52 protein-coding genes and 1 tRNA gene (2 of these 53 cut by a window edge) are annotated in these 57671 nt (G+C 49.8%); 33 read left to right on the top strand and 20 right to left on the bottom strand.

Annotated features, from left to right (window positions below; all coding sequences use genetic code 11):
- The 4 genes from H6F86_RS19665 to H6F86_RS19650 all read left to right on the top strand — a co-directional run.
- Nucleotides 1-422, top strand: partial view of a DUF350 domain-containing protein gene (locus H6F86_RS19665; protein WP_190450394.1) — the 3' end only. It extends 445 nt beyond the left edge of the window; the window shows 422 of its 867 coding nt (coding positions 446-867); the start codon falls outside the window, past its left edge; its stop codon occupies nt 420-422.
- Between the two features lie 321 nt (nt 423-743).
- Nucleotides 744-1043: a hypothetical protein gene (locus H6F86_RS19660; protein WP_190450393.1), complete on the top strand. Its 300-nt coding sequence runs from the start codon at nt 744-746 to the stop codon at nt 1041-1043.
- 59 nt (nt 1044-1102) lie between these two features.
- Nucleotides 1103-2071, top strand: a complete 969-nt coding sequence (locus H6F86_RS19655) for a DUF362 domain-containing protein (RefSeq protein WP_190450392.1) — start codon at nt 1103-1105, stop codon at nt 2069-2071.
- A 321-nt stretch (nt 2072-2392) separates the two neighbouring features.
- A complete protein-coding gene (locus H6F86_RS19650) occupies nt 2393-2617 on the top strand; it encodes a hypothetical protein (RefSeq protein ID WP_190450391.1) in 225 nt (74 codons plus the stop codon).
- A 26-nt stretch (nt 2618-2643) separates the two neighbouring features.
- Here H6F86_RS19650 and hisA read toward each other — a convergent pair whose 3' ends face one another.
- A complete protein-coding gene (hisA, locus tag H6F86_RS19645) occupies nt 2644-3417 on the bottom strand; it encodes a 1-(5-phosphoribosyl)-5-[(5-phosphoribosylamino)methylideneamino]imidazole-4-carboxamide isomerase (protein ID WP_190450390.1) in 774 nt (257 codons plus the stop codon).
- 361 nt (nt 3418-3778) lie between these two features.
- Between hisA and H6F86_RS19640 the strand changes: the two genes are divergently transcribed.
- Nucleotides 3779-5890: an alpha/beta hydrolase gene (locus tag H6F86_RS19640; protein WP_190450389.1), complete on the top strand. Its 2112-nt coding sequence runs from the start codon at nt 3779-3781 to the stop codon at nt 5888-5890.
- A 167-nt stretch (nt 5891-6057) separates the two neighbouring features.
- Here H6F86_RS19640 and H6F86_RS19635 read toward each other — a convergent pair whose 3' ends face one another.
- Together H6F86_RS19635 and H6F86_RS19630 are read right to left on the bottom strand one after the other, a co-directional pair.
- The gene (locus H6F86_RS19635; RefSeq protein ID WP_190450388.1) at nt 6058-7404 is read right to left on the bottom strand and encodes an NAD(P)/FAD-dependent oxidoreductase; all 1347 of its coding nucleotides are present in this window, start codon (nt 7402-7404) and stop codon (nt 6058-6060) included.
- An 88-nt stretch (nt 7405-7492) separates the two neighbouring features.
- Nucleotides 7493-7843 (bottom strand): hypothetical protein, encoded by a 351-nt coding sequence (locus H6F86_RS19630; RefSeq protein ID WP_190450387.1) that lies wholly within the window; start codon nt 7841-7843, stop codon nt 7493-7495.
- Nucleotides 7844-8356: 513 nt separating this feature from the next.
- Between H6F86_RS19630 and H6F86_RS19625 the strand changes: the two genes are divergently transcribed.
- The 9 genes from H6F86_RS19625 to H6F86_RS19585 all read left to right on the top strand — a co-directional run bounded on the left by H6F86_RS19625 (nt 8357) and on the right by H6F86_RS19585 (nt 16609).
- Nucleotides 8357-9040 carry a V4R domain-containing protein gene (locus H6F86_RS19625; protein WP_190450386.1) on the top strand — a complete coding sequence of 228 codons (684 nt, stop codon included), beginning with the start codon at nt 8357-8359 and terminating at the stop codon, nt 9038-9040.
- Nucleotides 9037-9348 carry a hypothetical protein gene (locus H6F86_RS19620; RefSeq protein WP_190450385.1) on the top strand — a complete coding sequence of 104 codons (312 nt, stop codon included), beginning with the start codon at nt 9037-9039 and terminating at the stop codon, nt 9346-9348. The genes H6F86_RS19625 and H6F86_RS19620 overlap by 4 nt, the downstream gene beginning before the upstream one ends.
- An 87-nt stretch (nt 9349-9435) precedes the next feature.
- Entirely contained in the window at nt 9436-9921 is a 486-nt protein-coding gene (locus tag H6F86_RS19615) for a hypothetical protein (RefSeq protein ID WP_190450384.1), read from the top strand.
- A gap of 84 nt (nt 9922-10005) precedes the next feature.
- The gene (locus tag H6F86_RS19610; RefSeq protein WP_190450383.1) at nt 10006-10665 is read left to right on the top strand and encodes a V4R domain-containing protein; all 660 of its coding nucleotides are present in this window, start codon (nt 10006-10008) and stop codon (nt 10663-10665) included.
- Between the two features lie 341 nt (nt 10666-11006).
- The gene (locus tag H6F86_RS19605) at nt 11007-13016 is read left to right on the top strand and encodes a protein kinase (RefSeq protein WP_190450382.1); all 2010 of its coding nucleotides are present in this window, start codon (nt 11007-11009) and stop codon (nt 13014-13016) included.
- A 164-nt stretch (nt 13017-13180) separates the two neighbouring features.
- Nucleotides 13181-14023, top strand: a complete 843-nt coding sequence (locus H6F86_RS19600; protein ID WP_190450381.1) for a hypothetical protein — start codon at nt 13181-13183, stop codon at nt 14021-14023.
- A 57-nt stretch (nt 14024-14080) separates the two neighbouring features.
- Nucleotides 14081-15511: an O-antigen ligase family protein gene (locus H6F86_RS19595; RefSeq protein WP_190450380.1), complete on the top strand. Its 1431-nt coding sequence runs from the start codon at nt 14081-14083 to the stop codon at nt 15509-15511.
- Between the two features lie 116 nt (nt 15512-15627).
- On the top strand, nt 15628-16278 hold the full coding sequence (locus tag H6F86_RS19590; protein WP_190450379.1) for a DnaJ domain-containing protein: 651 nt from the start codon (nt 15628-15630) through the stop codon (nt 16276-16278).
- A 58-nt stretch (nt 16279-16336) separates the two neighbouring features.
- Nucleotides 16337-16609: a DUF3143 domain-containing protein gene (locus tag H6F86_RS19585; protein ID WP_190450378.1), complete on the top strand. Its 273-nt coding sequence runs from the start codon at nt 16337-16339 to the stop codon at nt 16607-16609.
- A gap of 87 nt (nt 16610-16696) precedes the next feature.
- Here H6F86_RS19585 and H6F86_RS33210 read toward each other — a convergent pair whose 3' ends face one another.
- Nucleotides 16697-18103, bottom strand: a complete 1407-nt coding sequence (locus H6F86_RS33210; RefSeq protein ID WP_190450377.1) for a serine hydrolase — start codon at nt 18101-18103, stop codon at nt 16697-16699.
- A 234-nt stretch (nt 18104-18337) separates the two neighbouring features.
- Here H6F86_RS33210 and rseP point away from each other — a divergent pair, with 234 nt between their 5' ends.
- From rseP to rpsN, 3 genes are all read left to right on the top strand, one after another.
- Nucleotides 18338-19423, top strand: a complete 1086-nt coding sequence (gene rseP / locus H6F86_RS19575) for an RIP metalloprotease RseP (RefSeq protein ID WP_190450376.1) — start codon at nt 18338-18340, stop codon at nt 19421-19423.
- A 195-nt stretch (nt 19424-19618) separates the two neighbouring features.
- Nucleotides 19619-20344, top strand: coding sequence for an endonuclease III (gene nth, locus H6F86_RS19570; RefSeq protein ID WP_190450375.1), 726 nt, complete (start codon nt 19619-19621; stop codon nt 20342-20344).
- A 169-nt stretch (nt 20345-20513) separates the two neighbouring features.
- Nucleotides 20514-20816: a 30S ribosomal protein S14 gene (gene rpsN / locus H6F86_RS19565; RefSeq protein WP_190450374.1), complete on the top strand. Its 303-nt coding sequence runs from the start codon at nt 20514-20516 to the stop codon at nt 20814-20816.
- Nucleotides 20817-20902: 86 nt separating this feature from the next.
- Here the strand turns inward: rpsN and H6F86_RS19560 are convergent, their stop codons facing one another.
- Nucleotides 20903-21232: a hypothetical protein gene (locus H6F86_RS19560; RefSeq protein WP_190451033.1), complete on the bottom strand. Its 330-nt coding sequence runs from the start codon at nt 21230-21232 to the stop codon at nt 20903-20905.
- Between the two features lie 141 nt (nt 21233-21373).
- Nucleotides 21374-22444 carry a thiamine phosphate synthase gene (locus tag H6F86_RS19555; protein WP_190450373.1) on the bottom strand — a complete coding sequence of 357 codons (1071 nt, stop codon included), beginning with the start codon at nt 22442-22444 and terminating at the stop codon, nt 21374-21376.
- Nucleotides 22445-22753: 309 nt separating this feature from the next.
- Between H6F86_RS19555 and H6F86_RS19550 the strand changes: the two genes are divergently transcribed.
- On the top strand, nt 22754-24910 hold the full coding sequence (locus tag H6F86_RS19550; protein ID WP_190450372.1) for a DUF1565 domain-containing protein: 2157 nt from the start codon (nt 22754-22756) through the stop codon (nt 24908-24910).
- A gap of 194 nt (nt 24911-25104) precedes the next feature.
- Entirely contained in the window at nt 25105-26178 is a 1074-nt protein-coding gene (locus H6F86_RS19545) for an ABC transporter permease (RefSeq protein WP_347240725.1), read from the top strand.
- On the opposite strand, the gene H6F86_RS19540 is transcribed toward H6F86_RS19545, so the two are convergent.
- Nucleotides 26175-26570 carry a DUF2721 domain-containing protein gene (locus tag H6F86_RS19540; RefSeq protein WP_190450371.1) on the bottom strand — a complete coding sequence of 132 codons (396 nt, stop codon included), beginning with the start codon at nt 26568-26570 and terminating at the stop codon, nt 26175-26177. The genes H6F86_RS19545 and H6F86_RS19540 overlap by 4 nt on opposite strands.
- Nucleotides 26571-26679: 109 nt before the next feature.
- Between H6F86_RS19540 and H6F86_RS19535 the strand changes: the two genes are divergently transcribed.
- The gene (locus H6F86_RS19535; protein ID WP_190450370.1) at nt 26680-27618 is read left to right on the top strand and encodes an ABC transporter permease; all 939 of its coding nucleotides are present in this window, start codon (nt 26680-26682) and stop codon (nt 27616-27618) included.
- A gap of 593 nt (nt 27619-28211) precedes the next feature.
- Nucleotides 28212-29027 (top strand): phytoene/squalene synthase family protein, encoded by an 816-nt coding sequence (locus H6F86_RS19530; protein ID WP_190450369.1) that lies wholly within the window; start codon nt 28212-28214, stop codon nt 29025-29027.
- 134 nt (nt 29028-29161) lie between these two features.
- Here H6F86_RS19530 and H6F86_RS19525 read toward each other — a convergent pair whose 3' ends face one another.
- The gene (locus H6F86_RS19525) at nt 29162-30040 is read right to left on the bottom strand and encodes a 2-hydroxy-3-oxopropionate reductase (RefSeq protein ID WP_190450368.1); all 879 of its coding nucleotides are present in this window, start codon (nt 30038-30040) and stop codon (nt 29162-29164) included.
- Nucleotides 30041-30245: 205 nt separating this feature from the next.
- Complete coding sequence (locus H6F86_RS19520; RefSeq protein ID WP_190450367.1) at nt 30246-31574, bottom strand: four-carbon acid sugar kinase family protein; 1329 nt, start codon at nt 31572-31574, stop codon at nt 30246-30248.
- A 116-nt stretch (nt 31575-31690) separates the two neighbouring features.
- On the opposite strand from H6F86_RS19520, the gene H6F86_RS19515 reads away from it, so the two are divergent.
- The 3 genes from H6F86_RS19515 (at nt 31691) to H6F86_RS19505 (ending at nt 35373) form a co-directional block, all read left to right on the top strand.
- The gene (locus H6F86_RS19515) at nt 31691-33271 is read left to right on the top strand and encodes a cryptochrome/photolyase family protein (protein ID WP_190450366.1); all 1581 of its coding nucleotides are present in this window, start codon (nt 31691-31693) and stop codon (nt 33269-33271) included.
- A 238-nt stretch (nt 33272-33509) separates the two neighbouring features.
- Nucleotides 33510-34814, top strand: coding sequence for a hypothetical protein (locus H6F86_RS19510; RefSeq protein ID WP_190450365.1), 1305 nt, complete (start codon nt 33510-33512; stop codon nt 34812-34814).
- 106 nt (nt 34815-34920) lie between these two features.
- Nucleotides 34921-35373, top strand: a complete 453-nt coding sequence (locus H6F86_RS19505) for a VOC family protein (RefSeq protein ID WP_190450364.1) — start codon at nt 34921-34923, stop codon at nt 35371-35373.
- 87 nt (nt 35374-35460) lie between these two features.
- On the opposite strand, the gene H6F86_RS19500 is transcribed toward H6F86_RS19505, so the two are convergent.
- Nucleotides 35461-37275: a penicillin-binding protein 2 gene (locus H6F86_RS19500; RefSeq protein ID WP_190450363.1), complete on the bottom strand. Its 1815-nt coding sequence runs from the start codon at nt 37273-37275 to the stop codon at nt 35461-35463.
- Nucleotides 37276-37457: 182 nt separating this feature from the next.
- The gene (locus H6F86_RS19495; protein ID WP_190450362.1) at nt 37458-38048 is read right to left on the bottom strand and encodes a hypothetical protein; all 591 of its coding nucleotides are present in this window, start codon (nt 38046-38048) and stop codon (nt 37458-37460) included.
- A gap of 2227 nt (nt 38049-40275) precedes the next feature.
- Between H6F86_RS19495 and rffA the strand changes: the two genes are divergently transcribed.
- The 3 genes from rffA to H6F86_RS19480 all read left to right on the top strand — a co-directional run bounded on the left by rffA (nt 40276) and on the right by H6F86_RS19480 (nt 43348).
- Nucleotides 40276-41547 (top strand): dTDP-4-amino-4,6-dideoxygalactose transaminase, encoded by a 1272-nt coding sequence (rffA, locus tag H6F86_RS19490; protein WP_347240720.1) that lies wholly within the window; start codon nt 40276-40278, stop codon nt 41545-41547.
- 16 nt (nt 41548-41563) lie between these two features.
- A complete protein-coding gene (locus H6F86_RS19485) occupies nt 41564-42859 on the top strand; it encodes a glycosyltransferase family 4 protein (RefSeq protein WP_190450361.1) in 1296 nt (431 codons plus the stop codon).
- Nucleotides 42860-43060: 201 nt separating this feature from the next.
- Nucleotides 43061-43348 (top strand): DUF3288 family protein, encoded by a 288-nt coding sequence (locus H6F86_RS19480; RefSeq protein ID WP_190450360.1) that lies wholly within the window; start codon nt 43061-43063, stop codon nt 43346-43348.
- A 124-nt stretch (nt 43349-43472) separates the two neighbouring features.
- On the opposite strand, the gene H6F86_RS19475 is transcribed toward H6F86_RS19480, so the two are convergent.
- Nucleotides 43473-44744: an MlaD family protein gene (locus tag H6F86_RS19475; RefSeq protein WP_190450359.1), complete on the bottom strand. Its 1272-nt coding sequence runs from the start codon at nt 44742-44744 to the stop codon at nt 43473-43475.
- A 140-nt stretch (nt 44745-44884) separates the two neighbouring features.
- Nucleotides 44885-45667, bottom strand: coding sequence for an ATP-binding cassette domain-containing protein (locus H6F86_RS19470; RefSeq protein ID WP_190450358.1), 783 nt, complete (start codon nt 45665-45667; stop codon nt 44885-44887).
- A gap of 457 nt (nt 45668-46124) precedes the next feature.
- Between H6F86_RS19470 and H6F86_RS19465 the strand changes: the two genes are divergently transcribed.
- From H6F86_RS19465 to H6F86_RS19450, 4 genes are all read left to right on the top strand, one after another.
- Nucleotides 46125-47492 carry a gluconeogenesis factor YvcK family protein gene (locus H6F86_RS19465; protein ID WP_190450357.1) on the top strand — a complete coding sequence of 456 codons (1368 nt, stop codon included), beginning with the start codon at nt 46125-46127 and terminating at the stop codon, nt 47490-47492.
- 178 nt (nt 47493-47670) lie between these two features.
- A complete protein-coding gene (gene tsaE / locus H6F86_RS19460; RefSeq protein ID WP_190450356.1) occupies nt 47671-48225 on the top strand; it encodes a tRNA (adenosine(37)-N6)-threonylcarbamoyltransferase complex ATPase subunit type 1 TsaE in 555 nt (184 codons plus the stop codon).
- Between the two features lie 198 nt (nt 48226-48423).
- Complete coding sequence (fusA, locus tag H6F86_RS19455) at nt 48424-50511, top strand: elongation factor G (protein WP_190450355.1); 2088 nt, start codon at nt 48424-48426, stop codon at nt 50509-50511.
- A gap of 353 nt (nt 50512-50864) precedes the next feature.
- On the top strand, nt 50865-51227 hold the full coding sequence (locus tag H6F86_RS19450; protein WP_190450354.1) for a DUF6464 family protein: 363 nt from the start codon (nt 50865-50867) through the stop codon (nt 51225-51227).
- 40 nt (nt 51228-51267) lie between these two features.
- Here the strand turns inward: H6F86_RS19450 and H6F86_RS19445 are convergent, their stop codons facing one another.
- The 7 genes from H6F86_RS19445 to H6F86_RS19415 all read right to left on the bottom strand — a co-directional run bounded on the left by H6F86_RS19445 (nt 51268) and on the right by H6F86_RS19415 (nt 56687).
- Nucleotides 51268-51999, bottom strand: a complete 732-nt coding sequence (locus tag H6F86_RS19445) for an ABC transporter ATP-binding protein (RefSeq protein WP_190450353.1) — start codon at nt 51997-51999, stop codon at nt 51268-51270.
- Nucleotides 52000-52097: 98 nt separating this feature from the next.
- Entirely contained in the window at nt 52098-52325 is a 228-nt protein-coding gene (locus H6F86_RS19440; protein ID WP_190450352.1) for a 4Fe-4S dicluster domain-containing protein, read from the bottom strand.
- 70 nt (nt 52326-52395) lie between these two features.
- Nucleotides 52396-53649 carry an ATP phosphoribosyltransferase regulatory subunit gene (locus H6F86_RS19435; RefSeq protein ID WP_190450351.1) on the bottom strand — a complete coding sequence of 418 codons (1254 nt, stop codon included), beginning with the start codon at nt 53647-53649 and terminating at the stop codon, nt 52396-52398.
- Nucleotides 53649-54623, bottom strand: coding sequence for a DnaJ domain-containing protein (locus H6F86_RS19430; protein ID WP_190450350.1), 975 nt, complete (start codon nt 54621-54623; stop codon nt 53649-53651). Before H6F86_RS19430 ends, H6F86_RS19435 begins: the two co-directional genes overlap by 1 nt.
- Before the next feature lie 179 nt (nt 54624-54802).
- Complete coding sequence (locus H6F86_RS19425) at nt 54803-55639, bottom strand: inositol monophosphatase family protein (protein WP_190450349.1); 837 nt, start codon at nt 55637-55639, stop codon at nt 54803-54805.
- A 127-nt stretch (nt 55640-55766) separates the two neighbouring features.
- A complete protein-coding gene (locus tag H6F86_RS19420; protein WP_190450348.1) occupies nt 55767-56315 on the bottom strand; it encodes a thermonuclease family protein in 549 nt (182 codons plus the stop codon).
- A gap of 3 nt (nt 56316-56318) precedes the next feature.
- A complete protein-coding gene (locus H6F86_RS19415; RefSeq protein WP_190450347.1) occupies nt 56319-56687 on the bottom strand; it encodes a 2Fe-2S iron-sulfur cluster-binding protein in 369 nt (122 codons plus the stop codon).
- Between the two features lie 205 nt (nt 56688-56892).
- On the opposite strand from H6F86_RS19415, the gene H6F86_RS19410 reads away from it, so the two are divergent.
- Together H6F86_RS19410 and H6F86_RS19405 are read left to right on the top strand one after the other, a co-directional pair.
- A tRNA-Ser gene (locus H6F86_RS19410) sits at nt 56893-56977 on the top strand.
- A gap of 178 nt (nt 56978-57155) precedes the next feature.
- Nucleotides 57156-57671: the 5' portion of an ADP-ribosylglycohydrolase family protein gene (locus tag H6F86_RS19405; protein WP_190450346.1), read on the top strand. Its footprint extends 267 nt past the window's final position; 516 of the gene's 783 nt are visible here — the first part of the coding sequence; it begins with the start codon at nt 57156-57158; its stop codon lies beyond the right edge, outside the window.

Raw genomic sequence — 57671 nt, 5'->3', positions numbered from 1 at the left:
AAAGTGGCACCTGGATTGTTGGGTTAGTTTGCTGGGCTGTGGGGTTAGGCGTCCTGGTGCTAGTGAGCGCCCTTTATCCTCGCGTGGTTCACTACAATGTGTTTCGAGAAATCTGCAAACGCAATAATCCGGCGACTGGCGTGGCACTGGCTGGCTTATTGATTGCCACTGGTAACGTTGTACGAGTTGCGTTTACACCAGAGTTTCAAAATTGGACGGAGAGCTTTACCCAATATTTCATCGTGCTGGGCTTTTGCTTGCTTGCCCTGGCGTTGATCCGCTGGCTGGCTGACTTGGTTTTGGTGCCCGGTGTGAAAATTTCGGATGAGATCGTTAACCAGTCGATACCCAATCTCGGTGCAGGACTGATTGAAGCCTTTGCCTACATTGCAGGTTCCTTCCTGCTGACTTGGAGTGTGTGAGTGCGCTCTGACAACAAACTGCCCTTACAAGCCGTAATTTTTCTGTAGAAAGTTCTTCTAGACTTTGCTGAAGCGTCACGCTGCTTGAAATTGGGATGAGGCGGTATAGCAAAAGGATGAAAGATGAATAGAAGCCCTTGTTCAAAGGAAGTTTCAAGGTGTATGTCTGTCCTAACGCTCTCGTCGACTGCTATATCTAAGCCTTAGACTCTAAATACGAGACGGTTTAAACTGTCAGGTTTGCGATCGTGATGGTTGCCGTTACAATGCCACTATTTGCGACCTTTAGCCCAGTACCCAATTGAATGAGGAGAAACGGACATGCACAGCCAATATAATAACGAGATGCAAATTACCATTTACTATCTGAATGGACAGGTAGAGTCGTTTAAGTTTTCGCAACTAGCCGATCCGGCAGCGCTGGAACAGGAATTGCAGCAAGAAATTCGACGAATTCTTGATAAAGAATGGTGGTTCTTTCATCTAGCCGATCAAACGGTGTGCGTGAGCCGCGCTAACGTGCTGAAAATTGAACTGAAGCCCTCGATCGCACAAATTCATGGTGAAGGAGTGTTTGCTAATGCTCAACGTGTCACTGCTCTTAGCCGCGCTCACGAGTAACGGTTTCTCATAGAACTCTCTGTAATTTCAAAGACAACTTTACCCTTGCTAGAACTTCTATGGACGTGCAGCCATCGGTTAGCTTGATTCGCGCTCAGTCGTACGATCTTGATCAACTGCGTCAGTCGCTCGAATCGTTACTAGAGCCGTTGGGTGGTATGGCAGCCTTTGTCAAACCGGGCGATCGCGTCCTACTGAAGCCCAATTTGCTAACGGGGTCGCGTCCCAGCAAGGAATGTGTCACGCGACCTGAGGTGGTTTACTGCGTTGCTCAAATGGTGCAGGCAGCAGGTGGCAAGCCTTTTTTGGGCGATGGTCCGGCTTTTGGCAGCGCGAAGGGAGTTGCAAAAGCGAATGGTTATTTGCCGCTGATCGATGCACTGAACCTACCGATTATAGAGTTTCACGGCAAGCGCTATGAAACGGTAAGCGCAGAGTTTAATCATTTGCTGCTTTCTAAGGAAGCGATCGATGCGGATGTTGTGATCAACCTGCCCAAGGTGAAGTCGCACGTCCAGCTAACCATGACGATGGGTGTGAAAAACCTGTTTGGCTGTGTTCCTGGCAAGATGAAAGCTTGGTGGCATATGGAAGCGGGCAAAGATTGCGATCGCTTTGGCGCCATGCTGGTCGAAACAGCACGGGCGATTGCCCCTGACCTCACCATTCTGGATGGCATTCTTGGACATGAGGGTAACGGACCAAGCGGTGGTGAACCCCGTCGTCTGAATCTGCTCGCTGCCTCTAGCAATGTCTTTGCGCTGGATCGAGCGATCGTGGACATTCTCAATGTCGATCCTGCTTCTGTGCCAACTGTCGCAGCGTCGCAACGGTTGGGGCTATGTTCTACAGTAGAGGCGATTGACTTTCCCTTACTACAGCCGCAGGCACTCCACATCACAGACTGGAAACTGCCAGACGCTCTGATGCCGATCGACTTCGGGATGCCCCGCGTTATCAAATCAACCTTCCGTCATCTTTACATTCGCTGGATCAAAGAGCCGAGGCAAGTGTATGCCGGACGTTAAGTAAGAAGAATACGTTAAGTAAGAAGAACAATAGGACATTCGCACTCAGGTTTGAAGGTTTACCTCTCAGCCTTTGCGCTTAACCTTGTGTCTACATTTGGCAACTGAGGCGATCGCTTTATGAGTGCGAAGGTCAAGATATAAATCGGATGATGAAGCGACTTGTAACTCTTGTATCGTCTTATGTGATCCCACAACTGCTTCCGGTTGGTTCGCTATTGTGAGCGTAGACAGGGCTAACCAGAAGATCATGCGCTCACTCAGCCAAATGGCATCAACTTCTGAACAATACCTTTCTAGTCCTAATTTGGAAAAAGTTGTATGTCCCCATCCATGCTGCGTCAGCTTTGGTCCGTTGTGGAAACTAGCCAGTCTCAGCTGTTGCTCAATCTAGACGACGGCAGCTTAGTGCAATGGTTGCTCAAGCAGCTTAAAACTCAGCGATCGCTCGACCACGACGAAGCCAACGCCTACACTCACTACATTCACTCTAAATTGCCCCTCATCCGCGATTTGGCTGGCAGCCGAACGATGCTTCATCTTTAAGAGCTTCTGTGGCTTCATCTATGCGTTTACGCTAGCGCTGACGTACCAAAGTCAGGTGGAACATCCTGCCAACGACCTTGCCCCACTGCTCGTAATGCCTCTTGCAGCACAATGTCCCCGGTGTAAAGGGCTCGACCGACGATCGCCCCGCTTACACCCAACGGTTCTAGTGCCAGCAAGCTCAACAAATCGGTCACAGTGCTCATACCACCGGATGCAATCACTGGCACCGTCACGCCATCTGCCAGTTCTCTGAGCGCTGCCAAATTGGGTCCTTGCAGTGTGCCATCACGATGAATGTCAGTGTAAATAATGGCAGCAGTGCCCAAGTCTGCCATCTGTTGCGCCAACTCAGTTGCCAGCACTTCGGATGTTTCTAGCCAACCTCTGGTCGCTACGCGCCCATTACGCGCATCGATCCCTACTACGATCTGATCGGGAAACTCCTGGCACAGTTCACGCACAAGGTCGGGCTGCTCAACTGCAACAGTGCCCAAAATCACTCGCTGCACGCCTAGCTTCAACAACGCTGCTGCATTAGCACGATCGCGCAAACCACCACCCACTTGAATCGGCACATCAACGGCACGCACGATCGCCTCGATCGCTGCCACATTAACGGGATGCCCTGCTTTCGCCCCATCTAAATCGACAATGTGCAAGCGGGTTGCGCCCTGGTCTGCCCATTGCCGTGCTACAGCGACCGGGTTCTCGTCAAATGTTTGCGCCTGCTCGTAATCGCCCTGATACAGCCGCACACAGCGTCCTTCTAATAAGTCGATCGCCGGAATAACCTCCATCGTTGTAGCCTCATACCAATTAAACCAACCCACAGTAACGTATGACTCAGTGAAGATCAATGAACATCGCCTTAATTATTCTTGCTAAAGAAAAGGTTTGCGAATGAACTAGGCTAAAATCCGACAGGTTTCGCCACCGATCTCCGTACAAACACTCCAGCCTTTTATACTGGTTCAACCCTGTTACGGAGCGTTAGCACTGTCATTAAGAGCAGTAGTGGCACGCTGATCAATAGCTGGGTGCAATCAACCACGGCTGTTTCTAGCGGGTGTAGGGGGTAAAACCTTCTGGTGGCAAAGCCCCCTTTTTTACAAATAATTAGGGCTACCGATTAATTGGGTTTTGTAGTGAGGGTGCAGAATGGATCTTTGGGTTGATGAGTTTAGTCAAGGGCAACTGATTGAAGGGAAGCCGCAGCCGTTGCCTGGTTTTTTTGTGCGTAGCACGGCACCCATTGATATGGAAGAAGACGAATGCAGACCAGATGATCTTGTGCCAACCGTTAGTGATGTTGTTGAAAGCCTTTATCAAAACACGCGACAGAACGAAAGCTACACAGGGCTTGTCATTCAAATTCATGGTTACAACACAGGCATCGAAAAAATTACCCAAGGTGGGAAACAGGTTGAAGGTAGAGACTATGTGCGGGAAGGCTGGCAGAAGACCTGGGAATATCTTAATCAACAAGATCTAGCCATTTCTAGTAAGCTTAATAGTTTTGTTTATCTGGGCTATCGCTGGCCGTCAGAAAGTGTTCCTTCTAACCTTAAGAATGCTGGTAAAGCTTTACCTGTAATTTTGACCCTGCTATTCCGGGGTGGGGTAATCTTGGCTGCGATCGGATTGCTCTTGCTCCTTATTTTCCCAACACCGATCGTTGATTTCCTTGCTGCCATACTTATCATTCTGGGTGTTGCAACAGCAATGCTCGTTGGCACCTTATTTATCTTGCGTATTATTGTTTATTTCCGAGACTCCTACCGCGCTACTAACTTTGGGGTTCCTGATTTAGTTGAATTTATTCGACAACTTGACTTAGGCTTGGTGAAGCGTCACATTAATGACTCACTTTTTGAAACAGTGATACAAGAAGTGGGTGAACGCTTCAAACTGCCACTTGATGTGCTATCAAAAGCAGTCAGAAAAACTTGGGAAGCGATCGAGACTGAACCGAAGTATCTGAGCCAGTACCAGGATGACTTTTGTTCACTCTTACCAGCTCTGAAACAAGGTAGTCTATCAACAGTAGATGATGCCGTTTTTCTAGGCATCTATGACAGTTTAGTGCGTGCAAAGAAGCCAGCATATACCGCAGCAGAATTTCAAAGCGCAGCCAAATATTGGAATCGAGAAAAGCCGCGTATCCGACTAACATTTATTGGTCATAGTATGGGCGGCTTTGTCACTGCACAAGTGATCCGCATTCTTTCTGATGTGTTTGATCCAGCAGCTATTGGCGACAGCCAAAGTTTAGAAAAACTGCCACCGTCTCATATAGGTCGCACTTTTTTGTTGGGGCGTTTAATTCTGATTTCGCCCGATATTCCGCTCACAACCATTATCTCTGGTCGTACAAATTTTTTGCGTTCCGCCCTTCGGCGCTTTGAAGAAGCGTATCTTTTTAGCAGTGAAGGCGATCTAGCTTTACGCCTAGCTTCAACAACAGCTAACTATTTTTCGTTCCCCGCAAGCACTCGTTCTCATGGCTTTCGGTTAGGTAATGTAAGCGTGAATCTGCCTCAACAAAATGTCTACGGGATTGTTAACTTCAAACAGTTAATTAGTGGAAAGGTTGACCACCTTTTAAATTATATTAGCGTGCAAACCTTGGAGCAGAACACTCGGAGCTTACAGCGAGACCCGTCCCGAAAGCAAGATGATAAGGTTAACGAAGAATCACTTGCTGCAACGAAACAAGATCCTGAATCAATCGCAGATTTGTTTACATATCTCGATTGCACCGAGTACCGAGATTTCACTACCTACGAAAAACGTCATCAGAAAGAAATTAATGTTTTAATCTGCGAAGGACAGCGATCGCCCCTTAAGTTCTTCAATTACGCCAAACTGCTCAAAGCCTATGTTGATTTCTCTAGCGATCCTGGGAAAGGTGTTGGAGTAGATGTTCACGGTGGCTATTTCTACGGTCGTTTAAGCAATTTACTGATTTATCGCTTGGCGTTCCTGGGCTTTCAAGGCTTGCTTGATTCACTCGTGTTTCAGCCGTTGACTGAGTGGCATAGTGACAGCGATGCTGCACAAGTTGATTGGCAGACAAAATTGAAGCGAGCTGAAGCGCTCCCTAAAGCCGAACGCCGCGAAGAAGCATTGAAGTATTTTTCCTGGCTGTGCGAGCAGCGAAAGATCCAGGTCGCAGCATCTCCAGAACGCTACTACGTTGATGTGCTTGGGTGCAATCGCGCTAAGGTGAGAGCCGGCATTTTGACGCGAGAGCAACATTCTGACTCGTAAAACTGGTTTGTATAAACTGGCTTATAGAAACTGGTGCAAGTTGAGCACTCGTACGAGTGCTCAACTTACAGTGGCTAAAAGTGCCTGCCCTAATAGCAGTAGACGAGACCTGCGATAATCGCTGATCTATCCGTTTAAACTTAATCAACCGCGACCCTACGCTTCACCTACACTTTGACTGGCGCTTGACTACTTTGCACACCGTAAGCGTTATCTTCCTCCGGCATAAGTTCACCCGTAATAATACGAGCGCCACGCTTGCGAGTGAAGTAATTCCAGCCCCATTGCAGCATAACAATGAGTTTATTATCGAACTCAATCAAGAAGTAGATGTGGGCAAAAATCCACAGCAACCAGGCTAATACCCCATCGAACCGCACAAAGCCCAGGTCAGCTACTGCCTCGTTTTGACCAATAACAGCCAGGCTGCCAAAGTCTTTGTAGACAAAAGGTGTTACTGTGTTGCCCAGCCAGCGCTGCTTGAGTAATTTGGCAACATACTCACCTTCTTGCATGGCAACGGGTGCGACACCCGGCAAGGGACGTTCGCCCTGATGTGAAAAGTTTGCTAGATCGCCAATCACAAAAATATTGGGATGATTTGCCAGACTCAGATCAGGTTCAACCATGACCCGTCCCACGCGATCGAGTGCCGCACCCGCCCGATCGGCTAGCACTTGTCCCATCGCAGACGCTTTGACCCCTGCCGCCCACAAGACGGTACGCGCCGGAATGTATTCCTCCTGACCATCCCGCTTTACGGTAACAGTATTGTCCTGAATATTTGTCACAAGTACTTTCGTTTCTACCGTTACGCCCAGTTTCGTTAAGGACGCTTCTGCCTTCGCCGATAACTCTGGTGGATAAGGCGGCAAGACCCGATCCAAACCTTCTAGTAAAAGAACCTGTGCCTCATTGGTATCAATGTTGCGAAAATCACGTTTCAGCGTTTTGAAAGCAAGTTCCGCGATCGCGCCTGCAAGTTCCACTCCGGTCGGACCGCCGCCAACAACAACGAATGTTAACCAGGCGCGTCGCTGCTCTGGATCCGTTTCTTTCTCTGCTGCTTCAAAGGCTACAAAGATCCGCCGCCGCATTTCTAACGCATCCTCAATGGTCTTCAAACCAGGAGCCGTCTGCTTCCACTGGTCATTGCCGAAATAGTGATGACTGACACCTGTCGCTACAATCAGCGTGTCATAAGAGAGCGACTCGCCCTGCTGTAAGACGATTTGTTGTTGGTGCGGGTCCAAATCGATGACCTCATCCATCAGCACCTGAGTATTTTTGCTGTCGCTCAGGATGCCACGCAGAGGTGAAGAAATGTCTGCCGGAGAGAGCGTTCCCGTTGCAACCTGATAGAGTAGCGGCTGAAACAAATGAAAGTTGCGCTTGTCAATCAGCGTTACATCTGCCGCCGTGCGACCTAATGCCTTTGCCGCATACAGCCCACCAAAGCCACCCCCAATGACAACCACTCGATGTGCGGCTGGCTGTTCAGTCGGATCTACCATGCTCTATCGCTCCCTCGTTTACTGTGAAAGTAAGTCGCTTCTAATCTACTGTACGCCCTGCAAAAATGGTGAAGATGTCAACCTCTAATTAAGCGGATTCTGTCGCCAAACTGTGCGAGTGGAAGGGCTTAGTTCGCTCTGCTCTTGCTTTTAAAAGTGCTTTATCCCTATTACCCTCTGGAAAGCTGGCGATTAGTAGCAACACTACTGCCCAATCGACTTCTCGCAGCTTTTTAAGCGCGATCGAGAGCGCAAGGAGAAGAGCGTAGCTCGAGGCACCGCGCATCAAGGACAGGTTAGTGAAAGCGCCAACGAAGATAGTGCGTTTCAAGTGTAGTTGAGCAAAAAACGCTTCGGCATTGATACTAACGGCAAGGCGATTGGCAGCAATCCCTATATCGTTAAAAAGTTTTGGCAACAGCCACGCGTTTCGCTCCACTGCATTTTCTCAAGTTTTAGTTTCTCGTTGCTAAAGTAAAAGCCCCTCCGAGGAGAGGCTCAATTATGGTGATTTGACTCTAGGACATCATTATCTTCATTGATCAACCCTTTAAAAAACTGTATCCCACGATCGCTTGCTGAAGGCAAAAGCCTTGCCTGTAAAATTCGTTGCACAGATTATATTGCTTTTCTAACATTGCTAGTGTTGTGCCAGCGAGGGCAGGGTTGTCTTAAACAAGACGCTGGTAAGAAACCTTTATGAAGATCTTTAACTATCTCCTGATGATGAGTTAGATCTTTGCAACGTCGGGAATATTAAAGCAGAAGCAGCTCTACAAATGATGCAGCAGCCTTTTGGGGTTATTGCTAACGACCTTTCTGCAAAAGTGATGCTGCATTTCTATCCCCCTGCTTGCCTTTCACATTCAGTGCTCGTTTTCCCACCCTGCATCGCTCTTTTGACTATCTGCGTGACTGCTTCAGACCCCTTAGATTTTGCCGAGAAAAGACCATGGTGATTGCAACGCCTCAAGAAAGCTCCATCAAATTGAGAAACCCCAAGAAGCACAATCACTATGGGTTTCGAGACTTCTTCCAGTTCGACCAGGAGAAGGGCACGATCGTCGATTGGAACGGCAGCAGAAATATGCTGACAACCGAGGATTTCATCATCGGTTTGGTCGAGGGACTAGAAGAAGAAGTGGGCGATGCTTCAGCCGCAACCATGTACACGATTGGTTGTGAGTGGGGGCAAAAAGACGCTTTCTTCTTTGAAAGGTGGTTTGAAAAAGAATTCGATCGCAACCTGCGCCAGACCAACCTCCTGTTTTTGCTTGAAACCTGGTGGTGGCCCTTTACCTCGCAAGGCTGGGGGCGTTGGGAAGTAGACATGGGCGATCGCAAGCAAGGCTTCATGTTTATCAACGTGTTTGACTCTGCCGTTGCACGCACGTTAGGCGATGTCGGTAAACCCGTCTGTTATCTCTATGCCGGACTATTCGCTGGCTTTTTCACCGAGATGGTTAAAAAACAGTTGAGCTGCATTGAGATTCAGTGCTACTCCATGGGCGAAACTTACTGTAAGTTTCTCTTAGGCGGTCAAGATCGGATTGATGCTGCCTCCTTCTGGCTCAATGAGGGGGCAACTGCCAGAGATATTGAGAAGCGTTTACGGACAGGAGATCTGTTGCGATGAGTACCCTTACCCTACCCCAGACCAATGGTGCCAAGTCACGTCCTGACGTTGCATCGTGGCAGCGAGACTCTGTAAAGGCTTTCTTTACAAGTGTGAACTGGGACGATCATCCGCCTGCAATGCAGGAAATGAAACTGAGTTCTTCTGCAGACAGTAATGCTCCTCTAAGTCTAAAAATGAGCGTTTGTCAGTTTTTCGCCACAGTCAACTGGGCAGACACCGCGATCGCAGCACCTACTGTTGTCCAAGCGCCTCCACTACCCGCCAATGATGAACTTACCCTGGATGACTTTTCTGGATTGTTCTAATTGTTCTAAAGGTTAGATTTTCAAGACTAAAAGCTCATCGCTCAATCAACTTATTCTTCATCCCTCGCCTTTTCTCCTCTAAAGCATATGCACCCACAAATCGAAACGATCTTTGATGAAGCTGAACATCGTTACCTTAAATCTGAAGAGCTTGGGTTGATTAATCAGTACGTGCATTCCCTCCCAGAGCGGATCGATGTGTATCGGGCGCTGCGTGATCGCGAACTCGAAATCATGCAGCAGGTCGCAGATCAGTTGGAAGCAGCACTGCCCAACGAAACGGTAGAGAATTTGGAGCGGAGTCTTAAAAATGCGTTGCTGTTGTTGCGCTACTCAGCAATGGGAATGTTGCTTAATGATGAGATGTTTGTGCAGGAACGCTTACTGAATTGGCTCACAAAAACAATCAGTATTTATAACACCCAAGCGATCGATACAGCACTCTTCCGGCTACTTAACCAACGCTTGACACAAGCACTTACCCCCAAGCAAATCAATCTAGTGGGTCCATATATCGCGAAAGTGCAGACGGCTATGCTGCAAGCACCAACACTTTCCAGTGCTGGACATTAGAACGAGTTCTGCCTCGCTCCCTTTATTTTTTGCCCTCATCAACAGAGGCATTTCTAGTCCAATCTAAATCTCTGGTGTCGCTCTATGATTTCTGTTGCTGACCTATTAACAAATAACCGCGTTCCCGGTGACTACTTTGCGATCGATGCCTATGTAAAGGGCGATTTAGAGCTGGGCTTGTTGGAAAACCGCCGAGGCGATCGCCTGCTAGCACTGCCCGAAACGCTTATTCAAGCGATCTATAGTGGACTGCAAAAAGAAACGGGTCAAGCATCGCGATTGGTGCTTTTCAACTGCGGTCGCTGGTGGGGCAAAAACTTTTATACACGCTTTCGTGAAGAGCTAACGGACTACTACGGCACAGCTTTAGCAGATATGCCAATGCTGGAGTTTCTTAACAGTTTGCAGTCTTGCTGGGTCGCTTATGGCTGGGGCAAAATTGAGTTAGATCAGTCCTACCAGCAGCGTGGCTTTTTGATCCTTAAAACATTAGGTTCGCCCTTTGCCCGTCAAGCACCTCAAGGCGAGTTGCCCGTCTGCTTCTTGGAGGCTGGTGTCTTGAGTTCGTTCTTTACCCAACTGACAGGTCGTGAGCTGCACTGTATCCAAACTGAGTGTGAGTCAATGGGCGCACAACAGAATCAGTTTGTTTTGGGGCTAGCTAATCGCTTACAGCCCGCTGAAGTAATGGTCGAAAGTCGTCTAGAGCATGACGTGATTATGCAAAAACTCTGCACTAAGTAGGCAGGTTTTCGTTGTTGGTTTTTAGACAGGAGACAACACCGTAGCTATCATGAATGAAATAGTGAGAGGTACTGTTTAAAGCAATAAGTAGGATGGTTAAATAAAGCACTACTGAGAGACCGGGTTTTGACTGCGCTCAACTCGCTGACACATAGGACTGAGAGCATTGAGACTTCGGCGTAAGCGCTCAGTTGACTGCGAAGTCGAAATGCATCTTATAAAACTACGCCTAGCTACTTAGCAAATACTAAGAGTGAACAAGGTTGCCTTCGCTCAGTAGTCTCTCAGCGATCACACAGCAATCAATAACTAACAATTAATAATTAACTACACTTGCCGATGTGTCGTACCTCCTTGCAAAAGAGCTAAAGCGCTCTAAATATCGACTATTGGGCTTAGTGGGTCAGGGGCAGTTTGGACAGGTGTACTGTGCCAGTCATCGAAAAACGGGTCGCCTTGTTGCCTTAAAAGAGCTGGATAAAAAACGGTTTCCAACCCACAAATTCTTACGCGAATTGCGGTTTCTGCTGAGTTTGCAACATGACAACATCGTGACGTGCCATGCGTTGGAGCATACTTCCACTGGGCGTTATCTGGTGATGGACTACTGCGAAGGGGGCACCTTGCGCGGTTTGATGGAAGATGATGTGCGCCTGCATCCAAGCCAGTGTTTGAAGCTGGTGATCGATATATTGGCTGGACTTGATCATGCCCATCATCGAGGCATTGTGCATTGCGACATCAAACCAGAAAATATTCTGCTGACGCTGCAAGCAGATGGCTGGAGGGCGCGTATCTCTGATTTTGGCATTGCCCGTCTGCATCAAGACATCATTAGCGATGGGAGCGGCAATACTGGATCGCCTGCTTATATGGCTCCGGAGCGGTTTTATGGGCAGTACTCGATTACATCGGATCTATATGCCGTAGGAGTGCTGCTGTTTGAATTACTGGTAGGCTACCGACCGTTTTCTGGTGTGCCGATTGAGATGATGTCAGCGCATCTGAACCGTCCTGTAAGTATCCCAAATACAGTGCCAGCAGTGTTGCAAACAGTCATTTTGACGGCATTGCAAAAGCTACCAGCGCGACGCTTTCAGTCCGCCACAGAAATGCTGAAAGCCGTACAGACGGCAGCAACAAATGTTGAATTCGATCGCGCTTGGGCAGACACGATGTTGTTGCGAGCTTCTGGTGGGCAACCTATTAGTGAGTGTCACTACGTGCAGCAGGAAACCCTACGATCGAGGGTGCAGCAGCTAGTAACAGTGGCAGGAGATGCATCATCACAGGGTGATCTCAATGGAACTGCTATAGCAAAGACTGTAGTTAATTCTCCGTTTGACGCTACAGGTGATCGAGTCTATCAGATTCACAAAAACGACATTAGCTGCCGGAGTTATGCAGGAGGGCTTTTGGCTGGGAATGCGGTAAGCCCAGTTGAGGTTGACGGGCGATCGCTGTTTTCCTGTGTACGGTTGCCCCAAGCGGTGAAAGAATTGCTGGTGCGCCCACAAGGTTGCTTTGCAATCATGCAGCGCTCAATTTATCGTGTCCCCGTTGAGCTTTTTCAAACTGGCGTTGCCCTGCCCAGCCAAAAGCCGTTGCCACCTATAGTTAGTACCAGCGGCTCTCTAGTACATTTGTTACCTGAACTGGTAGCTGAATTTAGTGGAGACTTTTTGGCTGCGATCGAGACAAAAGGTCGCTGGATGGCAGTAGCCGCAGTAGAAGCAGACAAAGTAACTAGTCTTTTAGACGTTTGGTCGTTGTTACCCATCCAGTCGTCTAAACCCGTCAGTTGTAACGGTGGTACTAGTGCTGCCCCTCGTCTAGCTAGCAATCTGTTTCACCTGGCAATGGTTGATGCACGCTATGTTGTTGCTTTTTCCCACCTTTTAGACAAGGGTACGCATTCTTCCATTACTGGCGTGCTGCTAGAAATTTTCACGCGTCGCGGGCATCCAGTGATTACTCTGAGTCTACCTGTGCCGTTGCGTCATCTTTCGGGGAGCGCTACGCCTTACCGCATGATCGCGCTGGAGCCAGGGCAGCCGCATTCCGTCTTGCTGATTGATCTGAAACCCTTTAAACTGCTGCGTGTAGGGTTAGACATTGTGCCGATCCTGATAGCATCTGCTTCTTGGGGCGACATTTTGATGGCGGCGGATGGAAACATTGTGGTGCTAGACCGCTACGGTCTGGTTGTTGGACGTATGGTAGGACCGGCTAACCCAACAGCGATCGCAGTGCTTGAACCACATGGGTTACTGATTGCAACGTGGGCAGAAGGGCAGGGCACCTTAGTAACGATCAATTTAAAGCAAGCTAGTACAGGCATTCTGTTTTGATGGGCTGCACGTAGTTAACTAACGGGCAAGTGGTAGGCAACAGAGGGTAATTTTTTATCTCCGTGTAACTGATCCTTCCTACTTTTTTCTTCACCCTCACATCCTCTGCTCATTGAGTAGAATAATTGCAGCTAATCAAATTTATCGATGGGGAGGGATAAGGGGTGAATGAACTGAGAGCCGTGTTGGAGTTGGCAACAGAAGAAGAGTTGCAAGATTTGACGGAAATTCTATTTCGCCCCAAGTTTAACCCGCTTGACTATGTGACTGCTGCTGACCCGATCGCGGTGCAAAGCCAAAATCGCGCTGACTGGCTCAGTGCTTTGGAAGAACGATTTCAGTTTCTTGCTGCTGATGGTATGACGGTACTGAGTCGCAAAACGCAGCGACTGACCTACCGCCAAATCTTAATTCAGGTCTGTCGGCATCTTAAACTGCCATATCAAGAATCAATGTCTACGGTGGATTTGGAAGCAGAGGTTTTTCTTTCGCTGCTGTCGCGTGCCTGGAAGCAGTTGCCTTCTAACGAACGGGGTGCGTTAACGATTCAGCTACAGCGATCGCTGACCCACTCTCAACTGCTGCCCCAACTCCCTTTAGCCTTGCAGCAAGATCCACTGAGCCTGCTGATGAAAGGCAGTAGCGCGATCGCAATTAGCTCAGTGTTGCGCCCGCTTTTGCTACAGCAGATTGCACGCCAGTTTGCGCTTCATTTTGCGACTTATCAGGTTGCGCAGCAGGCGGTGTCGGCTGGTGGAGCTATAGCAGCGACACAGTTTCAAAATTATCTGGCGGTACAAACTGCTCGTCGTGGGATGGCGTTGAGTGCAGCACGCTTGACTGCCGTTCGCAGCGTGTTTGCAGTTGTGGGTCCAGCGATGTGGGCTTGGTTTCTGGCAGACCTGGGATGGCGGACGATCGCTACAAATTACGGTCGCATTATTCCTACCATTTACGCCCTTGCCCAGATTCGCCTTACCCGTGCTGAATGCTTTGAACTTGCATAACGACGAGCGCCACAATCCCTTGCAACGAGGCGGTCACGTGCTTCAGGCTAGGCAATTATGACTTTCAAGCACCAGTTAAACGCTTGGGTGCCGTTCCGACCTGGCTTCAAACCCCGACTTCCCCTCTGGACTGTCACCCAACTGGCAGTGCTGTTGCTGCCGTTCAGTTCTCTCTTGAGTAGTCTGGGCATTTTACTGGTGGCGTTTGGTCTCTGGTTACAGCGCTTTCCCAGCCTTGTACGTCGTCCCGTTAACTGGGGCTTTGCAGTGCTAAGTGTGCTTATGTTGATCAGCACTGCTCTAGCGTTTAACCGGATGGATGCGCTGCTCGGTCTGTTTAACTTTCTGCCGTTCTTTTTTGTGTTTGCAGGGTTAAGCGAGTGGTTCCAAACGCCTGCTAAACTGCGGCGAATAGCGTGGCTGTTGGTGATTGGCTCGGTGCCTGTCGTGGCGATCGGGCTGGGGCAACAGTTTTTCGGGTTGTCAGGGCAGATGCAAATACTGTGGATTGTCGCTGACTGGTCGATCGCTCTCACTGGTAATCCTCCTGGTCGTATGGCGTCAATCTTTTCTTACGCTAACGTGCTGGCAAGCTATCTGTCCGTGACGCTGACGTTGAGTCTCGGTCTATGGCTTGAGACATTTTTGAGCGATCAGCAGTCAGTGGTCAGTGATCAGTGGTCTGCGGATGGCGGTCAGTGGTCAGTGACTATTGGTCAGGAGGATGTAGAGGGCGAAGCCTTTGCTCAAAACTCCCCACGCCCCCAGATCTTCCTGATGGTTGCTGTGCTGGGTAACGCGATCGCCTTGGTGCTAACCAACTCTCGCAATGCTTGGGCGATCGCAGTCTTTGCGTGTCTTGCCTATGCGCTTTATTTGGGCTGGCGTTGGCTGTTAGTCGGTGTTGGCGTTGTTGTAAGTAGTGCGCTTGGTGCCGCGTTTGCTCCTGCTCCAGGACGCGACTGGCTACGGGTGGTTGTGCCTGAGTTCTTTTGGGCACGGTTGACCGATCAGCGTTATACCGATCGTCCCCTTGCTCAACTCCGCAGTACACAATGGCGTTTTGCCTGGTCGCTGGCTCAGCAGCACCCACTGAATGGATGGGGTTTACGCAACTTCACTCCCCTTTACCAGGCAGAAATGCAATACTTCATTGGGCATCCTCATAATTTGTTGCTGATGCTGGCAGCGGAAACTGGCATACCTGCCGCCCTATTGTTTTTTGGTTTAGTTGGCTGGATCGTGGCACAGGGCAGTTGGATACTGTATACCAAAATGCCTTTAAGCGATGCAGAGGGGCGAACTGAAACCCGCGATCGCCTGCTTTACTTCAGCTATCTCGTTGCTTTTGTTGGCTGTACCCTCTTTAGCTTTCTGGATGTCACGCTGTTTGATGTCCGCATCAATTTACTCGGCTGGCTTTTGTTGTCAGCCATTGCGGGAATCATCTACCGAGGGCAAGCAGTCGGAGTGGCAAGTAGGAAGTAAGGTCGATCGTTTCCTCCTGTTGACTGCTTATTGTCACCCTGGCTCTGAATCTACCAACCCAGTTACAATAGGCGGAAGCTAATTAAGTCAGACATTTAAGAGAGCAGGATTCTCGCGTGACTCATGATCGGGCGACTCCACACGGTAATGAAGAAAAGGCATCACAGCAACAAGTGGTGTCTGCAAGTTATTACGGCTTGCTGGGGTTACATCCTTCAGCATCAGTGCGTGAAATTCGTCAGTCATATCGAGATTTAAGTAAGCTTTACCACCCCGATACGACTGCGCTGTCAGCCGCGATCGCAACTGCTAAGTTTCAACAACTCAACGAAGCGTATGCAACGCTTAGTAGCCCAGAGCGGCGCAGTGCTTATGATCGTAAGATTGGTTATTCAAATGTACCTGTGATTCAGCCCTCGCAGGCTTTTGCGCAGCCAAAGGTGTCAGCCCGTACTGTGCAATCGTCATCGGCTTATCTTGATGCAACCAATCGTCCGTTGTCACCGGGAGAAATCTTTGCCTTATTCATCTTAGGGTTGACCTTTGTGGGTTGTCTGGTGCTGGCGATCGCGATTGGTATCACCAGAGGCGAAGCTGTTTTACAGCCAAGTGTTGTCCATCCTGATATCTTGCCGCAGGAAATTAGGACGGTTGAAACCACCAGCACGGGCAGCCAACCTCCAATAAGCCAGCCTTCGACAAAACAGTTGGAAAAGCCTGTTGTTGATTCTGCCTTAGAGCCATCCAGTGCGAAACTGGGTACCTGACCCTATACTGCTTCAACACAGGCGATACTAGAGATTCTTCATCCCTCGAAATTCTTCAATGCCACTTCCTTCTGCTGATACTCCCCTTTACAATCATCCCCTTCCTGACATTGAGCAATGGCTTATTGCTAAGGGGTGCGAACAAGACCGAGCTGAGCGGCACTGCTGGTATGTACAGCACTCGGATTGGAAAGCAGAACTGTGCCTGGAGATTGACCAACTGACAGTCCGCTATCGTCAGCCGCCTGAGAGTGATTATGCCGTTCAGCGATCGTTCAAATACTCCCTGAGTCGGCAGGATATTGAAGATGCGGTGTTTGCGGGTCCGTAAATTTCACTTTTCTGGTTTTATGCAGTGCTGTGTTCTTAACACCGCGCTTCCTACATGCCGCTATCTTAAACATGCTGCTAATCGAGCCTACCGTTCAGTCATCTGGGTAAAGATGGTGTTGGATATAGCTGGCAAAATCTCCGCATTCTGGCTATAGGCTTCATCAGTCCCAAAGACAGCGAGAATGTATGAAATTTTGCCATCTGGAGATGCAACGAAAGCGACTTCGTGACGCGCTTTGCTCGTCATGCCAACTTTAGAAGCAAAGCGCACGTCTGCTGGCAGTGCTGCGCCCAGAAAACCCGCGATCGGATTATTGGGTTGTTTTTTCCACTTTTCCGGCTGCAAGTCTCGCGTCAACAGCGTCATCATTTCTTGACTGCGGCTGGTTGATACTGCCTTACCGGCGTAAAGCTCATACATCAGTCTGGCGGCTTGATCGGTAGTTGTCAGGCTACGAATTGGCTGCTGCTGTTCGTCGAGCATCTGTAGCTCTCGTCCATCCGGCGCTTCAAGTTGAAGCGAATGGATAGGATAGTTCTTTTGGCTGATGCTAAGACCGTTATAGCTCGCTGCCTGAAAGAAGCGGTTCAGTTGCAAGCGACGCTTCAGCCAAGTTTCGTACTCGGTCCCACTAAGTGTCGCGCCAGAGGTTGTTTGCGTAATGCGATCAAAAATGCGGCTGGCAGCATCATTGTCGGAGTGGACGATCATAGCGGTCAGATCGCTAGTCAATTCAGAATCAGGCTGTAGGAGACCTTGCTCTAGCATTGCTTCGCAAGCAACTAGCCAGAACAGCTTGACGACGCTAGCCGGATAGCGGGGTGTCTGGTTTTGGTAGCCTGCTGTCTGGTTCGTTTTGAGATCGATCAGTGTGATCGATAGTGGCTCTGTGGGTAAGCCTTTGCTGGCGGCAAGGGCAGTGGCTCCATCCACGATCGCCTGTAGTGCTTCGCTAGGCACTAGCTGCGGTGGCTGGGGAACGTTATAAACTAATTCGGCGAACGTCTGTGGCTTTGGAGCCACTACTGTTGGTGGGGTTGGCTGGCTTGGTGGTAGCTCGACTCGCGCAACACTACGCTGACGGGTGTGCTGCAAGCTAAACAGCGCTGCCACTGTCAGCCCAGCGATGGCTAAAAGAGCGACATCTAAGCGCTTTCGTAACAGCAGACGTACAAAAGGTGAACGATGCTCAGGCACCTGATGGCGACGGGATTGGCGCTGTGCAAACGTAGCCTGACGTGTAGTCTGGGTAGTCGTGCTGGCTAACACGCTAGGTTCCTGTCTTGTCGATCGCGATCGCTGTACTGCCCTAGGTCGTCGCTCTATTTGAGGCGGTACAGGCGCTCGTTGCCATTCTGCAATCTGTGCCCGAAGCTGTGACGCTTCTGCTCTAAGCTGTGCAACCAGGCGCTCCGCTCTAGCAAGCTTCGCCTTTAGCTCGATATTCTGCCGTTGTATTGTTTCTGGTTTCAGTTTCAGTAATTGGCGCACAGGTGATGCTTGCTCTTAAGTGACCCACAACTGGATACTGGTATACAGCAAGTTTTGGGTATTGACGAAACTTTTTTACAGGCAGCCTTGGCAACGGCGATTTTACAGATAGTAGTGAATTGCCACTGAGGATTTTGTAGCAAGCAACATTTACTGAGTTGTAGCTTCTAGAATAGTTGGAAGTGCGTTGCAACTGTAGCAACCGCGAAATCACCGTTTTATTGGAAGTTTGGTATGTCAGTTTTGGCTGCGATCGCCGTTTTAGCAATCCTCATTGTGGTTCACGAACTGGGGCACTTTACGGCTGCCCGCGCTCAGGGCATTTATGCCAACCGCTTCTCCATTGGGTTTGGTCCGATTCTGTGGAAGTATCAAGGTCCCGAGACGGAGTATGCACTGCGGGCGTTTCCCCTCGGCGGTTTCGTCGGCTTTCCTGATGATGACCCCGAGAGCACGATTCCACAGAATGACCCTAATTTGCTGAAGAATCGCCCTGTGCTGGATCGGGCGATCGTAATTAGTGCTGGAGTCATTGCAAATCTGGTCTTTGCTTACTTCCTGCTTGTGACGCAGATTGGGATCGCTGGCACGCAAGACGTGAACTTTCAGCCAGGCGTTTTGGTGCCCGATGTAAAAACGGAGATTAGCTCAGCGGCTGCCAAAGCAGGTATGAAGCCAGGCGATATCGTGCTGGCAGTAGACGGAAAGGAGCTAGGAGCTTCTAGAGAATCCATTAAGACGTTGATGGAGGCGATTCAAAACCGTCCGAATCAGCCGGTCGCGCTAACAGTACAGCGAGAAGGTAAGGTGCTTCCAACACCACTCGTCGTTACGCCCGATGCGAATGCCAAAATTGGTGTCCAGCTTGCGCCTAACGTCACGATCGAGCGTCGTCGCCTCAGCAACCCGATTGAAGTTTTCACGCTAGCAGCCAGCGAGTTTCAGCGCATTACAGTCCTCACTGTGCAGGGCTTTGGTCAACTCATCACCAATTTTGGACAAGTTGCCGACCAGATTTCGGGACCCGTGCGAATTGTTGATGAAGGGGCGAAACTGGCGCGCTCAGATGCCTTCAATCTCTTTACCTTCGGTGCCCTCATCAGCATCAACCTGGCAATTATTAACATCCTGCCTTTACCGGCGCTAGATGGCGGTCATCTGGCATTCTTGTTAGTGGAAGGCTTGCGCGGTAAGCCTTTACCATCCAAGCTGCAAGATGGCGTGATGCAAACAGGTCTAATGCTGTTGCTGGGATTGGGCATTTTTCTGATTGTCCGCGATACCACCCAGCTAGAGTCGGTGCAGAAGCTGTTTCGGTAGAGCATGAAGGCTAAGGGATAAAGAAGGCTAAGGGATAAAAGGATAAAGTCTGAAGGATGAATTTTGAGCTAATTCAAACTCGCTTCCTTCTCCTGTCTCTGCTTCCCTTACGTTCCTATTGCCTCTATGCCGTCTGTCTTCTAGCTCTTATTCCCGCCGTTTTTATCCTTTACCCTTCATCCCTTATCCTTCTCAATGTGCGCCTCTCGCAAATTGCCAGCCAAGCAGCAACGGGCGATCGAAATTCTGCTGCGTTTGAAGCGCTTCTACCCAGACGCAACTTGTTCGCTGGACTACGAAACCCCGATGCAGCTTTTGGTAGCGACCATTCTGTCTGCCCAATGTACTGATGTGCGAGTCAATATGGTGACGCCAGAACTCTTTCGGCGCTTTCCTGATGCGGCAGCAATGGCAGGTGCAGAAGTGTCGGAAATTGAGGCACTGGTGCGATCGACAGGCTTCTACCGGAACAAGGCAAAGAATATCCAGGCTGCCTGTCGGATGATTATGACGGAGTTTGGTGGTGACGTGCCGCAAGTAATGGAAGACTTGCTGAAGCTGCCAGGTGTAGCGCGAAAGACCGCAAACGTGGTGCTGGCAAATGCGTTTGGCATCAACATGGGCGTAACGGTTGATACGCATGTCAAACGGTTGAGCTATCGACTGGGCTTGACAAAGCACACCGATCCGATTCGTGTTGAGCGCGACCTGATGAAGCTGTTGCCGCAGCCCGATTGGGAAAACTGGTCAATCCGACTGATCTATCATGGTCGTGCGGTTTGTATGGCACGTAAACCCCAGTGCGATCGCTGTGAGCTTGCTGACCTCTGCCCGTCTGCTAGCCTACCTCTAAAGCCGCTGTCAACGCCTGAGCCGGATGATCTAGCAATTACACGTGAGCATCCAACGCCTGCTATCTGAGAAGTCTGGGTTCTTCAAAAGAAACGGTTGTCTTATCGCACCATCGGCTTAGAACCCTAACTTCTGCACAAACTTCTATTTCAACAATTTTAATTGCGTTGACAAATAGCCCGCTTAATTCAGTACAATGGTAAGCTGTGTCTTAACTTAAAGAGCATCGGAATGACTCATGGCTAAAAAGAGCATGATTGAGCGCGAAAAGAAGCGCAAGAGAATGGTGGAACAGTATGCTGAGAAGCGTGCAACTTTGCAAGAGCAGTTTGCAGCAGCAACATCACAGCAGCAAAAGCTAATTATCCACCGTCAGATTCAGCAGCTTCCCCGCAATAGCGCTCCCACCCGCATTCGTAATCGTTGCTGGGTCACTGGTCGCTCTAGAGGTTTCTACGGTGACTTTGGTTTGTCTCGTCACGTCCTGCGTGAAATGGCGCATCAAGGGTTATTGCCTGGTGTGGTGAAATCAAGCTGGTAACTAGAATTTTTAGTTGTTAGTTTTTGGTTGTTAGTTGAAGCCGCTTGATCCGTCTAAAAACTAACCACTAAAAACTAATGACTATCTCACTGTCCGCAACAGCGATCAATGCCCAGGCTGTCGAGCAATAGATCGCTGACGGCATTGGCAACGGTGAATTCGCCAAAAAAGCTGTTAGAAAAATCAAAGGATTCCATCTCGGTGACGATCGCCATTACGAGCGAACCGAGATCGTTTTCTCCTTCCATGCGCTGCCGGACAAAGATCTGGGCAGCGCGTTTTGCTATTTGCTGGTTAGCGTCTTCTGGAATGAACTCTTGATTGAGCCATTGCAGCAAGGCTAGCCGCAGCCATTCACCTTCCTGCTCTGGGTTTTGGGCAGGCGGTAAAGTAATCGGTGGAATTGGGTCAGCCATCAGCGCAGTCGGGTTCACACGGTTGCTGCTACCTAGTGTAAGCCTGCAGGGGGCTTTGAGTACAAGGCTTGTCCAGTTAACCAACGGTGCCAGTATCTCGTCAGTAATCCTCAAGCGATAGAACCATCGGCTGTATCCTTATCAGTGATCATATGACGTGCCCAGTAAGGGCTGTTGGGTCAGTTGAGAAAGAAAATATTGCGTTGTTAGGGTTGGCTGGTCAGCATGCATGATGGCTCGCACGATCGCGACCCGTTTAACGTTGGCAGCGAGAACGTCAGGCAGATTGCTGGTATCAATGCCCCCGATCGCAAACCAGGGAACCGTCGCATGGGCAGCCGCATAGCGCACGTAGTCAAACCCAGCGGCAGGTCTACCGGCTTTAGTCGGTGTTTCGTAAACGGGTCCAACACCAATGTAGTCGGCTCCTTCATCAATAGCGCGATGGAGGTCTTCGGGGCAGTGGGTCGATCGCCCAATCAGCCGCTGAGAACCCAGCAGTTGTCTAGCAAGGGCGATCGGGATATCCTGCTGACCCAGATGCACGCCATCTGCATCCACCGCGATCGCCAGATCGACGCGATCGTTCACAATAAACAGCGCCCCATAGTGCCGACAGATGTGAGCCAGCTTTTGGGCATTGCGAAGCCGCACGTCATCATCAGCGGTCTTATCCCGATACTGCACTAGCGTCAGTCCGCCTTTGAGTGCTGCTTCCACCGTAGCGAACAGGTTTTCAGTAGGGGACGTAACGAGGTAAAGGGACGATCGCTCCAAAAGCTGATGCCGCTGATCTGCCGTCAACTGGCTTTCCAACGTGTATACCCGATAGCGCATTTGCTTACATGCGGCTCCCATCTCTGGACTGTAAACTTTGCCGTATTCTTCTAGCACTCGCAGTGCTTCCTGAACACGACACAGATTGGCTTGCAGCACCGCCTGAACGCTCGATCGCTCTGCCTCCTTCGGATGTGTGAGCACCGTTCCAGCATCACCCGGTGTATCGCGCGCCGCTCGTAAAGCAGGTGTATGCCAATGTGCCAGTTCTTGCCGTAGCTGTTTGCACTCCTCCGTTAACAGCGCATTATCCAGCCCAAAGCGGCACCATTCTTCGATCGTTCTCAAGCCTTCACGGGCACGGTCTAAGTTGGCATCTAAAATGCGGCAGAGTGCAAGCTGCACAAACCGAGCTTGACTGTCTGTATTGCCCATAGGAAGTACCGATCGATTGCTCTGTCTAGGCTATCGAGTTACGGGACAGGAAGCCAACTTTAATAAATTTCCAACAGCCTCAAGAAGCTGGAAATTGTAAACAAAACTATGTGTTTCAAAGTTGAATGTATGGAGTAAAGTTGACCAGAGTTCATTACAGCTTCCCTTCAAGCTCAACAATCATCGGTTGTTTGGGCTGAGTTTTTGTTGTTATCAATCGCTGTGTCTAGAACGAGACACCTTTTCGTTCTCGTTTCTACTGGGCGATCGCTCCTTTGCTTGCTGCTACCAAAATTTGCTGCTACGAACATGGTTTACTCGCTTCCCCAACATCGGCTCTGGCAACGGTGTTCCTGCTTCTGTCTTTCTACGTTGGTTGGCTATGCGCTTTTAGCCAGTCTTGACCGTGGGCACGCTCAAGTTGCCGCGCAGGTACCTGTGGCATCCGCACCAATAATGGGTGCTACAGCGGTTACTCTTCTAGTTAATCCAATGAGTGGTGATGATGCGGTGGCAGATGGGAGCGATCGAGCACCGTTCAAAACCATTACACGGGCGCTGCAAGTGGCTCCAAGCGGAACCGTCATTCTTTTGACATCAGGCACCTACAGCCAGGAGACGGGCGAAACCTTTCCACTGCGTCTGAAGCCGGATGTGGCAATCCAGGGCAATACAGAAACGCGCGGTCAGGATATTGTGATTCAGGGCAACGGCTTTTTTCTCAGTCCAACCTTTGCGCGGCAGAAGGTGACGATCGTCGGTGCCGATCGCGCGATCCTCGCTGGAGTAACAGTTACAAACCCAGATCCTCAGGGCTATGGTGTGTGGATTGAGTCTACCAGCCCAGCCGTGATCGACAGCACCTTTACTGAGAGCGGGCATGACGGCATTTCGGTAACGGGCAATGGGTCGCCGTTAATTCGCAACAACTTTTTCTACCAAAATGGTGCGAATGGCATTACCATCTATGGCACCTCGCGGGCAGAAGTGCGGGAGAACATTTTTGAGCAGACTGGTTTTGCCATCAATGTGAACCAGAAAGCTGCTCCACTGCTAGTCGGCAACCGCATTACCCAAAATAAAGATGGGATTGTGGTGCAGGCAAAAGCGCAGCCCATCCTACGAAACAACTCGGTGGAGGGTAATACGCGCGATGGACTGGTGGCGATCGCCCAGTCACGCCCCGATTTGGGAACGGCAACCGAACCGGGTGGTAACTCATTTCGTAGTAATGGTCAGCTTGATGTGAATGCGAAACAGTCTGACCAACAGATTCCCGCCTTTGGCAATGATTTAGATAAAACTAGCGGCACGCTCGATTTGGCTGGCACCAGCGCGGTAGCGTCTACTCCCGCTGGGTCGCCCATGCCGTGGTCAAGCTCGTCAGCATCGGGAAGCCCTACCCTAGTGTCAGCGACCGCATTGCGATCGTCCGGCAGCGCTGACAACGCCACTGCTGGGAATAAAGCCACAGCGCGTAACCAAAAGCCAGTCTTTGCCCCGAGACGATCGATCGCTGCCACTGATACAAATACGATTTCGTTTGGGCAGAGTTTAGGTAGCGACCGACCTGCTAGAGCTGAACAGCCAGCGTCCTCATCCTTGCAGTCTCCCGCGCCAACGTTAGAGAAAGGAGCAACGGGTGGCATTTCAGCCTCATCCTTTCCGGTACCGCAAACTTCGGTGGTAGCGAAGCGTCCGGCGTTGCCACTGATAGCTCCTGCCAACGCTGCCGCACAGCCGACCTTTCCTAAACCCCTAGCATCATCCAGAGGGGGAACACAGGCTTCAACGCCTCGTTCTATTCCAGTTGTGAGGCTTGCCACTGCCCCACAAATTGTGCCGCAAGTGCCGTTGGCAGAGCCAGTACCAAGTAGTAGAGCCTTGCCAACGGTGGTAGTGCGTCCATCGCGGCAACAGCTTAGTTCGCCATCGATTGTGTCGGTTGCTAGCCCCACCAGCGTCATTACTAGCCCCACTAAACTTGCTCCACCACCAGTTGCGCAACCGAGCGCAATTCCACGTACAGGCTCGATCGAAATTCCCGTCCCAGCACCAGAACGGCGATCGACTCCCTCCCCTGTGCGAGCTGTGGCACCAGAACGTGCGATCGCGAGTGCCTCTACCCCGTTAACGAGTCCAGGCTTGCTGCCAGTACCCAGCCCGAACGCACCCATTGGCAATGTGGGCAATGCATCGATCGTTTACCGTACTCAGCAAACTGCATCTAGCGAGGGCTTTGCCTCTCGTGCTGCATCGGGCTTGCGCTATCGTGTGGTGGTTGCACCTGCGGACGATAGCCAGCAAGCGCTGCTACGGACTACCTTTCCCAATGCCTTTCGCACCTTTGTGAAGGGACGGGCTTTAATGCAGGTGGGTGCCTTTGGCGATCGCACTAAAGCCGATCAGTTGATGCAAACGCTCAGTAGTCAGGGCGTTCAGGCAATGGTTGAAACGTTGGAGTGAGATTGTTAGTTGTTAGCTTCTTTCAATCAGGCTAAGTAGCTGGGCGTAATTATTTATAAGCGTTCGTTGGCTTCTGCAAAGCGTTCTGGTTCAGCAAGCTGGAGACTGAGTGAGCGATCGCCTGATACAGTGCGAAACAGGTAACTTAGGGTAGGATACGTGTCATTGCTTCCTCTCGCGTCTCCTAACTGCTTGTGAACGATCGCGCTCGTTGGCTTTTGCCTGTTTTATCGCCGTTTTTGGCGATCGCTGCCGCCTTGCTGGTTGGTGCAGGGCTAATTGCGATCGCGGGTGTCAGTCCCCTCAAAGCCTACTCTGTTCTTTTTACAGAATCCCTCGCTAACTACTACGGTTTTAGCAACACACTTACTAAAACGGCACCACTTTTGCTGACGAGCTTGGGCATTTTGGTTGCCCTCAAAGCGGGACAGTTCAACATTGGTGGGGAAGGTCAAATCTATATGGGTGGCTTGGGCAGCGCTCTAGTAGGGTTGTATGTGCATGGCTTGCCCCTTGTCCTTTACGTACCGCTAGCACTGCTGGGCGGCTTTTGCTTAGGCGGTTTATGGGGTCTTATCCCTGGCTACTTGAAGGCAATACGGGGTGTGAATGAGGTGATCACGACTCTCTTGCTTAACTACATTGCACAAAATCTGGTGAGTTATCTGGTGAGTGGTCCCATGAAAGACCCAGATGCTCCTACACCCTACAGCGCTCTGATTGATGCGTCTGCCCAGTTACCAATAATTTTGCCGCAAACGCAGACCCATGCTGGAATTTTACTGGGAGTGCTGGCAACCATCATCCTGTGGGTTGTCTTTGCCCGATCGCCCCTCGGCTACCAGATCGAAACCGTGGGGCAAAATCCAATTGCTGCTCGCTATGCCGGTATCTCGGTGGAACGCACCATTATGCTGGTCATGGCACTGTCTGGGGGGTTGGCAGGTTTGGCAGGTTCTGGTGAAGTCATGGGTTTAAAGTATCGTCTGTTTGAGAACTTTTCGCCCGGTTATGGGTTTGACGCGATCGCGATCGCCTTTCTCAGTCGTGGCAACCTGGCAGGCGTACTGCTTACATCGCTCTTTTTTGGAGCCTTACGCGGGGGTGCCAATGTAATGCAGCGCAGTGCTGGCGTACCTGTCACCGTTGTTTATGCCATTCAAGGTCTGACCGTTCTCTTTATTGCTATCAGTCTGGTTTTGGAGCGAAAAGTGGTTGCGCCGCCACAGCCTCCTGCCCCACTTGCTGCTACCACAACTGAAACCTAACGTTGGTTCTCAAGGTCGCGCAAGTGAAGATCAAGGGCATCGATCGAAACCTGAATCTCACGTACCGAAAGCGCAAGGGAGCAAATCATCAACAGCAAACTCACCCCAAAAAGTATGCTGCCAAGCCAAACCTGCCCTACAAATAAAACAGACATACAGACCACACAAAGCAGAAAGCTGCTCACGCCTAAAAACTGCATATCACGCACCAAGCGCACTCGATAACGAAGGCTACGAATTTCGACCAGAGTAAGCGGATTCGGTGTGACCTTGTACTCAGAGTGCAAACTGCGGATCAGCGTTGCCAAGGTCAGAAAGCGATTGGTGTAAGCCAGCAGCAGCAGCGAAATAGCAGGAAACAGTAGAGCAGGCGTTGTTAACGTAAGTTCCATAGTGAACAGAAGTGAAGGATGCTTTGACAGTAAATTAAAGGAGCATAAAAGCAGAAGGCTAAAGGCTGAACTCAAAACGTTCTCTTATCCCTCACTTCTCACCTTTTTCATGAACGATTTCGCCTTCCTGTCTGATTACCTGTCTGCCAGTCTGCGGCTAACAATGCCATTGGCGTTTGCGGCACTGGGTGGGCTGTGGTCTGAGCGATCGGGTGTACTTAACATCGGGTTAGAAGGAATGTTGCTGACGGGCGCTTTTGTTGGAGCGGCAGCAACGTTTTATAGCAATCAGAATGTCTGGCTGGGCATTTTTGCAGCGGTCCTTAGCGGTGGGCTGGTAGGGCTACTCCATGCCTACCTGTGTGTCACCTTGAAGGTCAATCAGTTGGTGTCGGGCTTGGCAATTAATTTATCAGCAGCAGGGCTAACGGCGTTTATGTCGCGGCTTGTGTTCAACAGCACCACCAATCAAACCTTGCCAGGGTTGCCGACGATCGCCCTTCCCGGCTTGAGCCAGATTCCGATCGTGGGTTCGCTTCTGTTTAATCAAGATCCTCTGGTCTACCTACTGTTGTTTTTGTTGCCATTGAGCACGTATATCCTCTTTCACACTAGCCTTGGCTTGACCCTGCGAGCAGTGGGAGAATATCCCCGTGCTGCTGATACAGCAGGCATTCGAGTGTCTCAGGTTCGTTATCTCAGTGTGGTGTTAAGTGGCTGTTTGGCAGCGTTGGGAGGTGCCTATTTAGTGCTGGTACACGTCAAATTTTTTACAGAGGATATTAGTGCGGGTAAGGGCTTTATTGCGCTGGCAGCATTGATCTTTGGGCGTTGGCATCCTGTATATACGGTGCTAGCTTGCCTGCTCTTTGGTGCGACGGAGGCGTTGCAACTGCGGATTCAAGCGTTTAATCTCAATATTCCCTATCAGTTTTTGGTGATGCTGCCCTATGTCATTGCGCTGCTAGCGATGGTAGGTCTGGCAGGCAAAACAACTCCTCCGGCAGCACTGGGCGTTCCCTACAGCAAGGAAAGTACAGGGAGTTAGCTTTACATTTCTTAAAACGACGCGATCGAACTAATTAGCGTTTTGTCAGGAGAAGGGAGTAATTCAAACAGTTGGGTGATGGCGTATCTACGAAAATGTGCCAATGTGTTTTGTATCCGTTACTGAAGGTTCTACTGACAGATTTTTTGCTCATTCTGACTGGCTCACTCTTTTAGGCAAGCTATTGCTGTTTGAGGTGAGCTTCTACGTTAGACAAGCTTTTTTGTCAACCGTAAGCGTAAAGTCAGGAACAAAGCTGTTGGCAAAATGTCATTCAAGCTAGCGTAAAAGCGCGCGATCGAAACCCTTTGTTATCAGGCATCTACGGTATCTTTGACGTTTCATAAAACCTAGTGAAAGGATCGTTCGGCTGCTTTTTTGTTTGTCCTACTCGTTGCCTCAAAGCCTTGCTTTGAAACAGCATCAGTAGATGTTTTAGACATGCGTTCTTAACGCTTATTAAGGCACTCTTATCGTCATGCTGCCTTATGTCTTGAAAACTTGAGCATTGCCCAGATCACTTCTAAGTAAAAATTAAGTTTTTTGCTATATATTTAGAGCGAACTCGGTGTGGTGGTTAGAGGAGTAAAAGAATGGAGTTACGTAAAAGCGCTTTAGAGGTTTTGCAGGAAACCAGTCGGACATTTTATATCCCGATTATCCGCTTGCCGTCGGGGCTTCAAGAAGCAGTCAGTTCTGCCTATCTCTGTATGCGGGCGATCGACCAAATCGAAGATCACCCTGATCTGGATAATGCACTGAAGGTCAAGCTCCTGCAAACGATTAGTCTCGCGTTTCAGGCGGCCACCGATACGATCGATGCAGAAGCACTAGCGGCAGAACTGTGTCAACAGACGAGCCTGTTAGAAGAAGTAAGCATCCGTATTGGTGAGTGGGCAATGCTGGCACCTGGCGCGATCGCACCACGGGTATGGGATGCGTCTGCAGCGATGGCAGACCGGATGGCATACTGGGTCGATCGCAACTGGGCGATTGAAACGACCGCAGATCTCGATTGCTATACGTTTAGCGTGGCAGGCACCGTAGGGCTATTGCTGTCTGACTTGTGGGCTTGGCATGATGGCACTACAACCAATCGAACTCACGCGATCGGCTTTGGACGCGGTTTACAGGCTGTCAACATTTTACGCAACCAGGCTGAAGACCTGGAGCGTGGTGTCAGCTTTTTCCCCGAAGGCTGGGATTATGAAAGAATGTATGCTTACGCGCAGGGCAATCTGTCGCTTGCCGATGCCTATACCCATGCCCTGCCGCTAGGTCCAGCACTCGATTTCTGTCAGATTCCCCTGGCTCTGGCGCACGCCACACTGGATGCGATGGCTCATGGCGAAGCTAAACTCAGTCGCATGAAAGTCATCGCGCTGGTTGAGCAGTTGACTAGCAGTTAAGTAAGGCAAACTCTTTCTTGTCTAGCGTCACTCTTGCTGTCATTAACTTGGGGGCACGGCAATTGCTCACGCCCCTATAAGGCTGGTCGCCTTGACGCTGGTTCCAACCTGTGAACGCTCTAGTTGAGGGTGTGTTAATCTATCGCGGCTAACAACTCATACAGCGTCATCAGGGCAGCATTATCCAGGTCGCCTTTACCTTGAGCGAGCAAGGCATCCATCATGCTTGTCACCTGGGCAGAGCCAAACAGCGGCACACCCGTTTCTCGTCCCGTTTGCAAAACAATATTCATGTCTTTGCGGTGGAGATCGAGCTTAAAGCCCGGTTGAAAATCGCCTTCCAGGATACGTTTGCCGTGAACGTCTAAAACACGGCTTTGGGCAAACCCACCCATCAGCGCTTCACGGACTCTGGCGACATCCACACCTGACTTCTTTGCCAGCGTGAGTGCTTCGGCAACAGCTTGAACGGTCAGCGCAACAACGATCTGGTTACAGGCTTTCGTCACCTGCCCTGCGCCTGCTTCCCCGATATAGACAATATTCTTGCCCATCACCTGCAAAATTGGCAGCGATCGCTGAAATGCAGGTTCATCCCCACCGACCATAATCGACAGCGTTCCCTGCTGTGCCCCAATGTCCCCCCCTGAAACTGGGGCATCCAGTGCATCAATTCCCTTTGCCTTCAGGGCTATGTAGACCTTGCGGGCGGTTGCAGGGGCGATCGTAGACATATCGATATACAGCAAACCTGGTTTTGCTCCCTCAATAATGCCGTTGCTGCCCAGCGTTACTGCTTCCACGTCGGGTGAATCCGACACGCAGCTAATCACTACATCCACCTGTTCGGCAACCGCTTTGGGTGAATCTGCTAGCACTGCCCCTTCTGCCGCTAGCGCTTCCATCGCAGGAAGACTACGGTTATAAACCACTAGCGGATGACCCGCCTTGAGTAAGTTTCGCGCCATCGGCTTGCCCATGATGCCGAGTCCGATAAAGCCAATGGGTTGCATAAGAAGTGCGGGGTAAGGAGTGAGGGGTAAAGAGCAGGGGGAGTGGAGGGAGAAGAGAGGCGTTCTGAATGTCTGCTCCAGCTTAGCCACTGCGTGAACGCGCCGCGTTGCTAGCGAGTTTTGGGTTGCAAGAGAGCGGTGAGGACTTAATTGTCAAAGAACAAGTCTGTTTCTGCTTTGCAGTCGATGAGAGGAGACAACAACGTTACTGGTCGTGTTTGCTCAAGCGCTGATAGACCGTTGCTAGGGCATTGGCGTCACCCACGTTGCCAGGGAAGAGAACGACGGGCAGATCGGGAAACTGGGAATGATTAGAGGGGGTTCGTACCATTGAAACACCTGCAAGCACTTGCCCTAATAAACGAGCCGTCCTTAGTGCTAGACCGTTGCTGAGTGTGTCGTTGGAAGTGATGCCGCCTTTGCTGATAAGAAAGCCGATGTCGTTGGGTAGGTGACGAATGATGTCCATAAGCAAGGCAGAAACAGCTTCACCAAAGTCTAGCCGGGTCTGTGTGTCGTCAAAGGTGAGTTCTTGACGACTGGTGTAAACAACAGGGGTTTTGCCCGCAGCCTGAGCGGTGTTGATCTGCTGCATCGCTTCGGCAAGCAGGGACGATCGCGCCTCCTCCGTTTTCTCTAACAACCGAGCCACTTCTAGCTCGACACCAACGATCCCTGGTTGCGCCAAAAGCTGTTCTAGTTGCTCAGTCGTCTTCTTAACGTGAGAGCCAACAATGATGGCTCCTGGCTTCCCGTGACGGACGTAGTTTGCCATCGCTTCTGGGGCGATCGGCTGAGGTGGTAAGGCTGCTAATGCCGTCAACAGGCTTGCCGCACTGCGAAAGAGAAACCGTTTGCCCTGGGATGCTGCGGTGAGAACATCGGCAGCAAAACGATTCAGGTCATCCTGGGTTGCTGCATCTACCACGCCGCACTGATTGTCGTGGAGTTGCAGCAAGCGATCGAGTACGCCAGCGCGAAGGTCTTCGAGCAAAAAACGCTCTACGCGATCAGCAGCCACCTTGCCGCTAGTTTTCTCCTCGACATAGGCAGGCAAATAGCTGTGGTGATAGCCAAACACCGAGTCACGCGCAAACTCGGTTTCATGCACGGGTGTATCGATCCCGTTGACCTTGAGGTAATGGATGCTGTCTTTCGTGGTGCGTCCACCTTCAAAAAAAGCAGGCGTGAGGAAATGGGCATCGAAGGGACCCAGTTCCTCGGCAATGACATCTGTTTCGATCGGGTAGTGTCCGCGCAGAGTCGAGTCCGATCGACTCACGACTAGAAAATCATGAATAGCTTCAAGTTCGATCGCTGCCTTCAAGTTCTGGCAAACCTCTCGCGTTACTGCTGTCGCTTTTTCTGGTGTCAGTGCCCGTGTATTCGTCAGCACGAAAAAAATAGGAGCGTCGTCTGCCAAGCCCAACCGGAGTGTTTCCACATCCCACTGCATCAGTAACAGACAACTGTGAACCGTTTGCGATCCTGTGGGATCGTCGTCTAGAACAATGATTCTGGGTTGGGTCGTCATAGGTGGCGTGGCGGAGTTTGCTGTTAGCTCATTATCACGCGAGATGGGTGAAGGAAATAGTGTGAGGAGTGTAGGGTGTAGAGGAAAAAGCTAAAAGCTAAAGCTGGGGGCTAACAATGACGATCGGCGTTTGGGTTTTGGGTGATCAGCTTTGGGCGGAGCAGGCAGCGTTGCAAAGCTGTTTTGATCAGCAAAAATCAACTCCGGTCATCTTTATTGAGTCGCTGGATCATGTGCAAGAGCGACCGTACCATTTGCAAAAGCTAGTGCTGGTGTGGTCAGCAATGCGTCACTTTGCTGAGGCTCTGCGGCAGGCGGGTTGGTTAGTCGCGTATGAGCAAGCGGATGATTTTCTAACGCCGCTCAAGGCATGGATTGAGGCTCATCAGATTACAGAACTGCGGGTGATGATGCCGAACGATCGCCCCTTTGCCCGCCTCATTCAATCACTACCCCTGCCTTGCACGGTCACTCTGGTTTCTAATAATCACTTTATTTGGAGCGAAGCCGACTTCAGGGAGTGGGCTGGCGATCGCAAACGACTGGTGATGGAAGACTTCTACCGCGAAGGTCGTCGTCGCTGCAACATCCTCATGGCAGGGAAGCAGCCTTTCGGTGGTCGTTGGAACTTTGACCAGGACAATCGCAAGCCGCCCAAAGGCAAACTGACGCTGCCCGAAGCCCTCTGGTTTGCACCGGATGCAATCACGCAGGATGTGATTGCTTGGGTTAAGCAGGATGACCGCTTCAAAGCCAGTCAGCAGTATTGGCAAAGTGAGCCGTTTCAATGGGCAGTCACTCGTGATCAGGCGCTCCAGGTGCTGCACTTTTTCCTGACGATGCGCCTATCTGATTTTGGTCCCTACCAAGATGCAATGGTGACGGGCGAAATAACCATGTGGCACGCTATGTTGTCGCCTTATCTCAACCTCGGACTCCTGCATCCGCTGGAAGTTGTGGAGGCAGCCGAGCAGGCATATCTTGACCATCAAGACACCTGGAGCCTTAGCAGCGTTGAAGGCTTTATCCGCCAGGTTTTAGGCTGGCGCGAATATATGCACGGCGTTTACAACTTCATGAGTGATGACTACCCAGACCGCAATTGGTTCAACCACACTCAGCCGCTCCCCAACTTTTACTGGACAGGCGAAACATCAATGAATTGTCTGCATCAGATCCTCACACAAGTGAAGGAAACTGGTTATGCACACCACATTCAACGCCTGATGGTGCTGAATAACTTTGCGCTGATTGCCGGTATTTCTCCCCAAGCCATTGAAAACTGGTTCCATGCTGCGTTTGTCGATGCCTATGATTGGGTCATGCAAACCAATGTCATCGGTATGGGGCAATTTGCCGATGGTGGCGTGCTAGCATCCAAACCCTACGCTGCTTCTGCCAACTACATCAACAAGATGAGTGACTACTGCGGCAAGTGTACCTACAACCCCAAAGCCCGCACAGGTGAAAAGGCTTGTCCCTTCAATTTCTTTTACTGGGATTTTCTCGATCGCCACCGCGCCAAACTTACCTCTCAGGGACGCATGAGCTTTATTCTCCAAAACTTGGGCAAAATAGCACCGGAGGAGTTGCAGGCAATCAGGGAGGAAGCGATCGCCTGGCACAACAATAATGTCCAAGACGATCGCCAAGCTCAAGCAGGCATGAACATAGACAAGAAGCAAACGCTTAAATAACCCAAAGGGGTACTACTAGCTTTTTAATTTTGAAACAGAATAAAGGTGATCTAAGCAGATCGTATAGCGTTCCGACTTGAAACTTGAAAGCATGCTGAGACTAAAAACCTCTCCTAGCGGCACTTTATACGTCGAAATCTTCTCAAAGAATAAACCGAATTCTTGTAGAAAACCCTGGTAACTAGGTGCGGGGTGTTTAAGCTTAAAAATTTTTCAACCAAAAATATAGAGGATTTTGATGACTTCTCACCAAGAAGAAACCGTGCAACAAAACCAGACTACTGCTTCTGATCATCAAAACAACAGCCGTCCAGAGCTTAAAGTAACCGTTCTTCCGGCAGTACATACTCAAAAATTTGTTTTAGAAAATATTAAGCAATTAAGAGAACGGATTGCTAAAGACGTTAGAGAATTTGATCAAAAAGACTTACCTGAGGATTTACAAACCGAAATCCCCAAGCTTGCTGTCCTGCTGCAAAGAATTGAACGCTTAGTATTAAATACGAATCAAGCCAAAAAGTTGGGCGCGCTAAACAGCTTAACCTGCTCACTTGAAGTTGCACTGTCGTCTTTATTCCAGAAGAAACTCACTAAAGAATTCACTCGGCAAATTCGGCTTGATGTTGAACAAGAGGTGATTGGATACGAACAACCACCCATCTTAGGATTGTTCGTTAGCCATTTCTCATACATCTGGCACACAAAGTCAGTCCGCCTTAGTGTCATTTATGGACTGTCCTGGTCATTTGTCATTATGTTTGGAGGGCTTTCTTCACTAGCGCTCATGCAGTACGCGGCTTATAACTCTAATGCAGCTGCTAGCAAAGTGGAAGCTTCGATTGATGAGCAGTATCAAAAGGTGGAGGATCTAAAGGCTCAACTTGAACGAGTCAGAGCAAATACAACAAGAACCCCCAATGAGACAGCAACTGTAACCCAACAAGAAGCAGCATTGGATTATACGCCAGCTGAAAAGGATTATACACCAGCTGAAAAAGTTCTGGTTATTACTGGTCTTCATAAAAGAGTTGAAGAAGCGCAAAAAAATGCGGACGTTTTTAAATCTCAACAGGCTGAAATTATGAAGCGAAACTCATTTTTCCAAAATGTTTTATCTAACTTTGATACTGGATTTTCAAAAAATCTTAGTCAAATACTTTGGGTTGCTGCCGCAGGAACATTGGGTAGTATTGTTAGCATTTTAATTCGTGTCATTGGAAAATCGTATGATCAAGAAGCATACTCTGATCGGCTCACGCCCATCTTCATTGGCTTCTTCAAACCTGTCATTGGTGCATCGTTTGGTGTTCTGTTTCTAGCCTTTATTAAGGCTGGGGTGGTAAGCACACCGCTCATCCCTGATGCGAGTAAACCTGCTAGTTCAGCGTTGACTGTGGAAATGTCTGACAATCCTGAAACAAAGGCTGGTTTCTTTCTTTTCTCGGTTGCGTTTATCGTTGGCTTTAGTGAACGGCTAGCGCAAGACACAATTAGTAAATTAGAAGGCGGTAGTAGTGCCAACAATAAAGAGGGCAAAGGGTAACAGCACTCGTTTGATCGCCGTTCGCCACTCAGGATGACAGTTTTACCTCTTAAGCTATCCTCTAAGCTTCTGACAGTCATGATCCAGACTCTCCAGCTTAAACGCTATGCATCACGTTTCGATTCGGACGGCACATATTTTTCGGGCAATCGCCTTTTATGAGCAGCTTGGCTTTCAAGTACAAGAGCGCTTTACCACAGGTTACACGTTGGCTTGCTGGATGGAGGGCTTAGGCGGACGAATTGAACTCATTCAAATCCCTCAACCAAAACCAGCACCCGATGCCTTTGGTGACGAGCATTATGTCGGTTACTACCATCTCTCGTTTGACTTAACTGCCGTTACAGACGATTTGACGCAATGGCTAGATGCCTTGAGCGATCGCGTTGCACAAGCTGCCGAGACACAACCTGACCAGTTTCGACCGCTGAACGTGCTGCTAAAGCCAGAACAGCAAATGATTGGCGATCGGGTTTACGAAGTCGCGTTTATTGCTGATACAGATGGGCTGCCGCTGGAGTTTTTGAGAGAAATGCAGAGGGAAGGGCTGAAGACTTGAAGGCTGAACGCTAAAAAGTGGAGTCAACCGTGAACAGCCCCTTTACAATACCCCTGCTTCCCTAGCTCTCTCTGCTTCCCTAACTCCTTACCTGCCCACCTCACTCGTGACTGAAACGCTGGGAGGAATTTTCTCAAGGCTAATGATTGCTCCCATCACGGCTTTGACTATAGGCGCAGCGACGGTCGAGCCAAACGCATCGCCACCTTTAGGTTCATCGACCACAGCAAGGACAACATAGCGCGGTGACTCAATGGGAAAAACTCCTACAAAGCTGGTGATTTTAGCGCGATCGAGGTAGCCGCCATTGGGATTAGCTTTTTGTGCTGTACCAGTCTTACCACCAATGCGGTAGCCAGGAATCTGGGCACTTTTGCCTGTACCTTTGCTAACCACGGCTTCCATCATCGCCATCACAGTTTGAGACGTTGCTTTAGAGAAGACAGGGCGCTTCGTGGGAAAGTTGGGCTGCCAATAGGGTTGCCCTTTGCTGTCAAACAGCCCTCGAACGACATGAGGCGTGACCAGCCTGCCGCCATTTGCTAGCACAGCGTGCATTTGAGCCAGGTGAATGGGGGTCAGTGAAAAGCCTTGACCAAAGGAAGTTGTTGCTCGTTCGATCGGGGATTCTAGAAAGGTCTTTTTGTCTTTGAACTGTCCTGCTGTCTCGGATGGTAAGTCGATGCCAACAAGTTCGCCCATCCCAAGACGCTTCAGCCAGGTGTAATACACGCTGGGTTTAATCTCCTGCACGACGTGAACCATACCAACGTTGCTGGAGTATTCCAAAATTTCTGAGAGAGTAATGTTTCCCCTACCACCTGAGCTTGAGTAATCAAAGTTTTGGATAGGCCAACCGCTGACCTGAATCTGCCCTTCGTCATAAAAGGGGGTGTCAGGTTTGACAGAGCCAGTTTCTAGTGCGATCGCCACATTGATCGGCTTAAAAGTTGATCCCGGTTCGTACAGGTCAGAAAGCGCCCAATTTTTGAAGCGATCCAGGGGATATTTAAAGTATTGGTTGGGGTCGTAGGACGGAGTTGATGCCAGCGTCAGAAGTGAGCCATCACGCACATCCATCACGATGACAGTGCCGCGTTTGGCATCAAACTTTGTCACCTGCTGCTGTAACGCTGCGATCGCCACTCGTTGCAGTCGGCTATCTAATGTGAGTTGCAGTTGCCAATCATCCACATTTAGAAACCCACCGGGCACTTGGTCGGGCATCAGCGAACCGTCGCCCATACGCCGTAGCCGCACTGGGCTAACAATACGTTCTAGCAAGCGTTGTTGGCTCAACTCCAGCCCTGCTTGCCCTTTATGCTCATCGTTGACATAGCCCAGCACGTCGGCTGCCATGTCTTTGTGAGGATAGAGCCGCTGTTGGCTTTGCAGTAGCTCCAATCCATCAGCTTTTAGGTTCGCAACCTGATCCGCTACACTTTCAGAAAGGGCATATTCTACCCGAATGCCTGTTTCACCCTGATCAAGCTTTTTGGTCAGGTCAGCCGCCGATTTTTGTAAAAGGGGAGCCAGTTTCTCAGCGATCGCCTGTTTGGATTCCTTAAAGAGTTTGGGATGGGCAAACAAGGTATAGACCGGACGATCTAACGCTAAAACTGTCCCGGTGCGATCGATGATCTGACGACGTGGCACGAAGGGGCGCATATAAAGCATCTGCTGCTCTTGTGCCAGCTTTTGCAATGCAGGAGCCTCCGCAATTTGAAGACGACCCAGGTTCAGCAGTAGCAGCCCGCACCCTACCGTTAGCGCACCCCAAACTAGCACCAGTCGGAACGTTGGCTGATTCACTAACGCTGTGCGGTCGATCCGTTTAGGGCGGCTGCCGATGGGTAGGCGACGCACACGCTGCGGTGATAGAGAACGAGGAGGATTACTCATAGAGCCTTGCTTGATCAAGTAGAGGTGTTGCTTGTGAAGGCAGGATGTAGGTATAGGATATACTGCATCCAAATGAGAATCGTCGTGTAAACTTTTTTAGGCACTGGCGGTATAGCCTGTGAAGCCAGCGCGTAGGACTTCGGTGTATGTTTGCTGGGTGAGAACCGCCACAACAGCACCAACTAATATCCCAAAGGCGTTTTTGGAACTGCTTCTGCTTGCGGTAGGTTAGTGCTCGGACTGGCTGCTGAGCGTTGCAGAGCGGGCTGAAGAAAAATTGTGCTGTCAGGGGTTTGTGGTACTAAACCTGAACCTAGTTGCCCTGCCTGGAGCGCTAATTGATTCTTCAAACTTTCGTTCGTTGCAATCATCTCCCGTTCGTTCCGCGTCAGTGTCTTGAGCTTGCGATACTCCTTGCTCCAGAGCTGCTGAGTATAAACGGTGCTGCTGTAGACAAACAGCGTTGCTGTTACCAGTACAAACGCAACGACCACAGAGCTACGCTGCGCCTGAATCAGCAAGCGCAGCCACAATGGCATAGTCTCTGTTGCCGGAAACCGTTTGACCGCTGACATTCCTGATGCTGGAGCCGAGACTGCTCTCAGGGGTAATCTAGAGGCTGGAGGGGCGCTATGCAATGAGCGTTGCTGAGGGCTAGGCTTGCCAACACTTTTTGTGCCAAGGTTTTGCTTCGCTGTCATTGGATAAAGAGGCGATCGACGAGTCGAAGGGGTTCGTCGAGTTTGGGGGGCAGATCGAAACGCAGTAGACATTAGCTCTTCATCACTCCTTTAACACACGTACAGCTTATCCTCGTTGCGAGCCACGCTGTACTACTCAACGTACCCAGATTAAGGTTGAGGTTCCCCATCCTTTGTGCAGAGACAACCTTTGAGCATGATGCGTCGATCGCAGCCCATTTCGTTATCGCTAGTGCTTCTAGAGTCATGATCTGCACCAAGAATACCAGTCAGTCTACTCCAACCGTTCGATTTTCAAACAAAAATAAAATGGGCTAAGACGAACACGTTGAGCTTGACGGTTAAATTTCTTAAGCCTTATTGAATAGCAGGCTGAAGCAAGCCGGGACAGGAGCATCCCCAAACTTGAGCTAGGGCAGCAGCACTCGAACCGCATCTTTCAATATTTCCCTGGGCTTGGAGTCGCACAAAGTTTTGTGATGTATGCGCACGAGTGCTACGACCAGGTTTTTCACTTCCATATCTGCCACGTTAGAGGCAAGCAGGGTGCGGCGATCGGTTCAATGGAGGTGTCTTCAAGCTTACGTCCCGCTAGCCGCAGACTATTAAGACGGCGATCGGTCAACGCAAGAGTAATTCTAAGTCAACGTGGCTTTTCAGTACTTATACCGCTACGCCTTGGTCATCTATTAGCAAAGCATCACTAGCAAGCACCAATGCATGGTATAGAGAACCGTTGAAAAACCAGTACAGAGTACTTCTAAAATTGCAATGCCGCTTCTCGCTATTTCCACTAACGTATGCTTTCTGCCCTTGCTTAGATGAACAGTATGTAAAAATACGGTAAAAATTTTCCTTTTTGAGATATTAAGTACAACTTTGCTTTATTGTGTATAGAGAAGAAATTTACAAAAGAAGTAAATTAGGTTGTCTCGTTTCTTTAATTAAAGTCGGTCTGTATACACCGTTATGAGGAGAGGGTGAAAATACTACCTTCATACGTGCTCGCGACGTAAATTTTCAATTGTAGTCCTATTGCGTCTGCAAAGCCTGTTATTCAGCTGGGAAAGTGGAATTCTAGCTGGATGAATTTAATGTAAATGTCGAAAGCTGTTTCGATAGCAAATCTTGAGATTAATAGAGTATGTCTATAACCTTTAGACCGGAGCTTATAAGCCTGTTCTATAGAGATTAATTACGTTCTGATAGCAGACAGCTTTCAAAGCTTTGACGAAACAGCAAAACCCTATGAGAAATATTTTCTGTTGAATCCAGTGCACCAAAATCCATTCCTATCAGAAATTCAGAGCAACAGAAAAGCATCTGCAATTAAATTGCTAATTTCCAAAACTCATACAGGTTTTTGGGTCGCCTATGGAGTCGTTCTACTCAGCAAACGATAGCAAACCGTTGGTAAAGGAACAGGCAAAACTAGCTAGATTTATCGCTTCAACAGTATATTGAGGCAACAAGTATCTCGCTCAGTCCGCAAAACTTTTTCTCAAAATCAGCAGAGATCATATTGGTGCCATTGAGTCTTTCATCTATCGCTACAAAGCATCATTACTTTTGTAGCACTATCAGGTTTAACCATACTTATACCCAATCAGAACTCTACAATACTAGACTGCCTATTTAGGTTTAGTTTTATTAGTCTAAGTAATATCACTGGATATCTAGTTTACTTCAGCTGCGTATAACCACTATATTTTACAGGTTGCTCAAAGACTGAAAAATAGTCTGTAAAGAATACCCAACTGCTTCGCCAAAATAGTTCTACAAGATTAGTTGATGCCTAAGCTTTTCGTATCTCATTACCAAGCTGAGATACTGTGACCTTTGGCATCGCCTCAGGTACGTACTTTCCCTAGCTACATTAGGTCCTTCATAAAGTTATATTTCTAAATATGCCACTTCCATCGCAGAAGATAGATGAAGCTCAAAAAGCTCTGATGAAGCTGATAAAGCTCTAGCGAAATTAATATGAAGTTAGGGGCTAGTAAGTATAGTAACTTTCTCCTAAAGGGTAATCTATAGAAGATAAGCAAATAAGCAGAAGAGGCATTTGTATAAATGTCGTCAGTCTTAAAGCCAATGCTGCTTTGATATTTCCGTAAAGCAGCTCTTTGCTCTTGAGGCATCAATAGTATGAGTGCTCGATTGCACTATCCACAGTCTCCTAACCGCCTTAGCATCGAAAACTATTACTTTTAGCGCAAACGAGTGGCAACTGCTTCATCCTAATAACGGTTTGTGTGAGCATTGCAAACCAATGTCCATTCATCTTGTAGAGGTTACAGTGAAAACAATTGATATGGCAGCATACGTTGATGACAGCGAGACTATAAGCAATCCTTTGCCTATGGATAACCTTGCTATCAATCTTGCTCTCAAAGATAGCTTAAACAGCATTCCATTCAGTAAGCTCTATACAACTGAGCATGAGTTGGAGTACATTGCTCAAGCGATTGCTAGTAGACAAATTGCTGGTGATGGAGCTTTTACCAAAAAGTGTCAGCACTGGTTACAGCAAGTACTGGGTAGTCAAAAGGTTTTATTGACTCATTCATGCACCGCTGCCCTAGAGATGGCAGTCATCCTAGCTGATATTCAGCCTGGTGATGAAGTGATTATGCCATCCTATACGTTTGTCTCAACGGCTAATGCTGTTGTTTTACGGGGTGGTATTCCAGTTTTCGTTGATATTCGTCCAGACACTCTTAACTTGGATGAAACACTTATAGAAGCCGCAATCACGTCTAAAACTAAAGCGATTATGCCTGTGCACTATGCTGGCATCAGTTGTGAGATGAGTGCTATTCAGGCATTAGCGACAAAGCATGGTCTCGCTATTATTGAAGATGCAGCTCAGGGCTTTGGCTCTATGTATAAAAGTCAGCCTCTAGGTAGTCTAGGGAAGATGGCAGCTTTTAGCTTTCATGCTACCAAAAACATCGTCTCTGGTGAAGGTGGAGCGCTTGCTATCAATGATCCTGCACTTATGGAACGAGCCGAAATCATTTGGGAAAAAGGCACAAACCGGAGCCAGTTTTTCAGAGGAGCGGTAGATAAATATACTTGGGTTGATGTGGGGTCGTCCTATCTGCCAAGCGATTTACTGGCAGCTTTCCTATGGGCGCAGCTAGGGCAAGCAGATGAGATTAAACAGCAACGTCTAGGGCTTTGGCAGCGCTACGACAGAGCATTCGCTCCACTAGAGCTACAGGGTAAAGTGCGTCGTCCAACAGTGCCTTTAGAATGCCAACATAATGCTCATATCTACTACCTACTAGTCGATAACCTCGAAACACGAACACAGGTATTGGCTGCGCTCAAACAGTATGGTGTTCAAGCAACCTTTCACTATGTACCTCTCCATAGTGCTCCTGCAGGACGCAAGTATGGTCGAGCGCAAGGTGAACTTAGCGTTACGGACGATATCTGTGATCGCATTGTGAGGCTACCGCTTAGTGCGGCACTGACCACGAGTGAAGTCGATCACGTAATTGCTTTAGTCTTGCAAGCATTAGCTGTCCGAGATACGGCTCTGTCTTTTGCGCCCCTAAGTTGATTGGTTTATAAAAACAATGCGTGTAATTATTACTGCTCCGAACGTTTCACAGCGCATGAGTGGCGAGTCGGTCTTGCCACTATATTATTTCAACCGTTTGCGGGAGCGTGGTGTACAGGTTTGGGTTGTCACTCATGCCCGCTGCCGCGAGGAAGTTCGGAGCATTTTTCCTAATAATGACGATTTCCAGAAATTTCACTTTATTGAAGATACGCGATCGCAACGTCTGACCTATAAATTGGGTAGTTTTTTTCCGTATCGCATTGAAGACTTGATTTTCGGGCAAATGATCAATCTGCTGTCGCAACGCCATGCAAGAGCGGTAGTACAGCAACTAGTGAAAGAACACGACATTGATCTGGTCTTTGAGCCCACTCCCATTACGCCAAAAGGGCTTAGTTGTATGTACGGTCTAGGCGTGCCGGTTGTGATCGGACCAATGTGTGGTGGCTTAGAGTTTCCACCAGCTTTTCGCTACATGGATTCACCAAGTACTCGCTTATCAATTCAAGTGGGACGTGCTTTATCTCAGCTTGGTCATCTTCTAGTGCCGGGTAAACTGCAGGCGAATGCGTTGATTGTTGGCAACGATTTGACGGCAGCAGCCTTGCCAAAAGGCTATCGAGGCAAAGTCTATAGAGTGGAAGAAAGCGGAGTTGATTTATCGCTTTGTCAACCCGTCACACAAACCGACCTTGCGCCTGATCAACCCGTACGCTTTGTTTTCTTTGCCCGTTTCGTGGATTGGAAAGGGGTACAGTTTTTAGTGGAAGCTTTTAAGCAAGTTGCGCCCAAAGCCAATGCGGTGCTGGAGTTAATTGGTGATGGAGTGCTGTTAGAGGCAACGAAAGCGCAAGTAGCAGCGCTTGGGTTGCAAGATAAAGTTAACTTTCATGGACGCTTAACGCTAGAAAATAGCATTAAGTTAATTAGTAACTGCCAGGTCTACGTAGTTCCATCTCTGCGCGAGTGTGGTGGGAATGCCATTTTAGAAGTCATGGCAATGGGGTTGCCGCTTATCGCAACGAACTGGGCAGGTCCGGGGCTGTTTGTGAATGACTCCTGTGGTCTTTTAGTTGAACCCAGTTCACGTCAGGGGTTTGTTGATGGTTTAGCTGAGGCAATGCTGCGGTTGGCTGAATCACCGGAACTCAGGCACAAGCTTGGAAGAGGCAGTGCAAAACGGGTGACAGAAAGCTATTTCGATTGGGATTCTAAAACCGATCGCATTCTTGAGATTATGCGTGAGACGATGCAGCAGCCTAAACCATCTGTTGCAGTAATCAATAACCTGAAACAAGGCACTACATGAATGATTTGCAGATAGTAGGAGACTTGTAGATCAGATAAGACATTCAGGTAGTGTTCAAAATGTAGCGATAGGAAGGTAGCATTTTGCTGTCGATCGCTCTGTGTGCTGCTACCGCAGTAGAATGATAACCACGCTGTTATCTTAAGATGGCGATCGCTTTGCACGCTAAGACTTGCCTACCCAATTACCTGCAACCCGCTTATGGCTCAACCGCAAAAAGATCAGCAGCACCCCCAATGGAGCAGCGATCGCCAGATCGTTAACACCTTGCTTTCTGAAGCGCCTACTGACTATAACCTGGCAGAACTCGCTCGCCTGCGGCTTCGTTATTGTAGTTTTCCGGGCGCGCGCGATATTCAGGCAGATCTGGAGAAGGTGCTGCAACAATGGAACCTGACTGACGATGCCCTCAATGCTAAAACTCGTCAAATTCATGCTGCTGCTCAAGTGTACAAAGGGCGGGGGAGTAAGCGGGATGATTGGAGTTAAGTATGAGTGTCTGTCTTAGTGCTGCGACGGATACGCACAGCGTTTGTGCGCTGTCTGCTGCTCGCCGCTAGCTCACCCTTATGATTTATCCCCGTTACTTGCGTCTGCCTGGTAGGGCTGACCGCTAGTTGCTCAATGCTTCTTTGCTTAACGGCTCTTGGCGTGACAACTCTTTGGTAATCGCTGCTTTCTGTGTAGCAGGAAGACTTGGTTCTACCAAGTCGCTAGGACTGCGGGTCTGATTAGTGGAGGTTGAGTTGCTACTGTCAGCAGTGGCTTGAGCGATCGGCGTCAGGATTTGTGCCAACTGAGCCTGTTGCTGAAGCTGTTGCGATGATGATACTAGACCGCTCAGGTTATTAACCAGATTCCGCAAGTTGAGGCGAAATGCTGGATCACCTGTCAATTCATCCATGTCAGACGTGATTTTTTGCACGTTTTGGAATGTAGCTCTTGCAGAGTCGAGCGTTTGTTGAAGCACCGTCAGATTAGAAGGGCTGTTGAGAGCCGTAGACACATCGCGAAGATTTGCAGAAGCTTGAGCCGAATTAGCAGACAGGATTTCTAGATTTCGCAATAGCTGCCCCTGCTGAACCTGGGTAACGATCGGATCTAGATTAGTCACTGTTGTCCGAAGCTGCGTTGTAATCACGTTAATGTTATCCAACGTGCTGACTAGATTTGAGCGGTTAGTTGACAGCAGCCCATTGACCTGATCAGCAGTGAGACCCAGTTTTGTCACTGTGCGATCGACGTTGCGCGTCGAAGTTGATAGTGTAGATACCTGCTGCTTCACCACTGTCGCAACTCCCTTAAACTCGCGGCTCAAGGCGGCAATTTCGGCGGCGGCTCGGGCGCTGTTTCTGGTGACAGCTTGCACATCTGCCACAAACGCAGGATTACTGTAAGCGTTGGCAAACATCATGGAGGAGCGAATCAATTCATCGACGCTGACTCCTACTCGACCCGATAAACGAGTGTCGTCGCAGAGAATGAGAGCGTTATTACATTGAGCATCCAACGGTTTTGCGTCTACCTCAGCAGTCAATTGCCTACGGGGTGTAATGTCGATAGCCGTGCTGCCTAATAAACCAGACTGGTTTGCCTCGACCGTCACATCACTAGGAATGAGTAGATCCGCCGGAGAAATCTCCACTTCAACTTCGACCCCATTGGGTCCAGGTCGCGTTTTACTGATCTTGCCCACCGTTACGCCACGATAGCGGACAACTGTGCCCACTTCCATCCCAGCGACATTGGCAAAGTCAATGACTACTTTATAGCCACGATTGCCTACGCTGATACCCCGTATCCAGAAGATTAAGCCAACAAAGAGCCCTAATCCTGCAAGGATAAATAAGCCAACAGAGCCTTCCCGAACGGTTCGCGATCGCATGATGAGTCCTCACTAAGTAGGGAAACATTGGAGAAAGAGTGACTTTAGACCGAGCCTACAGCCTGCAAAAGCTAGCTCAACCAATCATTTTCCCTTTCTCCTTTTCCTTTTGCCTTCTACCTTCTGCCTTTTGCCTTCTATTACCCAGTTACCTGTATCGGTCCATCTATACTGCCACTAAAAAACTGACGAATGAGAGGATTGTCGGTTGTACTCACAGCTTGCACAGTGCCCTGCCATTGCACTCTGCCGTGATACAAAAAGACAACCCGATCAGCGGTGCGACGAATGGTACTCTCCTGGTGAGTCACCATAACATAAGTGCCACATCCCCCTTCTACACACTGAAGCTGCCGCACCAAATCTTCAATTACGGTAGAAGCAACTGGATCAAGTCCTGCGGTGGGTTCGTCATATAGCAGTACTTCTGGTGAATCTCTGGGGTTATCTGGGTTTGCCATGATGGCTCGCGCAAAACTGACCCGTTTTCGCATTCCGCCGGAAAGCTCGGATGGGTAGCGATCGCTGACGTTTGCCAAGCCCACCATCTCCAGCCGCTTGATGACCAACTCTCGAATCCGCCGTCGTGAGAGGCGAGAATGCTCGTACAGTAAAAACCCGACATTTTGATCTACTGTCAGCGAATCGAAAAGTGCCGCCTGTTGAAACACCATCCCAATGCCGATCGGGTCTTGTGCATCTTCAATCAACCCTTTACGTAGCTGCCCCTGCACATAAATTTCGCCGGCATCTGGCGCGAGCAGACCAGCAATCAAGCGCAGAATAGTCGATTTGCCCGTTCCTGAAGGACCAATGATGGCTACGGCTTCGCCACGGTAAATCGTTAGATCGACCGCATCCAGCACGACATTTTTGCCAAATGCCTTTGAAACTTGTTTTAGCTCAATCAGTGGTTCAGCCATTAGGATGTGCGCCAGACAATCCTTGGCAATCTAAGGCTGTAAATTGCTGATGCCCCATTAGTATCGGTGAAAGCTGAATCAGTCCAGATTAAGTAAGACATTCGACTTTAGCGCAGTCCAGGTAATTCAGATTGTTCAGAGCACTGCTTTTAAGACTTTATCAGACAAGACTTGTTGCCGGAGAGTAATCAATAAAGTATTGGCTATTATGTTAGCGCGTTGGTTAACCCTACGGCTTTGGTGCTTGCAGAGGCAGCTACAGGGAGTGAAGAGTGGTTCGTGTGGCATGGAGAGCGATCGCACTCACCCAGACGATGCTAAACAGATGGAACCGTCAAGCAAAACGAAGAGTCCATAACAGTCCATAGAAGGTAATGAAGTTACGCTATTCTGCTGCTAGGCACAGTGCCACTTTCGCTTCATCGACCTGTTTTTTCTTTCCCATGCGTAATCTGCCATGACCTTTGGTTTACTCAAACAGGCGCTCCATGTGCTGCGGCACGAATCACGTCACCGTACGCCCAATCGTGTGAACCAATGGTTTAAATGGTTGGCTCCTGGTTTATTTGTGAAGCGCTGGTTGCTGTTAAGCGCAAGCGGCGTACTGCTAACAACCCTTGGGTTCGCGGTCTGGCTCAAGTTAACACCAGTTTTTTATACGACTCAGATTTTAGGGCAAATTCTTGACGAAATCACTGATGTGATTCCCAGCTACATTAGTGGTCCGCTGGCGATGCTGTTGGGCTTTTTGCTGGTCTGGTGGGGGCAGACACGCACACTTGGGTCGATTACCGAAGTGCTGATGCCTGACGGTGACGAGGAGTTGATTGATGTCCTACTAACGCACCGACGCTTGCATCGTGGTCCACGCATTGTCGTGGTTGGCGGTGGCACTGGGTTATCGAATCTGCTGCGGGGCTTGAAGCGCTACAGCGCTAACATCACGGCGATTGTGACTGTGGCGGATGATGGTGGTTCGTCTGGGCGGCTACGGCGCGAAATTGGCGTGCTGCCTCCAGGCGACATTCGTAACTGTCTGGCAGCGCTAGCAGACGAAGAAAAGCTGCTGACTGAGCTTTTTCAGTACCGCTTTAAGGCGGGTGATGGGCTGATGGGACATAGCTTCGGCAATCTATTCCTGACAGCAATGAGTGAGGTGACAGGTGATCTAGAACAGGCGATCGCCGCGAGTTCTCGTGTGTTGGCAGTGCGTGGACAAGTACTGCCTGCTACCTTAAGCGATGTGCGGCTGTGGGCAGAGTTAGCAGATGGTCGCTACATTGAGGGCGAATCGAGCATTACCGAAGCGAATGGCGCGATCGTCAAAATCGGCTGTATACCTGCGAATCCACCCGCGTTGCCCAAAGCGCTGAGAGCCATTGAGGAAGCCGATTACATTATTATTGGTCCGGGTAGTTTGTACACCAGCATTATTCCCAACTTGTTAGTGCCAGAGATTACTGCCGCGATCGCTCAGCGCGATGTGCCCCGCATCTATGTCTGCAATATCATGACTCAGGAAGGTGAAACCCAGGGCTACAGCGTCGGTGACCATATTCGAGCGATCGATCAGGCATGTGGTCGATCCTTGTTTGGAGCCGTACTGGTGCAAAAGAAGATCCCTTCTGCAAGGGCACACATTCGTTATGCTCAAGAAAACTCCAATCCTGTACCCCTCGATCGTGATGTCGTTGTCCGCATGGGGCGTCGGATCGTACTGGCAAATGTGATGGACGAAGACGAACAAACGGGACTCATCCGCCACGATCCCCAACAGCTAGCCCGGGTCCTGTTACGCTGGTACAGTCGGGTAGAGGGGCTTTGAGGAGAGATGAGGGATGAAGTATAAGGGATGAGGGATGAAATACAAGGGATGAAGTTTTGAGGTTTGCCCTGCTTCCTCTGCTTCCCTTGCCGCCTTAGCCTCACTTGTCCCTCTGTTACCTGCTTCTATCTACAACCAACAACTAACGAACCCTCTGCTCCAACTTATAAAGCAGCCAATGCAGGATCAAGCGACCACTATTTTTCTGTCAGATGCAGCGGCGACGCGATCGCTGGGCGTTGCGCTGGGACAGACGTTGCCAGCAGGAAGTGTGTTGTTGCTAGAGGGTGAACTGGGCAGCGGTAAAACGACGTTGGTGCAGGGCCTTGGGGAAGGGTTGGGCATTCAAGACACGATCGACAGCCCCACCTTTACGCTGATTAATGAATACTTCGAGGGACGTTTACCGCTCTACCATCTCGATTTGTATCGTTTGAACAAAACGGCAACGGCTGAACTTTCTCTAGAAACCTATTGGGATGGCACCGAGGCTGAACTAGGCATCGTAGCGATCGAATGGGCAGAACGCTTACCCTATAAGCCTGCCAACTATTTGGCGATCCACCTGATTTATGATGTGAATAGGGGTCGTCACCTAACAATACGTGCGATCAGTCAGGGCAATAGCGGTCAGGATGATCATGGTCAAGACAATCACGGTCAATGGGATGCTGTTTTAGCTGCGACTGGTGTTTTGGGAGACGACGATCGCCCGTCCACTGTTTATCTGTAAATCCGTACCAAGCCTTCGTCTACAATTTACATCGCAACACTTTACAATTAGAAATGGCGCTGTGAGCGTAGAAAAGGATTCCTTACGGTTCCGAGTGATTGAGATCCAGCTCATACTGGCTACGACAACACCGATTTTCTTAAGTAACGCTTGCAGGTGGTCACCATTAGCGTGTCGCATTTAATTTAGAGAGTAACCATGAAAGACCTCACTCGTTATCGCAATATTGGCATTTTCGCTCACGTTGATGCTGGTAAAACGACCACAACTGAACGCATCCTGAAACTGACAGGCAAGATCCACAAAATTGGTGAAGTACATGAAGGTGCGGCAACGACAGACTTCATGGAACAAGAACAAGAGCGTGGTATCACCATTCAGTCTGCTGCAACAAGCTGCTTTTGGAACGACCACCAACTGAACATCATTGACACTCCTGGACACGTTGACTTCACTATTGAAGTTTATCGCTCGCTCAAGGTGTTGGATGGTGGCGTTGGCGTGTTTTGTGGATCAGGTGGAGTCGAGCCGCAGTCTGAAACGAACTGGCGCTATGCAAACGACTCTGAAGTCGCCCGCATTATCTACATCAATAAGCTCGATCGCACGGGTGCCGATTTCTTCCGTGTTGTCAAGCAAGTGAATGACGTTCTGGCTGCCAAACCGCTGGTTATGGTGCTACCAGTTGGCGTGGAAGAGAAGTTTTCGGGCGTAGTCGATCTGCTGACCCGCAAAGCCTGGATCTGGGATGAATCCGGCGATCCGATGAACTACGTGATCAAAGATGTACCTGCGGATATGGTCGATCAGGTCGAAATGTACCGCGAACAGCTCATTGAACTTGCTGTTGAGCAAGACGATGAGGTCATGGAAAAGTACCTGGAAGGGGAAGAGCCTGACATTGATACCTTGAAGCGCTGTATCCGCAAGGGCACCCGCGATCGAGCGTTCTTCCCCACCTACTGCGGCTCGTCCTTTAAGAATAAGGGCGTGCAGTTGGTGCTGGACGCTGTTGTGGACTATCTGCCCAACCCAATGGAAGTTAAGCCGCAGCCTGAGGTCGATCTAGAAGGTAATGAAACAGGCACGTTTGCTGTTGTCGATCCAGAGAAGCCGCTGCGCGCACTTGCGTTCAAAATTATGGACGATCGCTTTGGTGCCCTGACCTTCACGCGGCTCTACTCCGGCAAGATCACTAAGGGTGACACTATCCTCAATACCTTTACGGGTAAAACCGAGCGGGTCAGCCGACTGGTGGAGATGCACGCTAATTCGCGTGAAGAAATCGACTCGGCTCAAGCGGGCGACATTATTGCGATCGTCGGTATGAAGAATGTCCAAACTGGTCACACTCTCTGCGATCCCAAAAATCCTGCGACTCTAGAGCCAATGGTCTTCCCTGAACCTGTGATTTCGATCGCGGTCAAACCTAAGACCAAAGGTGGCGAAGAAAAAATGGGGATTGCCCTCAGCAAGATGGTGCAGGAAGATCCTTCGTTTCACATGATGACGGATGAAGAAAGCGGCGAAACCATCCTTAAAGGTATGGGTGAACTGCATTTAGACATCAAAGTTGACATTCTTAAGCGCACTCATGGCGTCGAAGTCGAAGTGGGTAAACCACAGGTTGCCTACCGCGAGTCGATTACCAAGCGTCTCGAAGATGGCTACATCCACAAGAAGCAGTCTGGTGGTTCAGGTCAGTATGCCAAGATTAACTACATCATTGAACCTGGCGAACCGGGCAGTGGCTTTCAGTTTGAGTCAAAGGTGACAGGAGGCAGCGTTCCAAGAGAATACTGGCCCGCTGTTGAAAAAGGCTTTGAAAGCTGTATCGAAAAAGGTGTTCTGGCTGGCTTCCCCTGCCTAGACTTGAAGTTCACGCTGACAGAAGGTGGGTTCCACCCAGTTGACTCGTCAGCAATGGCGTTTGAAATCGCTGCCAAAGCTGCGTATCGGCAATCTATTCCTAAGGCTGCCCCGCAGTTGCTTGAGCCGATTATGAATGTGGATGTGTTTACGCCAGATACCTACATGGGTGATGTCATTGGCGATCTCAATCGTCGTCGTGGCATGATGAAATCGCAGGAAACTGGCGCAACGGGTGCCCGTATTAAAGCGGATGTGCCGTTGAGCGAAATGTTTGGCTACATTGGTGACCTGCGTACGATGACCTCTGGGCGAGGTCAGTTCTCTATGTCGTTCTCTCATTACTCTCCATGCCCAAGCAACATTGCTGAAGTGGTCATTAAGGAGGCAAAAGAACGTCAAGCTGCCGCTTCGTAGTGTTGAAGGTATACCTTTGATGTAAGAGGGATAAGCAGGAATCAGAAGCTAGAGGTCAAGGTGATTGAACCTATCTAGCTTCTGGTTCCTTAATGCTGTTTTTGTTTTAACCGGGTGCGTCTAGAGTCTTGTGCGCCGTTTGCGCGACCGCATGTACCAGTAGCCTTAATCCATTCTCTCAGTATTACTTCCCCCGTTCGTTCGCTCTAAATCAGGGTGATGAAAACGGGGGATAGTCTTGCAACGCTTTCAATTTACTCTACCTAGCAGTTTTGCTATCAGCCCGACATCGCGCAGGACTTTTTGGTGTGTGATGATCCAATTTTTCGGCAGTTTGTCGCTATAGGTTTGCTATGGGTTTGTCTTCTCTGCCCACAGAAGTTATTTTGAGCCACTCCTGCTCAACGCTAGGGCATTTGTATTTAGACTGTAATCCTCAACCCGGAGCCTGTCTGGAATGGGAGGGGCAGACCTACTTGATCCTAGAGCGTAGACATCGCTATCAACTGCAGTCGGGGCGCTACCATCTGCATAAAATCGCGCTTTATGTCCAGACGTTTGAGGCATTAGCAGAGGAAAGCTTTAACGATGGGCAAGGGGGGATCGGCGATCGCTCTTGTCGGTATAACGCTCACTCGGCACTGCTTCGGTGTGCTGTTAAGCCTAGTGGACCGTGCGATGGCTGCACTGATTATCAACCCGTTGCGATGTCATAAGCAGTAAAGGCTGTTAATGACATCCAAGCTTGGCTCGTTCTTAGTGTGCAGTTGTTGCGCCCAAGTAGAGTTCGCCAACTTTCGGGTCATTCAGCAGGTCGATACCGCGTCCCTCAAAGCGATCTCGCCCTGCTTCTAAAACGTAGCCCCGGTCTGCCATCTCCAACGCCTTACGGGCGTTTTGCTCTACAAGGACGATCGCGGTACCGCTCTGATTAATGCGTTTAATCTGCTCAAAGACACTGTTAACCAGAATCGGTGACAATGCTGCCGATGGTTCATCCAGCAACAGCAGGCTTGGTTTGAGCATGAGCGCTTTGCCCATTGCTAGCATTTGCCGTTCACCACCTGAAAGCGTGCCTGCCCGCTGACGACGACGACTTGCCAGCGCTGGAAACGTGGTGAAAATTTCATCTTTGAGGGTTTGCAGCGGCACCTTATGTACAAAAGCCCCCATTTCCAGGTTTTCTTCTACCGTGAGCGATCGAAACACGTTGGCGATCTGGGGAATGTAGCCCATGCCAAGCTGCACAATTTGGTCAGGCTTCAGCCCTGCAATGCTTTTGCCTTTGAAGATCAGGCTACCCGTATGCGGAGCCAGTAGCCCAAAAATCGTTTTTGCCAGAGTCGATTTGCCTGCGCCATTCGGACCAATGACAGCAACCAATTCACCAGGATAAAGCTTGAAATTTACCCCTTGCAAGATGTCCAGATCTTTGATGTAGCCAGCAAAGACATTTTGAACTTCGAGCAAGGGATGAGAGTCAGGCATGAGAGGGTGAGGGAGGCGTAGGGGAAGCAGGGGGAGTAGGGGGAGTAGGGGAAGCGAAGAGAGTTTTGGCTGTTGACCAAAACTCAAAACTCAAAACTTTATTCTGGTGTTTCTTGCAAGCTAGGGCGTTCTTCGGGGACGATCGCTCCCTCCACAGGACAGACCTGCAAACAAATGCCGCAATCAATGCAGGTTGCAAAGTCAATCCAGTACCAATCAGTGCCTTTAGTATTTTTACTAGGACCAGGATGGATGCAGGCAACAGGGCAGGCATCCACGCAGTCGGCAACGCCCTCGCAGATATTTGTAACGATCGTATGCGACACAGTGTTCTCTCTAAAAGTTGGGGTTTTTCGGTCGTTGATTGTGGGAAAGAAAGATATTCACAACCAGTAGTTAGTCACTCTGCAATTGCTGGCTGACGGGTTCAGTCACAGTTTTGCCATCGGGCTTCACCCAGGCAACCTGAGCGATGCGACGACGACGGGCATACTCGTGAATAGCAGCGGCATCGCGACCGCCCAGGTCTAATTCGACGGTCGGAGCAGTGGGAGAGTCGCGCAACGTTTGAGCATGGGCGAGAGCCGCCGTGTAAGCCTGTGGGCTATCGGGCACAATGAGCCAGTCACTGGTGGTAGTTTGCTGGGGTAACTGCCCTGTCGGCAACAGAACTTGATGCAGATGCTCAATCTGTAGGGCAAAACCAATACCAGGATGAGTCTGTCCTTCAGGATGATACAGACCCAAAAGCTGATCGTAGCGACCGCCTTGCCCTAGCACTTGTTGTCCTGTTGTGCTGGTGCTGACAACTTCAAAGACAACGCCTGTGTAATAGTCCAGGGTACGGATGAGGCTGAGGTCGAGGATAAGGTTGTCGGCTGGGGGAACGGCAGGATCGGGACGATCGCTCGTTTGAAGCAAGTCCACCAATGATTTTAAGTTGTTGACGGCTTCCTGTTGAGAGGCATCTAAGTCGATTGTAGCGAGGCGTTGCAGCACGTCAGCAGGTCGTCCACGTAGGTCGAGCAGCAGCATTGCCCGTTCGCGCAGTGCTGGCGACATAGGGAGTGCTTCTAGCGTGAGTCGATCGAGCCTGGCAATTGCCTGCCTGACCTTATCGCGTAGGGCGGTAGGAAAGATCGAAAGGAGCGATCGGGTGAGTCCAGCTTCGCCCAAAATCACTGACCACTGCTGCAAGCCTAAGTTGCGAAGACAGTCCAGCACTAGCAGCAACACTTCTGCATCTGCCAGCAGCCCACCCGCACCAACCAGCTCTACACCTGCCTGATAAAACTCCTGCTGCCGACTATAGCCGCCTTCTGACGCTCGTCGAAACACGTTGGCATTGTAGTAAAGACGCAGGGGATGGGTAGAGCCTGCCATCCGGGTAACGGCGGTACGGGCGATCGATGCCGTCAGTTCTGGACGCAGACCGAGCTGCTCATCGTCTGCCTCTTGGAGTTGGAGAACGGTCGATCGTTGGATAGCTCCGCCTGCCATGAGAGTATCCAGCCGTTCTAACGTCGAAGTGATGATGCGGTGATAGCCCCAGCGCTGAAACACCTGCTGGAGGCGGTCTTCAATCCAACGCTTTTGAGCTACATCCAGAGGTAGTAAATCTCTGGCACCCGCTGGGGGTTGATATACCATTACTTTTTCTTCCCGCCAAACAGACCAAATAGACCACCACCTGACTTGTCATCCTTCTTTGCTGACGTTGCTTTTGGTGGAGATGCCTTAGCCTTTGCAGCCGTGCCAGCTCCTTTGCTAGCCGGATTTTGAGCACCCTCTAACTGCTGTTTGCCTTGCTGCGCCATTGGATCTTCCGGGTCGAGCTGCAATGCTTTATTGAAGTGAATCTTTGCCATTGTCCCTTGATTTTGCTTCAGGTAAATCATACCCATTAAGCTATGACAACGACTGTTATTAGGGTCAGCTTGAAGCGCATCGCGTAATTCCAGGGTTGCCTGAGCGAAATTACTCTTGGCAACATATGACTCGGCGCGACGATAGTATTGGTCAGCCTGCGATTCGCGCGGTGGTGGTGGGGCAGGGGCAGAAGCCTGCGACGATCGTACTCCCACACCGGAATCAGGGATATTGCTGCCTGTGTACAGTACTTTTTTCTCCCCTGTTTTGAGTTCACCTGTTGACTCTTTACGCATCAGATAAACCAGATTTAACTCGCTCAACTGAGCCGTTATTTCCAGCATCTGGTCTAATTCCTCATACTGCCTGGATGCCAAATCTTTAAGTGATGTCGCATAGAAGTGATCAGGGTTAGCAGTGGTAGAGAGCTGTTTTGCCAGGTTGCCGAGTTCTAGCTCGCTCTGCTGTCTTAGCCCTTGCTGCCCTTTGAGCTTCAGCATGATCATGTATTCACTGCGATCGCGTTCCTGCGAGAGTTTTTCCCAGGCGGGGTTGACCAGCTTCGACAACAGCTCGCTTGCCTGCTGCCGTGCTGCTTCCGTTTCAGAAGCCGCGCTGTCTGGGTGTAGTCGTCGAGCAATTTTGAGGTATCGCTTACGAATATCTTTAATTTCAGCATCCACAGCTACTCCCAAGATGGCGTGATTGTCTGTGAAGTCTAGAAGAAATAGTCCGCGCTCAATTTGGAAAGACATGGTGCAACCCGCTTGCCTGCCGTGAGAAATTCCTTCTAGTGTAATACCCACTGGGCAAGCTGAATGCTAGCGTAGCGTACCAAACTGACGAGAAAGAAAAGCTAGGTCTGCTGTTTTGATACCAATTTAATTTTTTGTTTATAAGAAATATGGCAGGCGGTAAAACCCATTCCTGCTCCCTACTCCCTACTCCTTACTCCCCACGCTGCTAACGGCGGCACATCCTGCAATGCCTGGCTCAAACTGATATGAAGCGGTCCGTTGGTTGCCAGGATACGTCCAGAACTAATGTTAAGTGGGCTGCGATCGTATGCTGTCACGGTGCCCCCGGCTTCTTCGACCAGCACGATCCCGGCTGCCATATCCCAGGGCGATAGTCCACGTTCCCAGTAGCCATCGAGGCGACCGCAGGCGATGTATGCTAAATCCAGGGCAGCAGAACCGCTACGCCGTACGCCCTGGGTGAGATGGGTTAAGTGACAAAATTCAGCGTAGTTGTTGTCCGTGGTTTGGCGACGATCGTAGGCAAAGCCCGTGACTAGCAAACTTTTCTCTAGTGCAGCTGTGTCTGACACGCGGATGGGACGACGGTTGCGTGTAGCTCCGAACCCTTTGGCAGCACGAAACAACTCCTCCCGAAACGGATCAAAGATTGCCCCCACTTGCGGTATGCCGTCAATGAGCAGTCCGACTGAAACGGCTGAAGCAGGGTACTGGTGAGCATAGTTAGTGGTGCCATCGAGCGGGTCGATCGCCCACAGATAAGCACTCTCTTGATTGCCCAACGAACCTGATTCTTCCGCCAGGATTTTGTGATCAGGTACATGACGATGCAAAATCTGCAAAATCGCGGCTTCGGCTGCTTTATCTGCTTCTGTCACTAGATCGCCGGGGCGACCTTTCTCTTCGATCGCCTCCAGGTTCCCCCAGTAATCTTGCAAAATGGCACCCGCTGCTAGCGCGGCTTCTGTAGCAACATCAAGAAAAATTTGGAGCTGGTTAGAATCAGAAATCATATGGCAGATAAGGAGTAGAGGGTTACGTTCATTCGGCTTTCAGCTTTTTTCCAACTGCCTACTGCTTATTGTCTCTTTTCGTAACCAATAAAGATGCTTTAGCTTCTCACTTTCTCACTCTTCTCCGCTACCGCCGCCGCTGGCTGCGAAACTCTGCTGGGCTGACTCGCATGGACTGATCGGCATTCCAGATGCCCAAACCTAAAACTCTAGCGCGCTCTTGGGCACGGGCAAGCCGTTGATCATACTTACTATTGGGCAGATGCGGTGTCGCTAACGCATAGCCGTCTGCGACTAACGCTTCGTTGAGTAGTACGCTGCCTTGCCAAACGTAAGCCAGTCGCCGCCCGATCTCATCACGTGGTTCAGCATCGGTTTCCAACCGCACTGTCTGGTGAAACAGGCGTTTTTCTAAGTGAGCTTTTGCTGCTGTGCCCCAGGGTTGTTGCCCAACATCAGGCACGTCGATTCCTTCTAACCGAATGCGCTCGGTCAGATCAGGTTGGGTCGGTACGCCTGCCACTTCAAACTCTCGTCCATTCAAGATTTGCTTGACTTCAGCATGAAAACCTTGTGACGAAGCCGCAGGCTGACAGCCAGTAAGGAAGATTAAAACGGCAAGCTTAAAAATTAAGCTTTTCCAGCGTACCCAAGCAACCCCTTTTGCATCGTCCATACTCTAGTCTTCATCTAGCGGCAGTCCTGCTTTTATTTTGCCCTTGCCAAAGTAGCGACCAAACTGAAGCTCGTAAACTTCATCTTCATCTTGAGTTTCGACCTCAAGGTCAGAGCGAGCATAGCTGACACACAGCAGCGCATAGCCTTGTTTCTGAAGCTTGGGCGATAAACCCATTGCTTCCGGCTGATAAAGCTCTCCAGTGATGACGCGTACCGCGCAGGTAGTGCAGGCACCGTTGCGGCAGGCAAAGGGCAGTTCTATACCTTGTGCTTCCGCTGTGTGCAAAATGTAGCGATCGTCCGGTACCTGCACGCTGTGGAGTTGATTGGTGCGACGATCGCGAATACGGACAGTGTAGAAATGCGCCATAGCTTAAGCGTTAAGATTGCTGCTGATCAACGATTGGTTTTAGAAGCCGAGTGAACGCACGTTAGCTTGCAGCTTTGACTCGACTTTTTTGGAGAAGCAAGCCATAGCTTTGAACGTTCCCCTTCTCTTACCAATCCCATGTCTAAAGTTTACCTGGTTCTGCTAGGATAATAATTCTGTGACTGATGACACAGCACAGCGATGTGGAGAGATGGCCGAGTGGTTGAAGGCGCAGCACTGGAAATGCTGTTTAGGGCAACTTAACGAGGGTTCGAATCCCTCTCTCTCCGTTCTTGAAATTTATACACAGAGGTGGTTTCAGCTTTTTCGGAAAGTTGATATACCTACTAAATAAGGCTTCACGCCCTCAATACTTTTTGATCATGTGTCCGTTGATTGCAGTTGAGGCTTTTTAGCTGTCTGTCTATCACATATCAATTGGCGCAGCAGCAATGAGAAGGACAGCTTATGCTAGGGGCGATCGCAGGCGACATCATCGGTTCCATTTACGAATTTGCGAACGTCAAGACAAAGGACTTTCCGCTGTTTAGCGATCGCAGCGCCTTTACAGATGATTCCATTCTGACGGTGGCGATCGCGGATGCCATTTTGCACAACGGCGATTATCGTCAGACCTTGCAAGCATACGTCCGCCGCTACCCCAATCCAATGGGCAGCTATGGCGGCAGATTTTCTGCCTGGGCAGCGTCAGATGCCTTAGAACCCTATAACAGTTGGGGCAACGGTTCTGCGATGCGAGTCAGCCCCGTTGGCTTTGCCTTTAATGATCTGGAAACCGTGTTGCAAGTGGCAAAAGACACGGCTGAAGTGACCCACAACCACCCGGAGGGCATCAAAGGGGCACAGGCAACGGCAGCCGCGATCTTTTTGGGTCGTACTGGACATGGTAAAGCGGGCATCAAAGCCTATATTGAGACGCAGTTTGGCTATAACCTGGATCGAACGGTCGATACGATTCGCCCA

It is taken from the genome of Phormidium sp. FACHB-592 (assembly GCF_014695795.1).
Classification (GTDB): domain Bacteria; phylum Cyanobacteriota; class Cyanobacteriia; order Leptolyngbyales; family Leptolyngbyaceae; genus Stenomitos.
Note: the sequence above shows the minus strand (reverse complement) of the source record. Positions and strands in the feature narration are given on the sequence as shown.

Bases quoted from the DNA above. Each gene is read 5' to 3' on its own strand.
- fusA (WP_190450355.1), top strand. From the start codon at position 48,424: ATGAAAGACCTCACTCGTTATCGCAATATTGGCATTTTCGCTCACGTT.
- H6F86_RS19465 (WP_190450357.1), top strand. From the start codon at position 46,125: ATGACCTTTGGTTTACTCAAACAGGCGCTCCATGTGCTGCGGCACGAA.
- H6F86_RS19495 (WP_190450362.1), bottom strand. From the start codon at position 38,048: ATGTCTACTGCGTTTCGATCTGCCCCCCAAACTCGACGAACCCCTTCG.
- H6F86_RS19430 (WP_190450350.1), bottom strand. From the start codon at position 54,623: ATGTCTTTCCAAATTGAGCGCGGACTATTTCTTCTAGACTTCACAGAC.
- H6F86_RS19650 (WP_190450391.1), top strand. From the start codon at position 2,393: ATGTCCCCATCCATGCTGCGTCAGCTTTGGTCCGTTGTGGAAACTAGC.
- H6F86_RS19450 (WP_190450354.1), top strand. From the start codon at position 50,865: ATGGGTTTGTCTTCTCTGCCCACAGAAGTTATTTTGAGCCACTCCTGC.
- H6F86_RS19560 (WP_190451033.1), bottom strand. From the start codon at position 21,232: ATGGCTGACCCAATTCCACCGATTACTTTACCGCCTGCCCAAAACCCA.
- H6F86_RS19435 (WP_190450351.1), bottom strand. From the start codon at position 53,649: ATGGTATATCAACCCCCAGCGGGTGCCAGAGATTTACTACCTCTGGAT.
- H6F86_RS19615 (WP_190450384.1), top strand. From the start codon at position 9,436: ATGCACCCACAAATCGAAACGATCTTTGATGAAGCTGAACATCGTTAC.
- hisA (WP_190450390.1), bottom strand. From the start codon at position 3,417: ATGGAGGTTATTCCGGCGATCGACTTATTAGAAGGACGCTGTGTGCGG.
- H6F86_RS19550 (WP_190450372.1), top strand. From the start codon at position 22,754: ATGGTTTACTCGCTTCCCCAACATCGGCTCTGGCAACGGTGTTCCTGC.
- tsaE (WP_190450356.1), top strand. From the start codon at position 47,671: ATGCAGGATCAAGCGACCACTATTTTTCTGTCAGATGCAGCGGCGACG.
- H6F86_RS19585 (WP_190450378.1), top strand. From the start codon at position 16,337: ATGCCACTTCCTTCTGCTGATACTCCCCTTTACAATCATCCCCTTCCT.
- H6F86_RS19425 (WP_190450349.1), bottom strand. From the start codon at position 55,639: ATGATTTCTGATTCTAACCAGCTCCAAATTTTTCTTGATGTTGCTACA.
- H6F86_RS19555 (WP_190450373.1), bottom strand. From the start codon at position 22,444: ATGGGCAATACAGACAGTCAAGCTCGGTTTGTGCAGCTTGCACTCTGC.
- H6F86_RS19505 (WP_190450364.1), top strand. From the start codon at position 34,921: ATGCATCACGTTTCGATTCGGACGGCACATATTTTTCGGGCAATCGCC.
- H6F86_RS19470 (WP_190450358.1), bottom strand. From the start codon at position 45,667: ATGGCTGAACCACTGATTGAGCTAAAACAAGTTTCAAAGGCATTTGGC.
- H6F86_RS19485 (WP_190450361.1), top strand. From the start codon at position 41,564: ATGCGTGTAATTATTACTGCTCCGAACGTTTCACAGCGCATGAGTGGC.
- H6F86_RS19515 (WP_190450366.1), top strand. From the start codon at position 31,691: ATGACGATCGGCGTTTGGGTTTTGGGTGATCAGCTTTGGGCGGAGCAG.
- H6F86_RS19640 (WP_190450389.1), top strand. From the start codon at position 3,779: ATGGATCTTTGGGTTGATGAGTTTAGTCAAGGGCAACTGATTGAAGGG.
- H6F86_RS19480 (WP_190450360.1), top strand. From the start codon at position 43,061: ATGGCTCAACCGCAAAAAGATCAGCAGCACCCCCAATGGAGCAGCGAT.
- H6F86_RS19610 (WP_190450383.1), top strand. From the start codon at position 10,006: ATGATTTCTGTTGCTGACCTATTAACAAATAACCGCGTTCCCGGTGAC.
- H6F86_RS19525 (WP_190450368.1), bottom strand. From the start codon at position 30,040: ATGCAACCCATTGGCTTTATCGGACTCGGCATCATGGGCAAGCCGATG.
- rpsN (WP_190450374.1), top strand. From the start codon at position 20,514: ATGGCTAAAAAGAGCATGATTGAGCGCGAAAAGAAGCGCAAGAGAATG.
- H6F86_RS19660 (WP_190450393.1), top strand. From the start codon at position 744: ATGCACAGCCAATATAATAACGAGATGCAAATTACCATTTACTATCTG.
- rseP (WP_190450376.1), top strand. From the start codon at position 18,338: ATGTCAGTTTTGGCTGCGATCGCCGTTTTAGCAATCCTCATTGTGGTT.
- H6F86_RS19625 (WP_190450386.1), top strand. From the start codon at position 8,357: ATGGTGATTGCAACGCCTCAAGAAAGCTCCATCAAATTGAGAAACCCC.
- H6F86_RS19475 (WP_190450359.1), bottom strand. From the start codon at position 44,744: ATGCGATCGCGAACCGTTCGGGAAGGCTCTGTTGGCTTATTTATCCTT.
- H6F86_RS19635 (WP_190450388.1), bottom strand. From the start codon at position 7,404: ATGGTAGATCCGACTGAACAGCCAGCCGCACATCGAGTGGTTGTCATT.
- nth (WP_190450375.1), top strand. From the start codon at position 19,619: ATGTGCGCCTCTCGCAAATTGCCAGCCAAGCAGCAACGGGCGATCGAA.
- H6F86_RS19530 (WP_190450369.1), top strand. From the start codon at position 28,212: ATGGAGTTACGTAAAAGCGCTTTAGAGGTTTTGCAGGAAACCAGTCGG.
- H6F86_RS19500 (WP_190450363.1), bottom strand. From the start codon at position 37,275: ATGAGTAATCCTCCTCGTTCTCTATCACCGCAGCGTGTGCGTCGCCTA.
- H6F86_RS19540 (WP_190450371.1), bottom strand. From the start codon at position 26,570: ATGGAACTTACGTTAACAACGCCTGCTCTACTGTTTCCTGCTATTTCG.
- H6F86_RS19510 (WP_190450365.1), top strand. From the start codon at position 33,510: ATGACTTCTCACCAAGAAGAAACCGTGCAACAAAACCAGACTACTGCT.
- H6F86_RS19595 (WP_190450380.1), top strand. From the start codon at position 14,081: ATGACTTTCAAGCACCAGTTAAACGCTTGGGTGCCGTTCCGACCTGGC.
- H6F86_RS19535 (WP_190450370.1), top strand. From the start codon at position 26,680: ATGAACGATTTCGCCTTCCTGTCTGATTACCTGTCTGCCAGTCTGCGG.
- H6F86_RS19520 (WP_190450367.1), bottom strand. From the start codon at position 31,574: ATGACGACCCAACCCAGAATCATTGTTCTAGACGACGATCCCACAGGA.
- H6F86_RS19655 (WP_190450392.1), top strand. From the start codon at position 1,103: ATGGACGTGCAGCCATCGGTTAGCTTGATTCGCGCTCAGTCGTACGAT.
- H6F86_RS19620 (WP_190450385.1), top strand. From the start codon at position 9,037: ATGAGTACCCTTACCCTACCCCAGACCAATGGTGCCAAGTCACGTCCT.
- H6F86_RS19415 (WP_190450347.1), bottom strand. From the start codon at position 56,687: ATGGCGCATTTCTACACTGTCCGTATTCGCGATCGTCGCACCAATCAA.
- H6F86_RS19445 (WP_190450353.1), bottom strand. From the start codon at position 51,999: ATGCCTGACTCTCATCCCTTGCTCGAAGTTCAAAATGTCTTTGCTGGC.
- H6F86_RS19420 (WP_190450348.1), bottom strand. From the start codon at position 56,315: ATGGACGATGCAAAAGGGGTTGCTTGGGTACGCTGGAAAAGCTTAATT.